This is a genomic window from Bradyrhizobium nivariense (genome assembly GCF_029846695.2).
Classification (GTDB): domain Bacteria; phylum Pseudomonadota; class Alphaproteobacteria; order Rhizobiales; family Xanthobacteraceae; genus Bradyrhizobium.
This window is the reverse complement of record NZ_JARWCR020000005.1, coordinates 53,993-107,817: the sequence shown is the minus strand read 5'-3', so window position 1 is coordinate 107,817 and position 53,825 is coordinate 53,993. Positions and strand designations below refer to the sequence as shown.

Annotated in this window: 61 protein-coding genes (2 of these 61 running past the window's edge); 25 read left to right on the top strand and 36 right to left on the bottom strand. The window is 64.7% G+C overall.

The features are described 5' to 3' along the window. Positions 1-132, bottom strand: partial view of a hypothetical protein gene (locus tag QCM77_RS06555; RefSeq protein ID WP_279682483.1) — the 5' portion only. 411 nt of this gene lie to the left of the window's left edge; 132 of the gene's 543 nt are visible here — the first part of the coding sequence; it begins with the start codon at positions 130-132; the stop codon falls past the left edge of the window. Between the two features lie 225 nt (positions 133-357). On the opposite strand from QCM77_RS06555, the gene QCM77_RS06550 reads away from it, so the two are divergent. Next, positions 358-1,683, top strand: a complete 1,326-nt coding sequence (locus QCM77_RS06550) for an LLM class flavin-dependent oxidoreductase (RefSeq protein ID WP_279682481.1) — start codon at positions 358-360, stop codon at positions 1,681-1,683. Positions 1,684-1,722: 39 nt separating this feature from the next. On the opposite strand, the gene QCM77_RS06545 is transcribed toward QCM77_RS06550, so the two are convergent. Beyond that, positions 1,723-1,989: a Txe/YoeB family addiction module toxin gene (locus QCM77_RS06545; protein ID WP_279667474.1), complete on the bottom strand. Its 267-nt coding sequence runs from the start codon at positions 1,987-1,989 to the stop codon at positions 1,723-1,725. 5 nt (positions 1,990-1,994) lie between these two features. Beyond that, positions 1,995-2,261, bottom strand: coding sequence for a type II toxin-antitoxin system Phd/YefM family antitoxin (locus tag QCM77_RS06540; RefSeq protein ID WP_279667473.1), 267 nt, complete (start codon positions 2,259-2,261; stop codon positions 1,995-1,997). A gap of 234 nt (positions 2,262-2,495) precedes the next feature. Between QCM77_RS06540 and rpmG the strand changes: the two genes are divergently transcribed. Further along, positions 2,496-2,663, top strand: a complete 168-nt coding sequence (gene rpmG, locus QCM77_RS06535; protein ID WP_007603295.1) for a 50S ribosomal protein L33 — start codon at positions 2,496-2,498, stop codon at positions 2,661-2,663. A 1,638-nt stretch (positions 2,664-4,301) separates the two neighbouring features. On the opposite strand, the gene QCM77_RS06530 is transcribed toward rpmG, so the two are convergent. After that, on the bottom strand, positions 4,302-5,540 hold the full coding sequence (locus tag QCM77_RS06530; RefSeq protein WP_279682479.1) for an MFS transporter: 1,239 nt from the start codon (positions 5,538-5,540) through the stop codon (positions 4,302-4,304). Positions 5,541-5,669: 129 nt separating this feature from the next. Here QCM77_RS06530 and QCM77_RS06525 point away from each other — a divergent pair, with 129 nt between their 5' ends. Beyond that, on the top strand, positions 5,670-6,278 hold the full coding sequence (locus QCM77_RS06525; protein WP_279682477.1) for a TetR/AcrR family transcriptional regulator: 609 nt from the start codon (positions 5,670-5,672) through the stop codon (positions 6,276-6,278). A 300-nt stretch (positions 6,279-6,578) separates the two neighbouring features. Here QCM77_RS06525 and QCM77_RS06520 read toward each other — a convergent pair whose 3' ends face one another. Beyond that, positions 6,579-7,952 carry a PleD family two-component system response regulator gene (locus QCM77_RS06520; RefSeq protein ID WP_279662366.1) on the bottom strand — a complete coding sequence of 458 codons (1,374 nt, stop codon included), beginning with the start codon at positions 7,950-7,952 and terminating at the stop codon, positions 6,579-6,581. 14 nt (positions 7,953-7,966) lie between these two features. After that, on the bottom strand, positions 7,967-8,332 hold the full coding sequence (locus QCM77_RS06515) for a response regulator (RefSeq protein ID WP_008130064.1): 366 nt from the start codon (positions 8,330-8,332) through the stop codon (positions 7,967-7,969). A 241-nt stretch (positions 8,333-8,573) separates the two neighbouring features. Here QCM77_RS06515 and QCM77_RS06510 point away from each other — a divergent pair, with 241 nt between their 5' ends. Both QCM77_RS06510 and QCM77_RS06505 read left to right on the top strand, forming a co-directional pair. Next, the gene (locus QCM77_RS06510; RefSeq protein ID WP_279662365.1) at positions 8,574-8,885 is read left to right on the top strand and encodes a DUF3572 domain-containing protein; all 312 of its coding nucleotides are present in this window, start codon (positions 8,574-8,576) and stop codon (positions 8,883-8,885) included. Continuing rightward, positions 8,882-10,171, top strand: coding sequence for a DNA polymerase IV (locus QCM77_RS06505; RefSeq protein WP_279682476.1), 1,290 nt, complete (start codon positions 8,882-8,884; stop codon positions 10,169-10,171). The genes QCM77_RS06510 and QCM77_RS06505 overlap by 4 nt, the downstream gene beginning before the upstream one ends. A gap of 13 nt (positions 10,172-10,184) precedes the next feature. On the opposite strand, the gene QCM77_RS06500 is transcribed toward QCM77_RS06505, so the two are convergent. Then, positions 10,185-10,340 (bottom strand): hypothetical protein, encoded by a 156-nt coding sequence (locus QCM77_RS06500; RefSeq protein WP_279662363.1) that lies wholly within the window; start codon positions 10,338-10,340, stop codon positions 10,185-10,187. Positions 10,341-10,541: 201 nt separating this feature from the next. On the opposite strand from QCM77_RS06500, the gene QCM77_RS06495 reads away from it, so the two are divergent. Further along, on the top strand, positions 10,542-10,949 hold the full coding sequence (locus QCM77_RS06495) for an ACT domain-containing protein (protein ID WP_279682474.1): 408 nt from the start codon (positions 10,542-10,544) through the stop codon (positions 10,947-10,949). Between the two features lie 7 nt (positions 10,950-10,956). On the opposite strand, the gene QCM77_RS06490 is transcribed toward QCM77_RS06495, so the two are convergent. Both QCM77_RS06490 and QCM77_RS06485 read right to left on the bottom strand, forming a co-directional pair. Next, the gene (locus QCM77_RS06490) at positions 10,957-11,358 is read right to left on the bottom strand and encodes a RidA family protein (protein WP_279662361.1); all 402 of its coding nucleotides are present in this window, start codon (positions 11,356-11,358) and stop codon (positions 10,957-10,959) included. A 66-nt stretch (positions 11,359-11,424) separates the two neighbouring features. Then, positions 11,425-12,270 carry a cell envelope integrity EipB family protein gene (locus QCM77_RS06485; protein ID WP_279662360.1) on the bottom strand — a complete coding sequence of 282 codons (846 nt, stop codon included), beginning with the start codon at positions 12,268-12,270 and terminating at the stop codon, positions 11,425-11,427. Positions 12,271-12,514: 244 nt separating this feature from the next. Between QCM77_RS06485 and QCM77_RS06480 the strand changes: the two genes are divergently transcribed. The 4 genes from QCM77_RS06480 to QCM77_RS06465 are packed head-to-tail and all read left to right on the top strand — an operon-like array spanning position 12,515 to position 15,512. Further along, positions 12,515-12,982: a RidA family protein gene (locus QCM77_RS06480; RefSeq protein WP_279682472.1), complete on the top strand. Its 468-nt coding sequence runs from the start codon at positions 12,515-12,517 to the stop codon at positions 12,980-12,982. A gap of 5 nt (positions 12,983-12,987) precedes the next feature. Continuing rightward, on the top strand, positions 12,988-13,734 hold the full coding sequence (locus QCM77_RS06475; protein WP_279682470.1) for a glycerophosphodiester phosphodiesterase: 747 nt from the start codon (positions 12,988-12,990) through the stop codon (positions 13,732-13,734). Positions 13,735-13,789: 55 nt separating this feature from the next. After that, positions 13,790-15,031 (top strand): GNAT family N-acetyltransferase, encoded by a 1,242-nt coding sequence (locus QCM77_RS06470; protein ID WP_279662358.1) that lies wholly within the window; start codon positions 13,790-13,792, stop codon positions 15,029-15,031. A gap of 52 nt (positions 15,032-15,083) precedes the next feature. Then, complete coding sequence (locus QCM77_RS06465; protein ID WP_279682468.1) at positions 15,084-15,512, top strand: HIT family protein; 429 nt, start codon at positions 15,084-15,086, stop codon at positions 15,510-15,512. Positions 15,513-15,525: 13 nt separating this feature from the next. Here QCM77_RS06465 and tsaA read toward each other — a convergent pair whose 3' ends face one another. The 4 genes from tsaA to QCM77_RS06445 form a co-directional block, all read right to left on the bottom strand. Beyond that, positions 15,526-16,017 (bottom strand): tRNA (N6-threonylcarbamoyladenosine(37)-N6)-methyltransferase TrmO, encoded by a 492-nt coding sequence (tsaA, locus tag QCM77_RS06460; RefSeq protein WP_279682467.1) that lies wholly within the window; start codon positions 16,015-16,017, stop codon positions 15,526-15,528. A gap of 31 nt (positions 16,018-16,048) precedes the next feature. Then, positions 16,049-16,399, bottom strand: coding sequence for a branched-chain amino acid transport AzlD family protein (locus QCM77_RS06455; protein WP_279662355.1), 351 nt, complete (start codon positions 16,397-16,399; stop codon positions 16,049-16,051). Continuing rightward, the gene (locus tag QCM77_RS06450; RefSeq protein ID WP_279682577.1) at positions 16,396-17,136 is read right to left on the bottom strand and encodes an AzlC family ABC transporter permease; all 741 of its coding nucleotides are present in this window, start codon (positions 17,134-17,136) and stop codon (positions 16,396-16,398) included. The genes QCM77_RS06455 and QCM77_RS06450 overlap by 4 nt, the downstream gene beginning before the upstream one ends. A 118-nt stretch (positions 17,137-17,254) precedes the next feature. Next, positions 17,255-18,295, bottom strand: a complete 1,041-nt coding sequence (locus QCM77_RS06445) for a transglycosylase SLT domain-containing protein (RefSeq protein WP_462804298.1) — start codon at positions 18,293-18,295, stop codon at positions 17,255-17,257. A 21-nt stretch (positions 18,296-18,316) separates the two neighbouring features. On the opposite strand from QCM77_RS06445, the gene QCM77_RS06440 reads away from it, so the two are divergent. Beyond that, on the top strand, positions 18,317-19,369 hold the full coding sequence (locus QCM77_RS06440; RefSeq protein ID WP_279682465.1) for a TRAP transporter substrate-binding protein: 1,053 nt from the start codon (positions 18,317-18,319) through the stop codon (positions 19,367-19,369). A gap of 56 nt (positions 19,370-19,425) precedes the next feature. Here QCM77_RS06440 and QCM77_RS06435 read toward each other — a convergent pair whose 3' ends face one another. Further along, positions 19,426-19,626, bottom strand: a complete 201-nt coding sequence (locus QCM77_RS06435; RefSeq protein ID WP_106944186.1) for a hypothetical protein — start codon at positions 19,624-19,626, stop codon at positions 19,426-19,428. 589 nt (positions 19,627-20,215) lie between these two features. On the opposite strand from QCM77_RS06435, the gene QCM77_RS06430 reads away from it, so the two are divergent. Next, on the top strand, positions 20,216-20,869 hold the full coding sequence (locus QCM77_RS06430; RefSeq protein WP_279682463.1) for an HAD family hydrolase: 654 nt from the start codon (positions 20,216-20,218) through the stop codon (positions 20,867-20,869). Here QCM77_RS06430 and QCM77_RS06425 read toward each other — a convergent pair. After that, positions 20,859-21,899, bottom strand: coding sequence for a phenylacetaldoxime dehydratase family protein (locus QCM77_RS06425; RefSeq protein ID WP_279682461.1), 1,041 nt, complete (start codon positions 21,897-21,899; stop codon positions 20,859-20,861). The two genes, QCM77_RS06430 and QCM77_RS06425, sit on opposite strands and share 11 nt — an antisense overlap. Positions 21,900-21,926: 27 nt before the next feature. Continuing rightward, a complete protein-coding gene (locus tag QCM77_RS06420; protein WP_279682460.1) occupies positions 21,927-22,943 on the bottom strand; it encodes a carbon-nitrogen hydrolase family protein in 1,017 nt (338 codons plus the stop codon). A 196-nt stretch (positions 22,944-23,139) separates the two neighbouring features. Here QCM77_RS06420 and QCM77_RS06415 point away from each other — a divergent pair, with 196 nt between their 5' ends. The 6 genes from QCM77_RS06415 to QCM77_RS06390 all read left to right on the top strand — a co-directional run bounded on the left by QCM77_RS06415 (position 23,140) and on the right by QCM77_RS06390 (position 27,939). After that, positions 23,140-24,096, top strand: coding sequence for an AraC-like ligand-binding domain-containing protein (locus tag QCM77_RS06415; RefSeq protein WP_279682458.1), 957 nt, complete (start codon positions 23,140-23,142; stop codon positions 24,094-24,096). A gap of 45 nt (positions 24,097-24,141) precedes the next feature. Then, the gene (locus tag QCM77_RS06410; RefSeq protein ID WP_279682456.1) at positions 24,142-24,432 is read left to right on the top strand and encodes a hypothetical protein; all 291 of its coding nucleotides are present in this window, start codon (positions 24,142-24,144) and stop codon (positions 24,430-24,432) included. A 116-nt stretch (positions 24,433-24,548) separates the two neighbouring features. Then, the gene (locus tag QCM77_RS06405; RefSeq protein ID WP_279662345.1) at positions 24,549-25,574 is read left to right on the top strand and encodes an aldo/keto reductase; all 1,026 of its coding nucleotides are present in this window, start codon (positions 24,549-24,551) and stop codon (positions 25,572-25,574) included. A gap of 81 nt (positions 25,575-25,655) precedes the next feature. Next, on the top strand, positions 25,656-25,817 hold the full coding sequence (locus QCM77_RS06400; RefSeq protein ID WP_279662344.1) for a hypothetical protein: 162 nt from the start codon (positions 25,656-25,658) through the stop codon (positions 25,815-25,817). A gap of 150 nt (positions 25,818-25,967) precedes the next feature. Beyond that, entirely contained in the window at positions 25,968-27,389 is a 1,422-nt protein-coding gene (locus tag QCM77_RS06395) for an MFS transporter (RefSeq protein WP_279662343.1), read from the top strand. Positions 27,390-27,489: 100 nt separating this feature from the next. Continuing rightward, complete coding sequence (locus QCM77_RS06390; protein WP_279662342.1) at positions 27,490-27,939, top strand: peptidase associated/transthyretin-like domain-containing protein; 450 nt, start codon at positions 27,490-27,492, stop codon at positions 27,937-27,939. A 122-nt stretch (positions 27,940-28,061) separates the two neighbouring features. Here the strand turns inward: QCM77_RS06390 and clpA are convergent, their stop codons facing one another. Together clpA and clpS are read right to left on the bottom strand one after the other, a co-directional pair. Further along, on the bottom strand, positions 28,062-30,470 hold the full coding sequence (clpA, locus tag QCM77_RS06385) for an ATP-dependent Clp protease ATP-binding subunit ClpA (RefSeq protein ID WP_279662341.1): 2,409 nt from the start codon (positions 30,468-30,470) through the stop codon (positions 28,062-28,064). A gap of 290 nt (positions 30,471-30,760) precedes the next feature. Further along, positions 30,761-31,093, bottom strand: a complete 333-nt coding sequence (clpS, locus tag QCM77_RS06380) for an ATP-dependent Clp protease adapter ClpS (protein WP_018455182.1) — start codon at positions 31,091-31,093, stop codon at positions 30,761-30,763. A 477-nt stretch (positions 31,094-31,570) separates the two neighbouring features. Between clpS and QCM77_RS06375 the strand changes: the two genes are divergently transcribed. After that, entirely contained in the window at positions 31,571-32,926 is a 1,356-nt protein-coding gene (locus tag QCM77_RS06375; RefSeq protein WP_279682454.1) for a TadE/TadG family type IV pilus assembly protein, read from the top strand. A gap of 75 nt (positions 32,927-33,001) precedes the next feature. Here QCM77_RS06375 and QCM77_RS06370 read toward each other — a convergent pair whose 3' ends face one another. Beyond that, positions 33,002-33,340 (bottom strand): phasin family protein, encoded by a 339-nt coding sequence (locus QCM77_RS06370; protein ID WP_247498630.1) that lies wholly within the window; start codon positions 33,338-33,340, stop codon positions 33,002-33,004. 388 nt (positions 33,341-33,728) lie between these two features. Between QCM77_RS06370 and QCM77_RS06365 the strand changes: the two genes are divergently transcribed. Continuing rightward, positions 33,729-35,579, top strand: a complete 1,851-nt coding sequence (locus QCM77_RS06365; protein WP_279682453.1) for a serine hydrolase — start codon at positions 33,729-33,731, stop codon at positions 35,577-35,579. A 255-nt stretch (positions 35,580-35,834) separates the two neighbouring features. Here the strand turns inward: QCM77_RS06365 and QCM77_RS06360 are convergent, their stop codons facing one another. The 4 genes from QCM77_RS06360 to QCM77_RS06345 all read right to left on the bottom strand — a co-directional run bounded on the left by QCM77_RS06360 (position 35,835) and on the right by QCM77_RS06345 (position 39,626). Further along, positions 35,835-36,560, bottom strand: coding sequence for a DnaJ domain-containing protein (locus tag QCM77_RS06360; RefSeq protein WP_279662338.1), 726 nt, complete (start codon positions 36,558-36,560; stop codon positions 35,835-35,837). Positions 36,561-36,627: 67 nt separating this feature from the next. Beyond that, entirely contained in the window at positions 36,628-37,377 is a 750-nt protein-coding gene (locus QCM77_RS06355; protein WP_279682452.1) for a vWA domain-containing protein, read from the bottom strand. Positions 37,378-37,497: 120 nt separating this feature from the next. Next, positions 37,498-38,358, bottom strand: coding sequence for an alpha/beta fold hydrolase (locus tag QCM77_RS06350; protein ID WP_279662336.1), 861 nt, complete (start codon positions 38,356-38,358; stop codon positions 37,498-37,500). 344 nt (positions 38,359-38,702) lie between these two features. Then, positions 38,703-39,626 (bottom strand): division plane positioning ATPase MipZ, encoded by a 924-nt coding sequence (locus tag QCM77_RS06345; RefSeq protein WP_279682450.1) that lies wholly within the window; start codon positions 39,624-39,626, stop codon positions 38,703-38,705. Positions 39,627-39,909: 283 nt separating this feature from the next. Here QCM77_RS06345 and panC point away from each other — a divergent pair, with 283 nt between their 5' ends. Further along, a complete protein-coding gene (panC, locus tag QCM77_RS06340) occupies positions 39,910-40,761 on the top strand; it encodes a pantoate--beta-alanine ligase (RefSeq protein WP_279662334.1) in 852 nt (283 codons plus the stop codon). On the opposite strand, the gene QCM77_RS06335 is transcribed toward panC, so the two are convergent. From QCM77_RS06335 to QCM77_RS06315, 5 genes are all read right to left on the bottom strand, one after another. Beyond that, a complete protein-coding gene (locus QCM77_RS06335; protein ID WP_279662333.1) occupies positions 40,758-41,198 on the bottom strand; it encodes a DUF1489 family protein in 441 nt (146 codons plus the stop codon). The two genes, panC and QCM77_RS06335, sit on opposite strands and share 4 nt — an antisense overlap. A gap of 42 nt (positions 41,199-41,240) precedes the next feature. Next, complete coding sequence (locus QCM77_RS06330) at positions 41,241-42,224, bottom strand: hypothetical protein (protein ID WP_279662332.1); 984 nt, start codon at positions 42,222-42,224, stop codon at positions 41,241-41,243. Between the two features lie 158 nt (positions 42,225-42,382). Further along, positions 42,383-42,586: a hypothetical protein gene (locus tag QCM77_RS06325; protein ID WP_007611353.1), complete on the bottom strand. Its 204-nt coding sequence runs from the start codon at positions 42,584-42,586 to the stop codon at positions 42,383-42,385. 176 nt (positions 42,587-42,762) lie between these two features. After that, positions 42,763-43,131 (bottom strand): YidB family protein, encoded by a 369-nt coding sequence (locus QCM77_RS06320; RefSeq protein WP_279662331.1) that lies wholly within the window; start codon positions 43,129-43,131, stop codon positions 42,763-42,765. A 139-nt stretch (positions 43,132-43,270) separates the two neighbouring features. Continuing rightward, on the bottom strand, positions 43,271-43,933 hold the full coding sequence (locus QCM77_RS06315) for a glutathione S-transferase family protein (protein WP_279662381.1): 663 nt from the start codon (positions 43,931-43,933) through the stop codon (positions 43,271-43,273). Between the two features lie 136 nt (positions 43,934-44,069). Between QCM77_RS06315 and QCM77_RS06310 the strand changes: the two genes are divergently transcribed. Next, entirely contained in the window at positions 44,070-44,795 is a 726-nt protein-coding gene (locus tag QCM77_RS06310) for a DUF599 domain-containing protein (protein WP_279662330.1), read from the top strand. Between the two features lie 927 nt (positions 44,796-45,722). Here QCM77_RS06310 and tolA read toward each other — a convergent pair. From tolA to mgtE, 4 genes are all read right to left on the bottom strand, one after another. Then, positions 45,723-46,736 (bottom strand): cell envelope integrity protein TolA, encoded by a 1,014-nt coding sequence (tolA, locus tag QCM77_RS06305; protein ID WP_279662329.1) that lies wholly within the window; start codon positions 46,734-46,736, stop codon positions 45,723-45,725. Between the two features lie 49 nt (positions 46,737-46,785). Then, positions 46,786-47,604: an aldo/keto reductase gene (locus tag QCM77_RS06300; protein ID WP_279662328.1), complete on the bottom strand. Its 819-nt coding sequence runs from the start codon at positions 47,602-47,604 to the stop codon at positions 46,786-46,788. A 131-nt stretch (positions 47,605-47,735) separates the two neighbouring features. Continuing rightward, positions 47,736-48,083, bottom strand: coding sequence for a type II toxin-antitoxin system RelB family anti-toxin transcriptional regulator (gene relB / locus QCM77_RS06295; RefSeq protein WP_279662327.1), 348 nt, complete (start codon positions 48,081-48,083; stop codon positions 47,736-47,738). Between the two features lie 162 nt (positions 48,084-48,245). Beyond that, the gene (gene mgtE / locus QCM77_RS06290) at positions 48,246-49,667 is read right to left on the bottom strand and encodes a magnesium transporter (RefSeq protein WP_279682448.1); all 1,422 of its coding nucleotides are present in this window, start codon (positions 49,665-49,667) and stop codon (positions 48,246-48,248) included. A gap of 116 nt (positions 49,668-49,783) precedes the next feature. On the opposite strand from mgtE, the gene QCM77_RS06285 reads away from it, so the two are divergent. Next, entirely contained in the window at positions 49,784-50,557 is a 774-nt protein-coding gene (locus QCM77_RS06285) for a polysaccharide deacetylase family protein (RefSeq protein ID WP_279662325.1), read from the top strand. 204 nt (positions 50,558-50,761) lie between these two features. Further along, positions 50,762-52,087, top strand: coding sequence for a polysaccharide deacetylase family protein (locus QCM77_RS06280; protein WP_279662380.1), 1,326 nt, complete (start codon positions 50,762-50,764; stop codon positions 52,085-52,087). Between the two features lie 4 nt (positions 52,088-52,091). Here QCM77_RS06280 and QCM77_RS06275 read toward each other — a convergent pair whose 3' ends face one another. Then, positions 52,092-52,466, bottom strand: a complete 375-nt coding sequence (locus QCM77_RS06275) for a hypothetical protein (RefSeq protein ID WP_279662324.1) — start codon at positions 52,464-52,466, stop codon at positions 52,092-52,094. 272 nt (positions 52,467-52,738) lie between these two features. Between QCM77_RS06275 and QCM77_RS06270 the strand changes: the two genes are divergently transcribed. Further along, positions 52,739-53,011 (top strand): hypothetical protein, encoded by a 273-nt coding sequence (locus QCM77_RS06270; RefSeq protein WP_279662379.1) that lies wholly within the window; start codon positions 52,739-52,741, stop codon positions 53,009-53,011. 21 nt (positions 53,012-53,032) lie between these two features. On the opposite strand, the gene QCM77_RS06265 is transcribed toward QCM77_RS06270, so the two are convergent. The 3 genes from QCM77_RS06265 to QCM77_RS06255 form a co-directional block, all read right to left on the bottom strand. Beyond that, a complete protein-coding gene (locus QCM77_RS06265) occupies positions 53,033-53,221 on the bottom strand; it encodes a hypothetical protein (RefSeq protein ID WP_279682446.1) in 189 nt (62 codons plus the stop codon). Between the two features lie 11 nt (positions 53,222-53,232). Beyond that, positions 53,233-53,562 (bottom strand): four-helix bundle copper-binding protein, encoded by a 330-nt coding sequence (locus tag QCM77_RS06260; protein ID WP_279682445.1) that lies wholly within the window; start codon positions 53,560-53,562, stop codon positions 53,233-53,235. Between the two features lie 83 nt (positions 53,563-53,645). Then, positions 53,646-53,825, bottom strand: partial view of a flavodoxin family protein gene (locus QCM77_RS06255; protein ID WP_279682444.1) — the 3' portion only. The gene runs 897 nt beyond the window's last position; only the last 180 of its 1,077 coding nucleotides appear in the window; the start codon falls outside the window, past its right edge — the gene reads right to left on this strand; its stop codon occupies positions 53,646-53,648.

The window sequence follows — 53,825 nt, the reverse complement described above, 5'->3', positions numbered from 1 at the left end:
CAGGCCGAGCGCGACATTCCACAGCAGATAGGCGCTTGCCGCCAACAGCGGCAGCGACGGCAGCCGGCCGATCCAGGGCATGGGCCGGTCGATGCGGACCATGCCGCCATCCACTGTCATTGCGCCTGCCATCGATGGTCTCCTCACGAGGTCATGGCTTGGTCGGGCTGCGCGGCGGATTGGTTCGAGGATCTCCCTCCGTCATGCCGGAGCGCGCCGCTAACGCAACGCCCCGGAATGACGCGAATGTGCTGAGGACACATCGAAAAACAAAATAATCTTCCCGCCTCCCCCGATGGCGGAGTTCCGCGGCGTTCCTATGTCTTCCCGAACGACACAAAGAACGGACACCGGGCGATGGCACAACGGCAACTCAAGCTTGGCGCGTTCATGCGCCCGATCAGCATCCACACCGGCGCCTGGCGTTATCCCGGGGCCTGGCCGGACGCCAATTTCAATTTTGGTCACATCAAGACGCTGATCCAGAAGCTCGAGGCCGGCAAGTTCGACGCCTTCTTCATGGCCGATCACCTCGCCGTGCTGAACATGCCGGTCAACGCGCTCAAGCGCAGCCACACGGTAACGTCGTTCGAACCATTCACGCTTTTGTCAGCGCTGTCCGCAGTCACCGAGCGGATCGGCCTGATCGCGACGGGCTCGACCACTTTCGACGAGCCCTATCACGTCGCACGGCGCTTCGCCTCGCTCGACCATCTCAGCGGGGGACGTGCGGGCTGGAACATCGTCACCACCTCGAACCCGGACGCGGCGCTGAATTTCGGCCTCGACGATCACATGGAGCACGCCGAGCGCTACAAGCGCGCCCGCGAGTTCTACGATGTCGTCACCGGCCTCTGGGATTCCTTCGCCGACGACGCCTTCGTGCGCGACGTCGAAAGCGGCCTGTTCGTCGATCCCGCGAAGATGCACGTGCTCGACCACAACGGCAAATATCTGAAGGTGCGCGGTCCCCTCAACATCGCCCGCCCGGTGCAGGGCTGGCCGCTGATCGTGCAGGCTGGCGCATCCGAGGACGGCAGGCAGCTTGCGGCAGAGACCGCGGAAGCTGTGTTCACCGGCGGCGGCAGCCTTGGCGACGGGCAGAAACTCTACGCCGACATCAAGGGCCGCATGGAGAAGATCGGCCGCGATCCCGAGCACCTCAAGATTCTCCCCGGCGCTTTCGTCGTGGTCGGCGACAGCGTCGATGAAGCCAAGGAGAAGCGCGCGTTGCTCGACAGCCGCGTGCATTACGACAGCGCCATCGCCTCGCTGTCCGTCATTCTCGGCACGGATGCGTCCGGCTTCGATCCTGATGGACCGCTCCCCGACATCCCCGAGACCAATGCCAGCAAGAGCGGCCGGCAGCGGATGGTCGATCTCGCCGCCCGCGAAAAACTCACCGTGCGCCAGCTCGCCCAGCGCGTCGGCGGCTATGGCGGGCTGTCCTTTGTCGGCACCGCAAAAACCATCGCCGACCAGATGGAGGAATGGCTGGTCGGCCGCGGCTCCGACGGCTTCAACATCATGTTCCCGTTCGTCCCTGCCGGCCTCGACGATTTCGTCGACAAGGTCGTGCCGGAGCTGCAGCGGCGCGGGATTTTCCGCAAGGAGTATGAGGGGCCCACTTTGAGGGAGAACCTGGGCCTGCCGCGGCCGAAAAACCGCTTCTTCGAGGGGTAATATCTTTGACGCCCAAGATGACCGAACCAACGAATATTTTCAGTAATGGTATCGACATTGGGCGATGACGAGCTGCTGCCCGTCATCCTTGCCCTGAAGGCGGTACACCAGCCTGTGCTCGCCGGTAATGCGGCGAGACCACCAACCGCGCAAATCATGTTTCAGGGGCTCCGGTTTCCCGAGTCCCCTAAACGGATCTCTTTTGATGTCCTTGATCAGATCGTTAATGGCCGTGAGGATTTTTTCGTCCTCGTGCTGCCATTGCAGGTAGTCTTGCCAGGCAATCTCGGTCCAGGCGATCAACATGTCGCCTAGCCAGTCGAGCCGGGCTCGATCAATTCACGCGCGACGACTTTACCTTCATCGGCTTCCTTGATGGAGCGCAGAAGGCGCGCGGCGTTGGCCGGGCTCTTCAGAAGATGAACCGTCTCCATCAGGCCCTCGTACTCTTGCTCCGAGAGCATCACCACGCTACGGGCGTTCTGGCGCGTGACAACGAGCGGGGCGCGATCGTCGCAGACCTGGTCCATGTAGGCCGCGAGGTTGCTCCGTAGCTCCGTGTACGAAACGTTTGCCATGGCAATTCGTCCTGGTCCTTCTGTACAGACAAACGTACATATCACTGTACAGAAACTCGTACAAGGGGGCCGATAGATCAGGTGCCTGCTACGGCTGCTTTGAAGCATGATTGGGCCGATTTGAGCAGTTTTCCGGCCCTAAAACCTTGACATCAAGCCGTTTCTGGCTAGGTTGCCGGCCAACGCGGGCCATTTGGCCGGCTCCAGATTCCCTTCATCTCTGAGGTTCTGAACATGGCCAAAGCGGTCACCATCAAGGTCAAGCTCGTGTCCTCGGCTGACACCGGCTTCTACTACGTCGCCAAGAAGAATTCGCGCACCATGACCGACAAGCTGGTCAAGAAGAAGTACGATCCCGTCGCGCGCAAGCACGTCGAATTCCGCGAAGCCAAGATCAAGTAAGAAGATCAAGCAAGATCGCGGGATACGTTACGGACTTTGACGGGGCCTCAGGGCCCCGTTTTTATTTTGGCCTCGTGTGTCCCGGACGCGCTGCAGCACGCTTGCGCTGCTGCGCAGAGCCGGGACCCAGCAAACAACACGGCACAATGCAAAGACATGGGCCCCGGCTCTGCAGCGCACTGTCGAAGTGACGCTGCGCTGCGTCCGGGGCACGAGAGCTCAGCTCGGCGTGTGCCCTAGAACTGTCGCGTCCGCTGTGCGCGAAGAAGGCGACGTTGAAGCTAAAGCATGATCCGGAAAAGTGCGAAGCGGTTTTCCGAAAAGATCATGCTCAAACAACAACCTAAAGCGCGATAATGATTCATCCTCATCTCATCGCGCTTTAGACGGCTCGATTTCATCCTGGCCCAAACGCAGACATCGCAAGGGCTCTAAGCGAGCATTCAACGTTCTCTTGGCCGCCATGTGACGGCGCGTCATCGACGGATATTTTATCAACCCTCGGTTGCTCGCTTCACAATGTATGTTACCGTGCACGTGCCGGGACGGCATTTCAGTCCCGGATTTGGAAGGACATGGTCATGAGATTATCATCAAGCCTTGTCGTGCCTTCAGCCGTCGCTGCCTTGTCAACCGTCTTGCTGTGCGCCCCGGCAGCGTCGCAAATCCCAACAGGCTCTGCCGCCACGCTCCCTCCCGTCACTGTCGACGCGCCGAAACAGGTGGCAAAGCCGCACGTGTCGGAGCGGGGAGCAAACACAACGGCGCCGCGTCGGACTGCGTCAACAGCTCAAACGTCAACCACGCGCACGCCTTCGTATGCGCCGGGGTCTGTGATGGGGAGGATTGCCAGCCTGGAGAAAGTTGCCAGCAGCTGCAACGGTGGCTGTGCGTCAAGCTTCCCACACGGCAAGGAGCCCTGGATTGGCTGCAGCGAGTCGGGCGGTGGCCTGAACTACGGACCTTTCTCGCCAACGTGCCGAGACACCATCACCCATACATCCTACGAGAATTGCGTCGAGACGAAGGTGTTCCTGGGCGAGAATCGAAACAGAGCCCACTGGTTCTGCAGCAGTCTGGCCGCCGGCAACAGGTTTAAGGTTGCCGATCTCAAGCGGTCAGGACGCACGCGTTAGTTCTTCCTCTCCGCAGGCCTTCCGTTGCGGTCGAGCTTCAGCTCTCTCGTGTCCCGGACGCGGTGCAGCGCGCAACGCTGCTGCGCAGAGCCGGGACCCAAAAAGCAACACACCACGATGCCGCGACATGGGCCCCGGCTCTGCAGCGCACCGCTGAAGAAGCGCTGCGCTGCGTCCGGGGCACGAGAGCTGGGCTAGGCTCCTGAAGCTGCCGCGTCTGCTAGACGCGCAGGAGACATCACTGAGGTCGGATGGTTTCACGAAGCTTGTCGTGATACGACAAAGCATCTAGCCGGGATGGCCTCGCCGACATGAGAAGAATCCATAAGACCGTTTGTCTTCCCAACGATGTCGGCCGACTAATCGTCTTCGCGTGGAACCCAAGTTCTCAGCAAGACGAAAATTTGGTCACACTTCGCTAAGTAACGGGCGGTCTCCCTTGATCGGATGCCCCGCTGAATTGCATGCCGCGATGAAGGCTAAGACGTGCGCTTCCGCCCTCCTAAGCCGTCCGTAGCACCGGCGTCGGCGGTTGCGATGGCCTGATCAGTGCGAACGCGACCTGGACGATGCCGCCGGCAAGGCCCAGCGCGACGCCGATGCGCCAGGCCATGGTGTAGGAGCCGAGTGCGTCGTAGATCACCCCTCCGCCGTACGCACCGAGGAAGCTGCCGATCTGGTGGCTCATGAAGGCGAGGCCCTGGATCATCGCCTGCCAGCGCAGGCCGAACATCTCGGCGACCACGCCCGCGACCAGGGGGCCGACGCCCATCCACAAGAAGCCCATGATCGCGCCGAACAGCAGCGTCGAGGCAGGCGTCGCCGGAAGCGTGAAGTACCAGGCGAGCGCGAGCGAGCGCAGGACGTAGATGCCGCCGAGCAGCGCGAGCTTGTTCCAGCGCTGGCCGGCCCAGCCGAAGAACAGCGAGCCCAGCACGTTGAAGCCGCCGATCATGCCGAGCGTCTGCGCGCTCAGCATCGGATCGAGGCCGCAGATCGCGAGATACGACGGCAAATGCGTGGTGAGGAACACGAGCTGCATGCCGCAGACAAGATAGGCGCAGGTCATCACCACAAACGACGCGTTGCCGAACGCTGTCCTCGCCGCGGTCATCGCCGTGGCATTGCCGATATCATCGCCCGCGGGCTTCGGCAGCGGGATCGCGTCGACACGCCCGGCATACCAGGCCGCAGGGATCATCAGCACCGACATCACCACGAAGCCGGCGAGCCCGACGCGCCAGCCGAATCCGTCGTTGAGCATCTGGCCGATCGGCGCCGACAGCAGCGCGCCGAGCGAGCCCGCGCCGGAGACGATGCCGAGCACGGTGGAGCGCACCGTCGCGGGCACCGCGCGCGCCGCCACCGACATCGCGATCGCTGCCGCGGTGCAGGCGAGCGAGGTGCCGATCAGCACGCCAGCGCCGATCATGATGGCGACGAGACCGTTCGCGGTTGCCATCAGCACCAGGCCCGCGATGTACATGAACGAGCCTGCGATCATGATGGGACGGAAGCCGTAGCGCGTGGTCATCGCGCCGGCGAGCGGCTGAAGAAAGCCCCAGGCGAGATTCTGCACGGCCAGCGCCAGCGTGAAGTCGGAGATCGACAGATGAATGTCGTGGGTCAGCGGTTGCATGAAGATGCCGAGGCTCTGCCGCAGCCCCATGCTCAGCGTCAGCATGATCGAGGCGCCGATCAGGATGGGCAATGTCGGGCGCAGGACCTGCAACAGGGGCATTTTCTTCTCCCTCATCGGCGCGGCGCGAGCGCCGTCGTCTGCAATACCAGTTGATTTTGGTTACACAGACCTGTGTACTTAGGCTATGAAAGGTGCACGCTGTCAAGCCGAGAGGACGCTCGCTGTCGCATGGCTCCCCCGCCCGCCCCACAGACGATGAAAGAGCGGATCCTCGAGACCGCCGACAAGCTGTTCTATCTGCAGGGCATCCGCGCCATCGGCGTCGACACCATCGCGGCCGAGATCGGCATCTCCAAGCGCACGCTCTACAACCACTTCCCGTCCAAGGACGCGCTGATCGCTGCGTATCTCAAACGCCGCTTCGTGCAGCCCCGCGCCTCGGACAAGCCCCCGGCCGAGCAGATCCTTGCGACGTTCGATTCGCTGGAGCGCCGCTTCGCCGCAAAAGACTTTCGCGGCTGCCCGTTCGTGAATGCGGTCGCCGAGCTTGGCCCGGCGGACCGCGCCGTGAAGAAGATCGCAATCGCCTTCAAGGAAAGCCGCCGCGTCTGGTTTCGCGACCGGCTGAACGAGCTTCGCGTTGCGAATGCGGATGCGCTGGCGACACAGCTCGTGCTGCTGGTCGACGGCTCGATCGCGCAGGACCTCGTGCGCGACGACCCCGCGATGGCGCGTGCGGCGAAGGAAGCAGCGAAGGTGCTGCTGCGCAATGCGGGGGTGGATGTGGGGGATGCGGTGAAGCAGGTGGTCAAGCGAGGCAAGCGCGCGCCGCACTAACCGCTGTCCACGTATCGAACGGTGTCGTCACCCGCGAAGACCCAGTATTCCAGAGACGGTTGTGATTGAACCGAAACGCCGCGGCGTACTGGATTCCCCGCCTTCGCGGGGAATGACAGCGGAGTTCGTGGACGTTCGGGATGTTAGCAACATGCCCCTGTTTTGCCCGACGAGTCAAATGGCGTTACTGTCTGCATCAGTCGTTTTGCCGCCAACGTAAGCCGTTGATCCGGCTAGCGTCGGCTACTGTGCATGGGGTTGTTTTCGCGTTTTTTCTGCGCCGGCCCTGCCCGAGCGGCCTCACGCCGCCTGCGACACCACGCGGTTGCGGCCGTCGTGCTTGGCGCGATATAGCGCGGTGTCGGCGCGCTTGAGGACGTCGCCAACCGCCTCGCCCTTCTGCTCCAGCGTGGTCAGGCCGATCGAGATCGTGACCTCGATGCGCTTGGTGCCCTTGTGGATCGCGAAGGGCTCGCCTGCGATCGAGCGGCGCAGACGCTCGGCGACCATGCCGGCGACGTGGAGATCGGTCTCCGGCATCACGATAACGAATTCCTCGCCGCCGTAGCGGCAGGCCAGATCAATGCCGCGGATCGACTTGCGCACGCGCACCGCGAACTCGCGCAGCACATCGTCGCCGGCGTCGTGGCCGTAATTGTCGTTGATGGACTTGAAGTAGTCGATGTCCAGGATCATCAGCGCGAGCGGCTTGCCGCGGGTCGCGGCCTGCTCGGCCAGGGTCGCCAGATGGCTCTCCATGTAGCGGCGATTATGCAGGCCGGTGAGCGCGTCGGTGATCGCCATCTCGATCGAGTTCTGCACGTTGTCGCGCAAATGATCGGTATAGCGGCGACGGCGGATCTGGGTGCGGGCGCGCGCCAGCAGCTCGATCTTGTCGATGGGACGCAGCAGATAGTCGTTGACGCCGATCTCGAGGCCGCGGAGCAGCCGCGTCGAGTTCTCGGGGTCCGCGATCGCCAGGATCGGCACGTGGCGCGTGCGCTCCAGCGAGCGCGCCTGGCTGCACAGCCTCAAGCCGTCGAAATTGTTGAGGTCGAGCGAGACGATCAGCAGGTCGTAATTGCCCTCGGCGGCGTGGAACAGCGCTTCCGTCGGGTTCGGCTCGACGTCGATGGTGTGCTCGGCGGCGAGGATCGTCGCCAGCCGCTCATAAGAGGACTGGCGATCGTCGACCAGCAGGATGCGGCCGCCCTTGCCGGTGTCGGCCACCGCGGTGCGCTCGGGCGCCTGCATGCCGATCTCGAGCGAGGTGATGGCGCGCATGCGCAGCTCGTCCGTCATCATCTTCAGCCGCGTCAGCGAGCGCACGCGCGCGATCAGCACGACGTCGGAGACGGGTTTTGTGAGGAAATCGTCGGCACCGGCTTCCAGCCCGCGGTTGCGGTCGGACGGGCTGTCGAGCGCGGTGACCATCACGACGGGAATGTGGTGCGTGGCCGGATCGGTCTTGAGGCGGCGGCAGACCTCGAAACCGTCGATGTCCGGCATCATGACGTCGAGCAGGATGATGTCGCATTCGGCGCGGGCGCAGATTGCCAGCGCCTCGGTGCCGTTCGCGGCGGTCATCACGTCGAAATATTCGGCGGACAGGCGGGCTTCGAGCAGCTTGACGTTGGCAGGGACGTCATCGACGACCAGGATACGCGCGGACACTGTGAACTCACTTCCTATCCGATGAAACGCCGGACCGTCTCAATGAATTTGCCGACCGAGATCGGCTTGGACAAATAGGCCTCGCAGCCGCCCTCGCGGATGCGCTCTTCGTCGCCCTTCATCGCGAACGCGGTGACGGCGACGACGGGAATGCTGCGTAGCTCCGGATCGTCCTTGATCCAGCGCGTCACCTCCAGGCCCGAGACCTGCGGCAGTTGGATATCCATCAGCACGAGGTCGGGCCGCATCTTGCGAACGAGGTCGAGCGCCTCGTAGCCGTTGCTGGTGCCCGAGGTCTGGTAGCCGTGTGCTTCCAACAGGTCGCGGAAGAGCTTCATGTTGAGCTCGTTGTCTTCCACGATCAGGACGGTCTTAGCCATCCCGCCCTCCTGATTGGTCCGCAGACCGATGCATGTGACGCCTCAGGCGCCGCTCGCCGGCGCTTCGAAAACTGGATTCAAACTAGCCTCGAATTCGCTTGAGTTTCGTTAAACCCGAGGGCCGACTTTCTGCGATGTGGTTTCCAGTTGCTTGTCCGGGGTCGCAAGACTTAGGCACGAGACTCGGGCATGATGACTCCAAAGTAGACACCGAAAGTTAACGGAAAGGCAAACCGGCCACGTGAAAAAGCCTGTTCACAACCCCCGCGAAGTCGCTGAAATCGTTGCGCTTCAGGCGCTGTCATTCGTTGCGGGCGATCCTGAGCGGTTGGGCCTGTTTCTGGCCGAGACAGGGGTCGGCCCGGAGATGCTGCGCAATGCCGCCTCGGACCCCCATTTCCTCCTCAGCGTACTCGATTTCGTGATGCGCGATGACGCCACCGTGAAGGCCTTTGCCAGCTCTGCGGAACTGCATCCGACCAACGTTGCCGCAGCGCGGCAGGTCCTTGGCGACGCGCTTGGCGACCCCACTTGGGAGCGCGACGTGCCGTGATTGCCCTGGAGGCGGCCGGGCCCCGCTGCTTCTGCCGGGATTGTCTGGCCGATCTGGCTACGGGCGTGCGGCGCTGTTCCGCCTGCGGTTCCCCCCGCCTCGTCCGCCACCGCGCGCTCGCGAGCCTGACCTTCGCCCATATCGATTGTGACGCCTTCTATGCGACCGTCGAGAAGCGCGACAATCCTGATATCGCCGACAAGCCCGTCATCATCGGCGGGGGAAAACGCGGCGTGGTGTCGGCCGCCTGCTACATCGCGCGCACCTATGGCGTGCGCTCGGCGATGCCGATGTTCAAGGCACTCGAGGCCTGCCCGCACGCGACCGTGATTCCGCCCGACATGGCAAAGTACGTCCGGGTCGGACGCGAGGTTCGCCAGGCCATGCAGGCGCTGACGCCGCTGGTCGAGCCGCTCTCGATCGACGAGGCCTTCCTCGATCTCTCCGGCACCGAGCGGGTGCATGGCATGATCCCGGCCAAGGTGCTGGCGCGGTTCGCGCGCAACATCGAGCGCAACATCGGCATCAGCGTCTCGGTAGGCCTCTCCTGCAACAAGTTCCTGGCCAAGATCGCCTCCGACCTCGACAAGCCGCGCGGGTTTGCCGCGCTCGACCAGGAGGAAGCCCGTTTGATGCTGGCTTCGAGGCCGGTCGGCTTCATCTTCGGCGTCGGACCGGCGACCCAGGAGCGTCTGGTGCAACGCGGCTTCCGCATTATCGCCGACCTGCAGAAGGCCGACGAGATCGAGATGATGCGGCAGTTTCCGAGCGACGGCCGCAGGCTGTGGCGGCTCGCGCGCGGCATCGACGACCGCCGCGTCGAGCCCGATCGGGGCGCCAAGACGATTTCGAGCGAGACGACGTTCGAGACCGACATCCGCGACTTCGCGACGCTGGAGAAGATTTTGTGGCGGCTCTGCGAGAGGACGTCGTCTCGCCTCAAGAGCAGCGAGCTGGCCGGCTCCACCGTCACGTTGAAATTGAAGACCGCCGATTTCCGCCAGCGCACGCGCTCGCAATCGATCGCGGCGCCGACGCAGCTCGCCGCAAAGATCTTCTCGATCTGTCGCGAGATGCTGGCGAAAGAGATCGACGGCACAGCCTTCCGCCTGATGGGCGCCGGCGTCAGCGCGCTGCGCGAGGGTTCAGTCGCCGACGACACCGACATGCTCGACCGCCGTGCCGCCCACGCCGAGCGCGCGGTGGACAGCTTGCGCAAGAAGTTCGGCAGCGCCGCCGTCATTCGCGGCATTGCCTATGAGGGGCCGGAGAAGGCGGAGGAGTGAGGGCCTGCTGACGTCAGTCGTGTTCGAAGATCCGGGCGCCCGGATAGACCCGCCGGGCGTATTGAACGACCAACTGCCGGTCCTGAGTCGCCAGGAACGGAGTTCGGATCTGACTGGACCCGATGATGAGGTGCCACAGGCCGTTGAGCTTTCGAACGATGACGTTCATGGAGCTTCCTCGCACTGATCCGAGTGGGCTCAGAATATTAGAATCGCCCGCCGTCGCTCAATTGTACGGGCGTTAGAGCAGCGCATGACAAAGAATAGAGGGGATATACAAATGTATGTTGGCGAGGCCCCTGTCAAATTCCAGCGCTGATGGGTTTCGCAAGGGCTAGACCCATCCTGGCGCGCTGAGAGGCTGACAATCGTGACAGGCGAACGCGATCTGAACACGCTGTTGAGGGACATCAAGCCGGAGATGCGGCCCAGCACCTTCGTCTTTTGCACGACCCCACCCAACGAGCCCATTCCCGCAGCAGTCAACCCGCTGCTGACGTTCCGCGAGCAGGAAGGAACCACGCTCGTGATCCGGCGCGAAGAGGCCGAAACGGCAGGGCTACGCCACGAGTTCGCCTCGCGCCTGATCACCCTGAAGGTTCATTCCTCACTCGACGCGGTGGGATTCCTGGCAGCGATCACCACTCGCTTGGCCGAAGCCGGCATCAGCGTGAATGCCGTTTCGGCCTTCTACCACGATCACCTCTTTGTGCCCGCTGACAGGGCCGACGAAGCGATGGCGATTCTGCAAGAGATACCCGGCGCAACGCGCGCGTAGCGCGCGCTCAATCCGCGACCGCGACCGCCTCGATCTCGATCATCCATTCCGGCGCGGCCAGCGCCGAGACGCCGACGAGGGTCGAGGCCGGCGGCTCCATGCCTTCGAAGAAAGCCGAGCGGGCCTTGCCGATGACCGGGCGCAGCTCCGGCTTGTAGTTCACGACGAAGGTGGTGATCTTCACGATGTTGGCGTAGCTCGCGCCGGCCGCCTTCAGCGCGTGCCCGAGATTCTGCATCACCTGCGTGGTCTGCGCGGCGAGATCGCCCTCGCCGACGATCCGTCCCTCCTCATCCACCGACACCTGGCCGGAGATGTAGATGGTGCGCGCACCCGTGGCGGTGACGACGTGCGAATAGGCGGGATTGTGATGCAGGCCGCTGGGGCGGAGATGATCGAGCTTGGGCATGGTTGGCCTCCCGGATGTTTGTGGTTGGGAGGGAGGGTAGCCAGAGACCGTGTTACAGGCCAGCCCTCAATTGCAGGGCTTGCTGTCCTTCGCGTCGAACTTGCCCATCGCGCCCGAAATCACAAAATCGTTGTAATCGAGCACGAGCTGGCGCGAGACGCCGTTCTCGTAGAGCTCGAACGCCATCGCGTAGACCGGCGTCTGCTCGCCTTCCTTCTGCTGGGCTTCGCGGTCGAAATAGCTGACGGTGACGGGCCAGCGCTTGAGCGACTTCATGTGCTCGTCTGACGTTGAAGGATCGGGCGAGCCGGCGCGGTCGGCGGGGATCGGCTGGCCGATCACGGTCAGCGTGTTGTAGACCTTCTGGCCGTCGTCGGAGCCGTCATAGACGGAGAGCTCGAGCAGCGACTTGCCGTCCTTGGCGGCGGCGATGATGCGCTGGATCTGCTCGGTCGGAAACACGATCTTGCCGTCGAGCGTAAAGCTCATCGGCGCCGGCAACTTCAGCTTGACGTTGATGTGGTCGCCGTCGCGCTCCGCCGAGCCATCGACGCGGCCGGCATCCGCCTCATTCATCCGGGTCTCGATCTTGAAGCGGTAGCTTTTGCCGCCAGCGTCCTCCCAGGAATTGGAGCGGAGGTCGCTGAGCGTGACCTTGCCCTCGCCGCTGTCGAGCTCGGAGACCTGGCGGAATTCGGAGGTGTAGCCCTCGCACGAACTTCCGGTGAAATTATAGAGGATGCGGCCGCGCGCGCTGTTGACCGAATTGGAACGCGATTTCACCAGGCTCAAATCATAGAGCGCCTGATGGGCGAGGAATGGACCGTTGGCGGCCTGCGCGACGCCTCCGGGGCCGAAAGCGGCCGCCGCGAGCGCCGTCACACCGAGCGAAGTCCGGAAAAGGTGCAGCATGTCTGTTCCCTGGGGAAAGCGCAGATTCGACATTTTAATGACCGTTCCATTACGTCGCAACTGAGGCCGTTTCACGTAAAGTTGCGGCCCTCGCTTTGAACCTCCTGCCCTGCCTCAACAAAATGCAGCCGCAGCAGTCCCCTTGGGGTTGCTTGCATGTGGCGGCACGATGGGCGAAACAGGGCGCGCCCGGCCTGCCATTGATGCGCCCGGGCGGATGGATTTTTGAACAACGAGGTCGAACATGGCGGGCACGGTCGAGCAGAAGCTGGCGGAACAGGGCATCAAGCTGCACGAGGGCCCCACCCCCGTGGCCAATTACGTGCCGTTCGTGCGCACCGGTAATTTGCTGTTCGTCTCCGGCCAGGTCTGCTTCGATCCCGCCGGCAAGCTGATCGCCAAGGGCAAGCTCGGCGCCGGCGTGACCATCGAAGAAGGCGCAGCGGCCGCCCGCGGCTGCGCGGTCAACCTGCTGGCCCAGGTCAAGGCGGCGCTCGGCGACCTCGACAAGGTCGTGCGCGTGGTGCGCCTCGGCGGCTTCATCAACTCGGCGCCGGACTTCCTGGACGGGCCGAAGGTCCTCAACGGCGCCTCCGACCTGATGGTCGCCGCCTTCGGTGACAAGGGCCGCCATGCCCGCACCACCGTCGGCGTCGCCTCGCTGCCCGCGGATGCGGCGGTCGAGGTCGAAGGCGTGTTCGAGGTCGCCTGAGGCGAATGCGTGCTCCTGATTGGCTGACAGCCCGCCCGGTCGCCCATCGCGGCCTGCATGACATTTCGCGCGGCATCGTCGAGAACATGCCGGGCGCGGTGCAGGCGGCGATCGCGGGCAATTTTTCGATCGAGGTGGACATCCAGCTCTCCGCCGACGGCGAGGCCATGGTGCATCACGACCATGCGTTGGGCCGCCTTACCGAAGCTACCGGCCAGCTTGTCGAGAAAACTGCCGCCGAGCTGAAGGCCGTCACGTTCAAGGACACGGCCGAGCGGATGATGTCGCTCAGCGACCTCTGCAGCATGGTCGCCGGCCGCGTGCCGCTGGTGATCGAGGTCAAGAGCCATTTTGACGGCGACCGCAAGCTGGTGAAGCGGATGGCCGAGGTGCTGGCATCCTATGACGGCCCGGCCGTCGGCATGTCGTTCGATCCCGATCAGGTGCTGGCGCTGCGCGAGTTGTTGCCCTCCCGCCCGCGCGGCATCGTCGCGCAGCGGAGCTATGAGGACGAATACTGGGCCTACCTGACCGAGGCACAGCGCGACGGCATGCTGTACCTGCGCCACGGCTTCCAGACCCAGCCGCATTTCGTCGCCTTCAAGGTCGACCACCTCCCGGCCCCGGCGCCCTGGATCGCCCGCAATGTGTTCGGCTGCGCCCTGCTCGGCTGGACCGTGCGCACGACCGAGCAGCGGACGCGGGTCGGCCAATATGCGGACCAGATGATCTTTGAGGGGTTCGTGCCGTAGGCTTGATGTTCCCGCCCTCTTGAAGTCGCTGCTGCAATGCACGATCTTGGGCTCGATGGCACCATCCGAAATCACCCTCGAAGCCGTACCTTCCATTGGCGAAGTATCGCCGGACGACTGGGACGCCTGCGCCAATCCCGGCAAGATTTGTAACAGGCATGGCAAGGGAACCTCATCCGGGCTTCCAGGCGATTCCCTCGGCCTCTCAAAGCCTGCCTATAACCCCTTCGTCTCCCACGCATTTCTATCCGCGATTGAGAAATCGGGTTCGGCAACAATCCGCACCGGCTGGGGGGCGCGGCATCTCGTGGCCAAAGCCGATGGCCGCGTCACCGGCGTGGTGCCCTGCTATCTGAAATCGCACTCGCAAGGCGAATACGTCTTCGACCGCGGCTGGGCCGATGCCTATGAGCGCGCCGGCGGGCGCTACTATCCGAAGCTGCAGGTTTCGGTTCCCTTCACGCCGGCGACGGGGCCGCGGCTCCTGATCCGCGACGGCGTCGACCGCGAGCGGATCGCAGAGACGCTGGCGAGCGGGCTGGTGGCGTTGTGCGGCGTCAGCAAGGCTTCCTCGGTGCACGTCACCTTCGCGCGCGTGGCGGAGTGGAAGCTGCTCGCCGAGCACGGCTTCCTCCAGCGCACCGACCAGCAGTTCCACTGGCACAACGAGGGTTTTGCGAGTTTCGACGATTTTCTGGCGACGCTGAACTCACGCCACCGCAAATCGATCAAGCGCGAGCGGCGCGACGCGCTGGCCGCCGGGGTCACCATCCACTGGCTCACCGGCAAAGACATCACCGAGGATGCCTGGGACGCCTTCTTTCAATTCTACATGGAGACCGGCTCGCGCAAATGGGGCCGGCCTTATCTGACGCGGGAATTCTTCTCGTTGATCGGCGAGACCATGAGCCAGGACGTGCTGCTGGTCATGGCCCGCCGCAACGGTCGCTGGATCGCAGGCGCGATCAACTTCATCGGCTCGGATACGCTGTTCGGCCGCAACTGGGGTGCGGTCGAGCATCATCCCTTCCTGCATTTCGAGGTCTGCTATTATCAGGCGATCGACTTCGCAATCAAACACGGCCTGGGGAATGTCGAGGCCGGCGCGCAGGGCGAGCACAAGATCGCACGCGGCTACCTGCCGCGGACCACCCACTCCGCTCACTTCATCGCCGATCCAGGCTTGCGCCGCGCCATCGACGATTACCTCAAGCGCGAACGCGCCTATGTTGCGGAAGCCGGACGCGAACTGGCCGAACTCGGCCCATTCCGAAAAGGCGCCGACGAGGCGCCTTGACGGTTCGCTGCGGCTGGTGACAGTAAGCGCAAAATTCTAGGGAGCCGCCGCCATGACCGCCTACGACACCAACAACATCTTTGCAAAAATCCTGCGCGGCGAATTCTCCTGCCACAAGGTTTACGAGGATGAGCACGTCCTCGCCTTCCTCGACATCATGCCCCGGGTACCAGGCCATACGCTTGTGATTCCAAAAGCCCCTGCCCGCAACATCCTCGATATCAAGCCTGATGACTTCGCCCATGTCGCCCGCGGCGCGCACAAGATCGCCGCCGCAGCGATGACCGCATTCAAGGCCGACGGCATCACCGTGCAGCAGTTCAACGAGGCGGCCGGCGGACAGGTGGTGTTTCATCTCCACATGCACGTGATGCCACGCCACGACGGCGTCGCGATGCTGCCGCCCGCCAGCCGCAAGGAAGACGTCAAGGTGCTGGAAGAGAACGCGACCAAGCTCATTGCGGCGCTGAAGGCGGTTTGATCGTCACCATCCGTCATTCCGTCTGAAAATCCCCCGGCTGCGGCGCGGCCAGCGGGGTGAACTCGCAACGATCTGGCTTGATGTCGATCAGCGGCGTGTTGTCGATACAGTCGAGGCCGCGAACGAGGATGGCATTGCCCTCGATGCCGACGAGCTTCACGATCGACGTGCCGATCGGATTGGGGCGCACCGGCGAGCGCAGCGAAAACGTGCCGCGGGTCTTCTCGTTGTTCTTCGGGCTTTGCAGGACGATGTCGCGGCGCGACTTGTCGAGCCAGTAGAGCACTTCGAGATTGCTGTAGAAATCGACGCCCTTGATCGCCGGCACGAACGGCTCGAAGATCTCGAGGCGGCATATCGGACCGTCTGTCCGGCCCTGCCGCGGGGTCTCCATCCGCGAGGTCCAGGGCGTGCGGATGCGGCCGATGAAGACGAGGCCGGCATCCTGCGTCGACGGCAGCTCGATGGAGACCTCGCCCTCGCGGAGCTCGTTTTCGCGAACCATATTTCCAGTTCCCTGCTGTTCGCTGGTGGTTTTAGCCCAACCACCACTTGCCGGCCAGCATGAAGACTTCGCCCGCGACCACGCCCGCGAAGATCGAGCGACGGGTCAGCAGGAAGACGACGAAGCCGGCGCCGACCGCACCGTAGCGTAAGGTATCCGGTACGCTCGCAAGCGCTCCGGGCGGCTCGACCACGATCTGGGCGATGACGCCGGCCAGGATCGCGGTGGCGACCGCCCGTACCCAGACCAGCAGCTCGGAGCCCTCGTCGATGCCGCCGCCGAACCACAGGCCCAGCATGCGCCATATCTGGTTGGGAACAACGCCGGCGACGAACAGCACGGCGAGCGCGTGCCAGTCGCCAATGAGCTGCGCAAAGCTCATGCGCGCACCTCCCGCCACCAATGCACGCCATAGGCGATCGTGCCCGCTACGAGGCCGCTGACGAGGATGTCGAGGCCGGAGTTCATCTTCGCGGCCAGCGGATACAGCAATATGCCCAGCGCGAGTGCGACGACATCGGCGACCTCGCGGCTGTTGCGCGCGGTCGAGAACAGGAACGACAGCGGCGTCAGCAGGAGGATCGCCGCGCCAAGCGTCTGCGTCAGATTGGCGGCGAGGAAATAGCCGACGGTGTTGGCGGCGAGGCACACCGAGACCAGGCCGCAGCCGAGCCCGTGGACGAAGGCGATGCGCCGCTCGCGGGGCACCTGCGGCAGGAAGCGGTGGCATTCGACCCACAGCGTCACGGCGGTGAGATGCGCGGCAAAGATCATCTCGCGCCGTTTTGTCGTCGGCGTACGCATCAGCGGCAGCACCGAGACCACCATCGGAAACAGGCGGATCGCACTGACGGTGACCGCGATCGCAGACTGGATGATTGTCGCACCCGAGCCGAGCGTGGTGATCAGGATGATTTGCGCTGGACCTGCCCAGACGAACAGCGTGGAGCAGAGCGCCCAGAGCAGGCTGAAATGGGTATCGTGGGCGAGCGCGCCGATGCCGAGATAGGTCATGAACAGCACGACGGTGAGGATCGTCTGCGTGATCGAGCGCAGCCCCCACGCAAAGGCGCGCCAGGAGCTTTGCCATTGAGGTGAATCGAGCGGAGGAAGCGGCACGCGCGTTTTGGCCGGGTGAGGAATCGTGCCTGCATAACGGGCAATACGGTGGCTGGCGTCAAGGAAGCGCGCGGCGGGGCTGGCATGCACGCGTGGCTGTCATTCCGGGGCGCACGCCCTACCCGCTCACACCGCGGTTCTTCAGCACGAAGCACGCCCCGCCAGCCTTGCGGATGCGACCGCAGAGTTCATCCGCCTCGTTTCGCGTATCCGCACCGATACGCACCTGGTAGAAGGCGCGCGTGCCGCGGCTACGCATCACTGAGCTGAGCAGGCTCGGATCACGTTCGCCGATCACGGCGCTCAGCCGTGTGACCGCGCGGGAATACATTGCCAACGCCCGGTTGCGGTCGAAGCCGGCGGCGAGTTGCACGCCCCAGATCTTTGCAGCCGCGAGCTCCACATGCTGCTCGAGCTCGGCGACGAAGGCATTCGGCGCGCGCTTCAAAAGCGCCATCAGATCGCGGCAACTCGTCGGCGGCGAGCTTGGTGGCCCCTTGCCGGTCGCACCTGCCTTGGCCCAGGTGTCGACGCTCGTGCCGGTGATGGCGAAAACGTAATTGCGTGTCTGCTCCGGCATGCCGCCGGTGCCGGCGAGCCATTCCTGCACCCGGCGCGGCCCGGCATTGTAGGCGGCGGCAGCCAGGCCGAGATTACCGAACTGGTTGCGCAGCTCGTTCAGAAATTCCGCCGACTTCGGCAGCGCCTGCACCGGGTTGAAGGGATTGAGCAGCCCGCGCTCGCTCGCGGTGCCCGGCATGAACTGCGCGATCCCTTGCGCGTGTTCGCCGCTGCGCGTCATTGGCCCCACCGCATCAGCCTGGAAGCGGCTCTCCTGCCAGATCACGCGGGCGAAGAACTCCAGCGGCAAATTGGCATCGCGCGCCGCGGCCTCGATGATCAGGCAGATCGATTCCCGCGTGTCGCTCTCGCGCGCATCGCCGGACTTCGCCGGCGGCGTCGCGAGCTCCTCGACGCTGGGGACGGCGACATCGGTCTTTGCAGGCGAGCTGTCCCACGCCGCAGCCTGTGTCGCCGAGACGAGTAGCGCGGTGATGATGCACGACGCAATGTGCCCCCATCTCGTGCAGGCACGGCGGTGGCGCACGCGGGCGCGACATGCGACAAGGTGATCTGCCATGTTGTGGCATCGTGCCATGGTTCGATGAGTTGCCAATATATGCTGCCTGACCTGCTTCTCCCAATGCGTTACCCCGCCAAACGGATCCGCTCGATCCTTGCCCTCGCCGCACTCATCCTGAGCGTCGCGCCAGCCGCCGCGCAGGTAACGTCTCAAGTCACGTCTCAAGTCACGTCTCAAGTCACTTGGCGGATGACCACGGAATACCCCGAGAATAACATCTCCGGGATTGGACTGACGACTTTCGCCAGGCGCGTCTCCGACCGTACCCACGGTTTCGTGACCGTGACGAACGCCTTCGACAACCAGCTCAAGATCAACTCGGGCGAGATGCCGCGTGCGGCGCTGGACGGCAGGATCGCGGGCGGCGATGCCTTCGCGGGCGCGCTCTCGGGCCTCGACCCTGTGCTCGGATTGTCCACCCTGCCCTTCCTGGTGCAATCGGTGGATCTCGCCCGCGCCAGCAATTTGCGGGCGCGCCCGCTCTATGAGAAGGCGCTCGCGGCGCGTGGCCTCAAGCTGCTTTATCTGACGATCTGGCCGGCCACGGGCCTCTGGTCGGAACGGTCGCTCGACGATGCCGACGACCTGCCGAAACTGAACTTGCGGGCCTACGATGCCAATTCCACCGAGGTCATGCGCGCGGCCGGCGCGAACGCGCAATTCCTGCCGATGGACGCGGCGCTCGCCGGACTGAGGGAGCACCGGCTGAATGCCTTCCTCACCTCCGGCGACGGCGGCGCGGGGCGCAAACTGTGGGACTTCCTGCCGTATTTCACGGCCATCAACTACGCGATGCCAATCTCGATCGCCTTCGTCCGCAGCGACGCCTTTGCCGAACTGTCCGAGCCGATGCAGCGCGAGGTGCTGGCCGCGGCGGCCGAGACCGAGCAAAGCCAGCTCGCGCTATTGACCCACCGCACCATCGAGAACTATGCGCGCATGCGCGACAACGGCGTCCGTATCGTCGAGCCGGCGCCCGCGTTCCTTGTCACGGAGCTGCGGAAGGCAGCGACCGATGCGATCGCCGCCTGGGAAACCCGGGCAGGCGCGGAGGCGACCGCAATCGTCGAATGGGCGAGACAGCAATGAGGGAGCGGTAGCGACATCTGCGATGAAACGCTCCGCTGGTGTCGCTGCTGACCGCCCTAGTTTTTGACCGGAACCGGGATTTCGCCCCGGATGGCGCGGTCGAGGGCATCGATCAGCGCTTGGATCTCGATGAACTTGTTGCGCGCTCGCTCGGCCGTGTCGCGCACAAAGGGAGCGGCCAACACTTTCGCATGCGCGTCCCTGTCCTCGATCATGCGATCACGGGCCTTCTTCAGAGTTTCAAGTCGCTCGCTCATCCGGCCTCTCCTGAAAAATTGTCTCGATCCTAGCCCGGAATCGCCGATCAACGAGAACGCGGCGAACGAGCAACCCTCAACATCCGCGGCAGATGTTCTTCAGCTTCGCTGCGGTTCTGGCCTCTTCCGCAACGAACGGGTCCTTGTAAGCGCCACGGGACCCATCGTTCTCCGCAGCAGCGGGCTTTTTTTCCTTCGGAGGAAACGCAGCATCGTAGCAGGCGAGACGTCCGCTCGTGCTTTCGATCGCGCGGCAGTCCGGTCCTGCCGCGACAGCGCCTGGTGACAGTGTGCCAAGCATCAATGCGACAAGAGGCGCTCTCCGGCGGATCCAGGCGACCAGACGAAATCCAGCCATACATGCTCCTGCTCGGTCGGCGGGAGCACAGGTGACCCTCAGTCACCGGTTGATGCCAATGGAAGGGCGGTGATGGCGCGACCCTACGCTTCCCTCCCGCGAATAGCGAGCTTTAAGGGATACGCATATCGAGAAGGCGGATTTCGGCGTGACAATTGTTGCGCGTTGCCTTGGTCCGCGGGCTCGTTTAGGTCAAGCAATAGACGGCGGTATCGACACAGGCGCGGCAACATGGTGACAATCTATTTCGATCTCGACGGCACGCTGACCAACCCGAAACCCGGGATCACACGCTCGATCCAGTACGCCCTGGAGCGGCTGAACGTCGCGGTGCCGAGCGAGGACGAGCTGACCTGGTGCATCGGGCCGCCGCTGCATGCCAGCCTGCAAAAGCTCACCGGCAGCGCGGAACTCGCCGACCGGGCGCTGCTGCTCTATCGCGAGCGCTTCAGCGATGTCGGCCTGTTCGAGAACGAAGCCTATGCCGGCATCATGGACACCCTGACAATGCTTGCAGCGACAACACCGCGCATGTTCGTGGCGACCAGCAAGCCCGCGGTCTATGCCACCCGCATCGTCGAACATTTTGGACTAAAACCGTATTTCGAGCGCGTGTTCGGCTCCGAGCTCGACGGCACCCGCGTCGACAAGGGCGACCTGCTGCGCTACGCGCTCGACGAAGCCAAGGTCGATCCCGCCAGCGCGATCATGATCGGCGACCGCAGCCATGACGTGGTCGGCGCCCGCGCCAACGGCATGACCGCGATCGGCGTGCTCTATGGCTATGGCAGCGAGGCCGAGCTGCGGGACGCCGGCGCGCATCACATCTGCGCCGCGCATCCCGAGCTGCTCGGCCATTGCGTGATCTCGCCTATCAAGCGCTGACGGTCTCCACCGCCGCCAGCATGCCGGTCTTGGCGTGACAGTTCAGATATTCGAAGAACTGCTCGTCGGCAGCCGCCACGGTGACCTCGTGATAGAGCCGCAGTTTTGCTGACGGACCGAGCGTCGACAGATACTTCATCGCGGCGCCGAATATCTTGACGTGGGTCGGATGCGACTCCGCCCACCGCTCCAGCGCAGCCAGGCTCTTCCACCAGCTTTGACCGTAGGACTTTTCACTCGCGCCCCCGTCGGCTGCAAGCACGCGCATGTAACGGTTGGCGTAGCAGCCGATGCCGAGGCCGTCATCGCGCAAGAAATCCATGCCCTCGCGCAGCACCGGTTCGACGTCGTCGAGATAGAGCTTTCGCTCGGACGATTCGGTATCGCTCCAATCCTGTCCTGATCGGATCAGGCAGAGATTGTCGTGCGCCTGCACGCGCAGCCGTGCGCCGTCGCGGATCAACTCGGGATTGCCGCCCGGCGACATCGGATCGGTCTGCGACAACGGAATGCGGTCGCGCATGCCGCCCCAATAGGCGTGCTCCTGCACCTCGCCGCTCATGCCCTGCGCAATCACCGCAACGCCCTCGGGCCGGCCGAGCGAGGAGAACAGCGTCTCGTGCCGCGCCACCGTGGGGCGCAGCACCTCGATGAAAGTGCCGATGCCCACGGGCTGCTTTCCGGTCCAGGCCTCGCGCGCCGGTCCGAACCAGGCGTCGAAGCGCGCGATGTCGTCCCAATAGGCCACCGAGACGACGTTCTCGTAGCCGGCCTGATCAACATATTGTGCGCGGTCCCAATGCGAGGGTCCGCCTTCCCCTGTAAACCGCACCGCGATTTCGGTGAGCGCGTCCGTCGCAACCGCCGGCGCCGTGCCGCGATATTGAACGCCGAAATAGGCCATCACCACCCGGTTCACGGCAGGCTTATAGCGCGCCACGAAGGACGGATATGGCGGCTGGTAATCGTCCGGCACGCGCTTGTGGCGCGTGCGCGGGGTCTCGAGATGCAGAGGAATTGCGGATTCCATGATCGTGCCTCCCCTCGATCCCGGCGATCAGCTCGCCGCCGCGGCAATGTCCGTGGGCTCGACGGTATCGACCGGCAGCGCAAACTGCTCGACGCGCTGGTATCGCTTCTTGTTGAGCAGAAGCCGCGTCACGTCGGGCCGCGAATAATGCCCGGCGGGATCAGCGGCGTTCTTGGCGACGCCGATGGCGCCGAGGTCAATCTCGGCGATCAACAGCCCTTCCTGGTCCGGCGCCAGCTTGTCGCCGATCTGGCTGCCATCGGGGCCGTAGATCGCAGCGAACCCACCGCCGGCATGCAGCAGCGCGTGCTTGTCCGGCCGATCACAGAGTTCGTCGATCATCGCCTGCGAGACCGTCGCGCAAGGCGCCAGCACGAAGCACGAGCCCTCTACCGCATAGACGCGCGACGCGGCGTTGTTGACCTCGGCGCCGAGCGCCGGCGCGAAGGGATCGTAGAGCGAAAAGCTCGGCCACGCCGCGACATGCACCTGCTCGTTCTGGGCGTACATCGCGTATTTCGACAGCGGCTGGAGATGCTCCCAGCAGCACAGCGCGCCGATGCGGCCGATGTCGGCCCGCGCGTGCACGGCGAGATCGCTGCCGTCGCCCTCGCCATAGACCGTGCGCTCGGCATGGGTCGGCCGCAGCTTGCGGCGCTTTGCGATGGTCTCGCCGTCCGGTCCGATCAGCCATTGTGCCAGATAAAGACTGCCACCGTCGCGCTCTGACAGGCCGACCACGGCGGTGAGTCCTGCCTTGCGTACGGCGTCGCGCAGCCGCTCGGCCTGCGGACTGTCATAGGACAGCGAATTGTCGAAATAGCGCTGCACGAAGCCGCGACCGATCGCCCAGGCCGGCGAATCCATCCAGATGTGCCAGGGGTAGCCGGGGATGAAGGCCTCCGGAAAGGCGATCAGCTTGGTGCCCTTCTCGGCGGCGTCCCTGATCAGGGCGATCGACTTGTCGATCGAGGCGTCGAGATCGAGCCAGGCGGGCGCCGCCTGGACCACCGCGACCTTGTATTTCGGATGTTCGATGCCCATTGCCGCCTCCCTTGCCGGTTGATCGGAAGCCGCGTCCGATGCAGTCTATTTGGCCAAGCCGGGCGGCGGGCGCTCGACCGCGGCGGAACAAAAACTCGACCGGACGGGATCGCGGCCCGGTACGGGATTTGCCTCCGGTCAGGCTGGACCTGCGCCAACATGCGATTTTACGGGATGTGAAAGGGAGGCTCTGCAGATGCCAATCCAGTTCACCACGGACGACAGCCCCGGCTACCGGCGGCTTGCCCTCTGGCAGGACATCGTCTGCGACGTCTTCGTCGGGCTCGACTGCAAGTCCGACCTCGGCAGCGCCTTTCACGGCTCGGTCACACAGGCCGCGCTCGGCAAGGCGGTGTGCTCCGAGGTCTGCTCTGACCGCCAGCACGTCTTCCGCACACCCTCCCGCATCTCGCGCTCAGACCAGGACTTTGTCCTGATCGCACTCGGCAATCGCGGCGCCGGCGGCGTCGTGCAGGACGGCCGCGAGACCGTGATCCATCCCGGCGAGTTCGCACTCTATGACACCACGCGTCCTTATGAGCTGAAGTTCAACGACACCTTCACGCAGACGATCTTCAAGGTGCCGCGCGACATGGTAAGACGCCGGCTCGGCGGCACCGAGGCGCTGACCGCGATGTCATTCGGCGCCGACGTCCCGCTTGAGCGGCTCGCCTACGATTTCATCTTCAAGCTCTGCCAGAGCGCGGACCGGCTTGCGCCGAACAACGCCGCCGCACTGTCGGAACAGGCCGTCGATCTCCTGACATTGGCGCTCAGCGAACGGCTCGGCACGACATCGCTGCCGTCCTCGACCCATCGCTCCGCCCTGCTCTACCGGCTGAAGGCACATATCCGGGTTCATCTTGCCGATCCCGACCTCTCGCTGTCCGAGACCGCAGCGGCGCTCGGCATCTCGTCCCGCTACGTCAACGATCTCCTCGCCGACGAGAATACCTCGTTCCAGCGCTACGTCCTCGGTGAGCGTCTCGCTCAATGCAGGCGCGACCTCGCCTCCCCCGTGCTCGCCCACCGCCACATCAGCGAGATCGCCTTCGCCTGGGGCTTCAACGACCTCTCGCATTTCGGCCGCGTCTTCCGCGAGCATTTCGGGATGTCGCCGCGCGATTTCCGGCAGAGCCAGTCGCGGCATTGACATGCGGGCAGCCATTAGCCCGAGCCTTCGCTTCAGGCGAAGGCAATGCTTGTGAATTCCAGATTGTCAGGTGCTGCCGCCGGGCTCAGGCTGGCGCACATGAGGACCCACGGCGCGACAAGCGGTTCGGAAGTCTTGCTGGGCGTGATCGCGATCCGGCTGGCGGTGCTGGTCGCGGTGGGCTGGGGCCTGACGCTCCTGCCGCGACAGGCGCGCGAGAGCGAGGCCGCCTGCCTTCCCTCTGCTGCAACGAGGGGCGCGGCTCGGCTGCCGGCGACGACGGCCGGCCCGCGCGTGACTGACGCAGCATTCGATGACATGCGTCTGCACGACTAGGCCGCTCCCAAGCAAGGCCGCTATGTGAGCGCGTGGTAGGACGCGGCGCACGCTTGCACTACCATCGGGCAACAGAACCGCAGGGATCAATCTGCGGCCAGCCGAGGAGCATATCGATGGAATACCGACGCTTGGGCCGCTCGGGCCTCATGGTGCCCGCCTTGAGTCTTGGGACCGGGACCTTCGGCGGCGTTGGCCGCCTTGCTGCGTGGGGCACGACTGACGCGACCGAAGCGCGGCGCCTTCTGGATATCTGCCTCGATGCCGGCGTGTCGATGTTCGACACTGCCGACGTCTATTCGCTCGGCGAGTCCGAGCGCGTTCTCGGCGAGGCCATCAAGGGCCGCCGCGACAAGGTTTTGATCTCGACCAAGGCAACGTTCCGCTTCGGCGACGGCCCCAACGATATTGGATCGTCACGGCAGCATCTGCTCGCAGCTATCGATGCTTCGCTGAGCCGGCTCGGCACCGATTACATCGACCTGTTCCAGCTCCACGGCTTCGACGCCTTCACTCCGCCTGAGGAGGTGCTGGCGACCCTCGATGGGCTCGTGCGCGCCGGCAAGATCCGCTACGTCGGCGTCTCGAACTTTTCCGGCTGGCACCTGATGAAATCGCTCAGCGTTGCCGACAAGCACGGCTTTCCGCGCTATGTCGCCAACCAGACCTACTATTCACTGATCGGGCGCGACTACGAGTGGGAGCTGATGCCACTCGGCCTCGACCAGGGGCTCGGCGCCGTGGTCTGGTCGCCGCTGGGATGGGGGCGCCTCACCGGAAAGATCCGCCGCGGCCAGCCGAAGCCCGAATTGAGCCGCCTGCCCAAGACCGCCGACTTCGGCCCGCCCGTGCCGGACGAGCACGTCTATCGTGTCGTCGAGGCCATCGATGAGGTCGCGAAGGAGACGGGCAAGAGCGTCTCGCAGATTGCGCTGAACTGGCTGCTGCAGCGTCCGACGGTCTCGACGCTGATCGTTGGCGCGCGCAACGAGACGCAGCTGCGCGAAAATCTCGGCGCGGTCGGCTGGTCATTGACCAAGGACCAGATCGCAAAGCTCGACGCGGCGAGCAAGGTGACGCTGCCGTATCCCTACTGGCACCAGCGCGCAACCTTCACCGACCGCAATCCGCCGCCGGTGTAGAGACCGGCCGCTCGGCCTCCGGCTTGAGCTGCATCAAGCCCGCGCCGGCAGTGGCATCGTGCGCCCCCGCGAGGCAGCCCGATGCGCCGATTTGCCATGAAGGCCCTGTTCACCGCTCTCAATCTCAACCGCGCCGAGCGGAGCAGGATCGATTGGGACCGCACCGTCCGGATCGTCTCGATGGCGGTGACGGCTGGGCTCGTTGCGCTCTATGTGTTCGGGAAGCCGACCTTGCGCTGGTGAGCCCGCGAAGGCCGCCCTGTCCCACGCCCCCGGCGCCGGGAGACCCGCTTCGCAAGTGCAGGAACCGTCCGTATCCTGCCGGGTTGCGATGCATCTCGCAATTTTCTAATCCGGAGACGAACCACGGCTCGAATCAAGCGCGCTTCCACCATGTCGCCTGCCCCAATCGAGCATGCCGACGGCCTGCCGCAGCCGCTGCGCAACCAGGCGATCCTGACCATTGCGCTCGGCATCATCATGGCGGTGGTCGACAGCGCCATCGCCAACGTTGCGCTGCCGACGATTGCGGCCGATCTCGACGCGAGCCCGGCCTTCTCGATCTGGATCGTCAACGGCTACCAGCTCGCGATCACGATCTCGCTGCTGCCGCTGGCTTCGCTCGGCGAGATCGTCGGCTATCGCCGCGTCTATCTGGTCGGGCTCGTGCTGTTCACGCTCGCGTCGGCCTTCTGCGCGCTGGCGCATACCCTGCCGCTGCTGACGATCGCCCGCATCATCCAGGGCTTTGGCGCGGCCGGCATCATGAGCGTCAACTCGGCGCTGGTGCGCTTCACCTACCCGCGCAGCCAACTCGGCCGCGGCATCGGGCTCAACGCGCTCGTCGTCGCCTTCTCGGCCGCGATCGGCCCGACGCTCGCCGCCGGCATCCTCGCGGTCGGAAGCTGGCCCTTTCTGTTCGCCATCAACGTGCCGCTCGGCGCGCTGACGCTTCTGCTCGGCGTGCGCAGCCTGCCGCACACCAAGCCCGCCAGCCATTCCTTCGACTGGCAGAGCGCAGGGCTGTCCGCGATCACCTTCGGCGTCGGCATCGCGGCCGTCGACAGCGTCGGTCATGGCGAGGCCGCGGTCACCTGCCTCGTGCAATTCGCCATCGCTCTCGTCGCCGGCGCGCTGTTGATCTATCGCGAAACCCACATGACCTCGCCGCTTTTGCCGGTCGACCTGTTGCGCATCCCGGTGTTCGCGCTGTCGATTGCGACCTCGATCGCCTCGTTCTGCGGGCAGATGCTGGCCTTCGTCGCGATCCCCTTCTATCTCCAGAGCCGCTTCGGCTATTCGGCGGTGCATATGGGCCTCTTGATCACGCCATGGCCGATCGCGGTGGCGTTCGCAGCGCCTCTCGCCGGCCGCCTGGTCGAGCATTATCCGGCCGGCCTGCTCGGCGGCATCGGGCTCACGCTGTTCGCCTGCGGCCTCGCCGCGCTCGCCTTGCTGCCGGCGGCCCCGACGCCGCTCGACGTGATCTGGCGGATGGCGCTGGCCGGTGCCGGCTTCGGCCTGTTCCAGACCCCCAACAACCGCACCATGATCGCCGCCGCCCCGCGCCAGCGCGCCGGCGGCGCCAGCGGCTTGCTGGGCACGGCACGGCTGCTCGGCCAGACCACGGGCGCGGCGCTGGTGGCGCTGTTCCTCGGCCGCTATCCGATGGAAGGGACCAGGATCGCGCTCCTGACCGGCGTCGGCTTCGCGCTTTGCGGGGCGGCGCTGAGCATGTTGCGGCTGTCGCCCGCGGGCGCGCGCGGCGCCGAGCATGTCCGCGTGCAGGACGATCAGCGTCTGCGCGGCGAATAGCGCGCTTTCGATGCAATCCGTAGTTTTACCATGCCACGCAAGAAGTATTGCCGTCGCGCTCTGGTTGCGCTTCACTGGCGCGGGGAATTAGGGGCATTTCATGCGTTCATTGGGAATTGTGGCGCTCAGCGTCATGCTGGGCGGCTGCGCGTCGGTCACGCGCGGCACGACCGAAAATATCAGCATCTCATCGACACCGTCAGGCGTGGAAGCAATTGTCAGCGGAATGGAGGTTCCGACCACCTGCACGACGCCCTGCGCCGTGGTCGTCAAGCGCAACGCCGACATCTCGATTGCCTTCCAGAAGGAAGGCTATGAACCGCAGATCGTGCCGCTCAGCCGAGACATTCCGACCTCCGGTGCCGCTGGCTTCGCAGGCAATCTTTTGCTGGGCGGTGTCGTCGGCATGGGCGTCGATGCCGCGACCGGGGCGGCAACCGATCACAAGCCGAATCCAGTCATCGTAACGATGCAGCCCTCTGTCCCGCACGCAGCACCGCGCGCTCCGAAAAAGCCGCGGCCGCCCCGCGCGCCGGAGGCCGGCACATAAGATTGGCGCTACGGCATCGGCTACCTGAGGTCAGCGTCTGCCCGTCTCGCCACGAGGCAATATCCGAAGACAAACAAAAAGGCCGGCTCTTCAGCCGGCCTTTTCAAATCATCTCGCGCAGATCAAGCCTTGACCAGCGGCCCCTTCGAGGTCGGCCCCTTCGAGCCGCCGGGGCCGCCCGGCTTGGACTTGCCCGGCGGGCGCTTGCGGGCGCCCGGGAGCTTCTCCTGCTTCGGCGTGACCGGACCGTCGAGGAACTCGAAGCCGATCTTGTCCTTGGTCTCGTCGGCCTCGTCCTTGACGAGAACGACGCGGACGTGACCGCCGCCCTTCAGCTTGCCGAACAGCACCTCGTCGGCCAACGGCTTCTTGATGTGCTCCTGGATCACGCGGGCCATGGGACGCGCGCCCATCTGCTCGTCGTAACCATGCTGCACCAGCCAGGTCTTGGCGGTTTCGGACAGCTCGATGGTGACGTCGCGATCGCCGAGCTGCGCTTCGAGCTGAAGCACGAACTTCTCGACCACCGTGCCGATCACCTCGACGCTGAGATGGCTGAACGAGACGATGGCATCGAGACGGTTGCGGAATTCCGGCGCGAACTGCCGGTTGATCGCCTCGTGGTCGTCGCCTTCCCGCTTCGAGCGCGTGAAGCCGAACGCCTGCTTGGCGAGATCGGACGCACCCGCATTCGTGGTCATGATCAGGATCACGTTGCGGAAGTTGACCTGCTTGCCGTTGTGGTCGGTGAGCCGGCCGTGATCCATGATCTGGAGCAGCACGTTGTAGAGATCAGGGTGCGCCTTCTCGATCTCGTCGAGCAGCACCACGCAATGCGGATGCTGGTCGACGCCGTCGGTGAGCAGGCCGCCCTGGTCGAAGCCGACATAACCGGGAGGCGCGCCGATCAGGCGCGACACGGTGTGCCGCTCCATGTATTCGGACATGTCGAAGCGCAACAGCTCGACGCCGAGCGACGCTGCGAGCTGCTTTGCGACCTCGGTCTTGCCGACGCCGGTGGGGCCTGAGAACAGGTAGCAGCCGATCGGCTTCTCCGGCTCGCGCAGGCCGGCACGTGCCAGCTTGATCGAGGCGGCGAGCGACTCGATCGCCTTGTCCTGGCCGAACACCGTGCGCTTCAGGGTTTGCTCGAGATGCTTGAGCACCTCGGCATCGTCCTTCGACACGCTCTTCGGCGGAATCCGCGCCATCGAGGCGATCGTGGTCTCGATCTCCTTGATGCCGATGGTCTTCTTGCGCTTGTTCTCGGCCACCAGCATCTGCGCCGCGCCGGATTCGTCGATCACGTCGATCGCCTTGTCCGGCAGCTTGCGGTCGTGGATGTAGCGCGAGGAGAGCTGCACCGCGGCCTCGATGGCCTCATTGGTGTATTTCAGCCGGTGGTAGTCCTCGAAGTAAGGCTTGAGACCCTTGAGGATCGCGATCGCGTCCTCGACCGTCGGCTCGTTGATGTCGATCTTCTGGAAGCGCCGCACCAGCGCGCGGTCCTTCTCGAAGTGCTGGCGGTACTCCTTGTAGGTCGTCGAGCCCATGCAGCGGATGGTGCCGGAGGCGAGCGCGGGCTTGAGCAAATTCGAGGCGTCCATCGCCCCGCCCGACGTCGCGCCCGCACCGATCACGGTGTGGATCTCGTCGATGAACAGGATGGCGTTCGGATGCGCCTCGAGCTCCTTCAGCACCTGCTTCAGGCGCTCCTCGAAGTCGCCGCGATAGCGCGTGCCGGCGAGCAGCGTGCCCATGTCGAGCGAGAACACGGTGGCAGCCGCCAGCACCTCCGGCACCTCGCTGTCGACGATGCGCTTGGCAAGGCCCTCCGCGATCGCGGTCTTGCCGACGCCGGCCTCGCCCACGAACAGCGGGTTGTTCTTCTGCCGGCGGCACAGCACCTGGATCGCGCGGTTGATCTCGGAATTGCGTCCGATAACCGGATCGATCTTGCCGTCGCGCGCCTTCTTGTTGAGGTTGACGCAATAGGTCTCGAGCGCCTCGCCCTTCTTCTTGGCGTCGTCGCTGCCCTTGGTTTCGGTCTCCTCGTCGACACCGCGCACGGGGCGCGCCTCGGAGACGCCCGGCCGCTTGGCGATGCCGTGGCTGATGTAGTTGACGGCGTCGTAGCGCGTCATGTCCTGCTCCTGCAGGAAATACGCGGCATGGCTCTCGCGCTCGGCGAAGATCGCGATCAGCACGTTGGCGCCGGTCACCTCTTCGCGGCCGGACGACTGCACGTGGATCACCGCGCGCTGGATCACGCGCTGGAAGCCTGCGGTCGGCTTGGCGTCGTCGGCGCCGTCCGTCACCAGGTTCTCGAATTCGGTCTCAAGATAATTGACGAGGCTCGTGCGGAGCTTGTCGAGGTCGACGCTACAGGCGCGCATGACGGCGGCTGCATCGGAGTCGTCGATCAGGGAGAGCAAAAGATGCTCGAGCGTCGCGTATTGGTGATGACGCTCGTTTGCGATCGCCAGCGCACGATGCAGGGATTGTTCAAGGCTTTGGGAAAAAGTCGGCATTCGCGTCCTCTATGGCCCCCACCATCATGATCGTCATCGCCCGGTCAGGCAACAACAACCTTTGTCACATATAGTTATATAAGATCGCGGCGAAAGACCGGTTCCGCGACCCAGGCGGCTGCACAGCTGGGGTATTTCTCGATGCAAAACCCGTTCCGATTTAGGCGCGATCGGCGCCGGTGCGGAATTCCGTAGTTTTGCCAGCCGCAACCAACATCGCGCGCAGACATCACGCGACGATCACACTGCGACATGCACAAGAACCGGCTTCGAACGCGCCGTAAGGTGCCTTACTTCTTTTCCATCACGCATTGCAGCGGATGCTGGTGCTTGCGGGCGAAATCCATCACCTGCGTCACCTTGGTCTCGGCGATCTCGTAGGTGAACACGCCGCACTCCCCGATCCCGTGATGATGGACGTGCAGCATGATCTTGGTCGCGGCCTCGGCGTCCTTCTGGAAGAATTTCTCCAGCACGTGAACGACGAATTCCATCGGCGTGTAATCGTCGTTCAGGATCAGCACACGGTACAGGTTCGGCCGCTTGGTCTTCGGTTTGACCTTGGTGATGACGGACGTGTTGGGCGCGGAGGGACCGCCGGAACGGTTCTCGTCGTTGCTCATCCGGGGAGCGTGGGCGGCGGACAGGTCTGGTCTGGAAGACAGTTGCGGCATGGCTCAGGCGTTCAAATTCCCCACGGAAGCGTATGACGGTTCAGCACGCAGCCCCGGCCTTCGGAGCTTCGCACAGGCGCGCCGCCTTTGTTGGATCGCCGCTTCCAACCGTCCGGTCCAAGCCAGATCGGCTTCACCGAATATGGGCCTGCCCCCGGCTCGCCGCAAGCGTGCGGCGGCTCGGTCGATGCGGCCGCGGCTGTCCCGATTCCCGGTCCGGGCGATCCTTGCCAAGGTTAATCAATCCGGACTGATTTGACAAAAACTTCCGCCCCGCCCGTTTGGAAGATGTTGACCAGGAACCCGGCCTTTAACGTGACCGCGACGGTTTCGCCCGGGATACCTCCGGTTATCCACGGTCCAATTTACCCGGCGTTCAATGGCGTGGCGCGAAAACGGGCAAAGTCACAGATTCCGGGGATCGTCATGTCTCGCCTGCCCCTCGTCAGCCGTATTGGTCCACAGCTCGCCCGGTTTGTAGCGGCCGAACAGGGCAATATCGCCGTGATCTTCGCCATCGCGCTACTGCCGGTTTTGACCTTCGTCGGAGCTGCGGTCGATTACAGCCGCGCAGTCCAGGCCCGTTCCTCGATGCAGGCGGCCCTCGATTCCACTGCACTGATGGTCTCCAAGGATCTGTCGTCCGGCATCATCACGACGTCGCAGATCAGCACCAAGGCGCAGGACTATTTCAAGGCCCTGTTCACCGCCACCAACTCCCTGCCGTCGGTCAGCGTCGCGGCCACTTACACCGCGAGCACCAGCATGGGCTCCACGATCCAGGTCACCGGCACCGGCACCTACACGACCACCTTCATGAAGGTCGCCGGCTTCCCGACGCTCGACGTCGGCGCCGATTCCACCAGCGCCTGGGGCCTGGTGCGCATGCGCGTGGCCTTGGTGCTCGACAACACGGGGTCGATGGCACAGGACGGCAAGATGGCGGCGATGCAGACGGCCGCGAAGAGCCTGGTCGACCAGCTCAGCGCGCTCGCCAAGACCAGCGGCGACGTCTACATCTCGATCGTTCCGTTTGCCAAGGACGTCAACGTCGGCTCCAGCAACTACAGCAAATACTGGGTCGACTTCAGCGACTGGGACGCCGCCAACGGCACCGGCACGTGCAACTCGTGGAACAGCTGGGGACAATGCGCGAGCTCGACCTGGACGCCGGCCAACCGCAACACCTGGACGGGATGCGTCGTCGACCGTGACCAGGATTACGACATCAAGAACACGACGCCCACGAGCGGCAATGTGGGGACGCTGTTCCCGGCCGAACAGTACTCCTACTGCAACACCGGCAGTTCGTCCTATCTGCAGCCGATCATGCCGCTGAGCTACGACTGGAGCTCGCTCAAGAGCCGGATCGACAACATGAAGCCCACCGGTAACACCAACCAGGGCATTGGCCTCGCCTGGGGCTGGATGACACTGTCGACCGGCGATCCCATGAACGCGCCGGCCAAGGACACCAACTACACCTACAAGGACGCGATCGTGATCCTTTCCGACGGTCTCAACACGCAGAACCGCTGGTACAGCAACGCCTCGCAGATCGACGCGCGTCAGAAGAAGCTGTGCGACAACGCCAAGGCTCAGCCCAGCAACATCACGATCTATACGGTGCAGGTGAACACCGGCAGCGACCCGACCTCCAGCGTGCTGCAATACTGCGCGAGCGGCGCCGACAAATTCTATCTGGTGACGAAGGCAGATCAGACCGTCTCGGTGTTCAAGGACATCGGTACGTCGCTGTCAAAGCTGCGTGTGGCGCGCTGAAACCGACCCGCCGCACCCAACAAAAAAGCCCGGCTGCTTCAGCCGGGCTTTTGATTCCAGGACGTCCGGGAAACGTTAGTTGGCAGCCGGAGTGAACTTCGACACGATGGTCTCGACCGGCTTGAACGCCTGCTTGGCGAGGTCGCTGTAGAGGCCGGCGATCTTCTGCGATTCCGCGACGAAGGTCTCGTAGGCCGAACGGGCAAAATCGGTCTGCGCTTCCACGGCCTTGTCCAGCGACTTCACGCCGGAAAGCTTCTCGACGAAGGACTTGGTGTCCTCGAACGACTTCTTGGTGTAGTCGCCATAGGCGCTGGCGATCGCCTGGAGGCCGTGCTGCACCGTGGTGGCGGAGGCGACGTACTGCTCGAAATGCTCTTTCCCGTAGTTCTGGAAGTCTTCAACCTTGAACATCTTCGAATCCTTTTCCCTAGCTTTCGTCGGGAAGCCCCGGCTCCCTGACTCTGCCCACAATTAGTGCAGCGCACAAAAAAGTCAAGAAATTTGTGCGTCGCACAAAAGTTACATGCAAAACGCGGAGATTCCCGGGGTTTCCCGCAAGGGTTCCTTAAGCTTTTGGAAACCGCCGCCCCCTACTTTGATTCCCTGGACGTGTTCAACTTCCGCCAGCGGCCAAAAGCCGTCTGAGAACATCACCTTAGCCAGAACAGCGGCTCAGGCCCAACGTCCCCCGCGGCGAACACCTGCGGAGGGACAGCCTGAGCAGGTAATGATGCCGGTCCATTGGGCACAATTTCGCCTCACGAGCCGGTGATCAAGTCAGAAACGGGGACGGGGTTTCATGCTTCGTAAAAACTTGTCTTCCTCGCGCTTGGCGCGGGTTGGCGTTTTCGGGCTTCTTACGGTCACTACCGCAGTCATCTTCACCACCGATGCTGCCGAGGCGCGACGCCACCGGCGTCATTACGCGCAGCATCGCGTGCAGCGCGACGTGTCCGAGAGCTCCAGCCCGAAATTCGCGTCGATCATCGTCGACGGCAATTCCGGCTCCGTGCTCCAGGCATCGAGCCCCGACGGCATCCGCCATCCGGCCTCGCTGACCAAGATCATGACGCTCTATCTGCTGTTCGAGCGTCTGGAATCCGGCAAGATGAAGCTCGACACCGAGATGCCGGTGTCGCAGCACGCCGCCGATCAGGATCCGACCAAGCTGAACCTGCGTGCCGGCCAGACCATTCGCGTCGAGGACGCGATCAAAGGTCTCGTCACCCGCTCAGCCAACGACGCAGCCGTTGTGATCGCGGAAGCGATCGGCGGCGACGAGGACGACTTCGCCACGATGATGACGCGCAAGGCGCGTTCGCTCGGCATGTCCAAGACGGTCTACCGCAACGCCAACGGCCTTCCCAACGACGAGCAGGTCACGACCGCGCGCGACCAGGCCACGCTCGGCCGCGCTATCCAGGAGCGCTTCCCGCGCTACTATCGCTATTTTGCGACCTCGACGTTCAACTGGCGCGGACAGTCGATCCGGAACCACAATCATCTGCTCGGCAATGTCGAGGGCGTGGACGGCATCAAGACCGGCTACACCCGCGCCTCCGGCTTCAATCTCGTGACCTCGATGCGCCGCGGCAACCGCCACCTGATCGGCGTGGTGCTGGGCGGTCGCAGCGGCGGCTCGCGCGACGCCATCATGCGCAACCTGCTCGCGGAGAACCTCGATAAGGGCGCGACCACCCACACCGTCGCCGCGGTCACCGAGCGCAACGGCTCCGACGCCGCCGCCGAGGTCGCCGATGCCTCGGATACCCCGGCCCGCTCCGCTCCGCAGGTTCAGGCCGCCGCCGCCCCTGCCCCCGAAGCGGCCCCGCAGCGTCTCGCCTCGCGCCTCTCCGCGCTTGCTGCTGCGACCGCCGCGATGCCGCCGGCTCAGCCCAGATCTGAAACCAACAAGCCTGAAGTTCGGCCGACTGAATCCAAGATCGAGCCTGCGCCGCTCACCAATGGCGTGATCTCGAGCCAGCCGCTCTCCCTCATCCCCGGCTCGTCCGAGCCGATGAAGCCGGTCCGGGTCAAGACCGTTCAGGTCAAGGCCGGCGCCGTGAAGGTTGCCTCCGCCGCCCCGGCTCAGATCGCACCGCAGGTCACGAGCACGATTGCGGCCCGCTCCGACGTCGCCGAAACCTCCGGCGCCGTCGTCGCCCGGGCAGACCTCATCAACAAGCCTGAGATCGTCAGCCAACCGGAAGCTCCGAAGGCCGAGATCGCCCGTTCCGAGCTGCCGCGGCAGCCGGCGGGCTTCGGCACCGGCAACGGCATCCTCGGCGTATTGCCGGCCGCACCCGCCGCCGCGCCCGCCCCGGCTGCTGCGAAGCTCGCTTCAGCCGACCCGGCGGTGCAGCCGATCCAGATGAGCGCCACCACCAGGCCGGTCGTCACCCACAGCGGCTGGATCGTCCAGGTCGGCGCGCTCGAGAGCGAGAATGAAGCCCAGCAGCGCATTGACGCCGCGCGCAGCTCGGCCCGCGGCCTGCTCAGCAAGGCCGACCCGTTCACCGAGCCGGTCGTCGCGAAAGACAATCGCAGGCTCTACCGCGCCCGCTTCGCAGGGCTCGACCGCGACCAGGCCGAAGCCGTCTGCCGCGCCCTGAAGCGCGCCGATATCTCCTGCATGACAGTCCGCAACTGATCTTTCGCACCGCTGCAATCGAAATGCCCGCGCCTTGCGCGGGCATTTTCATTTGCGGGGTACGGCGATACCAAGGCTGTTCGATGCCGAGCTGTTTGATACCGAGGCTGTTCCACGACAACCTCTCGTCAAGGATTTACGGTTAAAACTTTACGCAAGGGATCGACCACGCCGACAATGGCGGGCATCGGGGCGACGGCAAACAGAGCAAGCGGGGCTCACACGGGACTGGCGTTTTGTAGCGTGGTGCCGGAGTTAGCCGTTATGCGTACGAAGCAGAGTATCCTTGGCCTCGTTTACACGGGCAGCGAGATACGTCGAGCCCCCCTGGTCGGGATGCAGTTTCTTCATCAGGGACTTGTGAGCCCGGCTGATGTCGTCACGTCCCGCCCCCGGCTGCAAGCCAAGGATCTGGTAGGCCTCCTCCGTCGTCATTTTGCCGCTCGCCACCGTGCGGCGCTGCCCCCCTGCCGCGTCGCCCTGCGCGTTCTGACGCCAAGCGGGAAACCGGCGGTCCAGATAGCTTTCAAGTAAGGCCACGCTCTCGGCGTCGAACGCCGGGACCATTGCCAGCAGGCCAGCGAGATCGAACTCGTCGAGATCGCGCCCGGCGTGAGGCCCGGCGACGATCCGGCCTCCGAGCTGGCCAGACTCGTGGTCGAGCCGCATATCCAGGAATTGCGAGCGCACGTGCGAGGCCTGACCGGCCGGGCGCGTCGCGCCGCCGCCGAACAGCCCGCCGATATTGCCGAAGCCGGCGTTTGCCAGCGGTGTCCAGCCCAAGAGTCCGGCGCCGAAGATCCCGAGCGGGATCGCCACCGCCAGTTCGCCCTTCAAGCCCGTGAACGCTGCGACCGCCAGCGCCACCACGCCGCCACCGAACCTGATCGCGCGTGCCAGCACGGCCGGATTGGCGGAACGGAACATCTGGAGCAGCAGATAAAGGGTGATAACGGCGATAGCGCCGGCGATCAGGGTCATGGCCGTAATATAGTCGGCCTATCGTCAAAAAGCATGGTGTCCTTGTCCCCCGCAGACCGCGCCAGCGCTACTTCATCTGGCCGATCAGCCTGGCCGCGCCGCTCGCGGTCCTCGCCAATCGCAGCAGCGCCTCGCGTCCGCCGGCGGCGTAGGCTGCGGCTGCACGCAACAGCTCGCGCAACTGAGCCGCCGCGCCCGGATCGAACCTGCACCAGGCGCCGCCGGTCAGGCGCGCGATCTCGCGAAAGGCCTGCTCGGCGACGGCGTCATGGCCTTCCTGAAATACGAACACAGGCACCTTGAGCATGCCGAGCTCGCCGGCCTTGGCGCAGAGCTCGTCGACGTTCTCCTCCATGGCGTCGCCGACGAAGACAACGGCGCGCACGCCGGATGCGACCGCCTCGCGCCGCGCCTCGCTCAGCACCTTGCCGATCTGGGTGTCGCCGCCGCGGCAATCGATCTTGCTCATCAGCGTCGCAAGCCTGGCGCTGTCGGAGATCCATCCTGTAGCGCGGCACTCGTTGAAGCCGCGATAGTAGACGAGCCGGATGTCGAGACTGCCGAGCGCAGCGGTCTCGCGGAACATGTCGGCCTGAAGCGCGCAAGCCATGTCCCAGGTCGGCTGCCGGCTCATCGTCGCATCCAGCGCGAAGATCAGCCGGCCTTTCGCACCGGGAACATGTGGTGACAGCGCACGCGCCTTGGTGACGAAGGCGGCGATGTCCTCCGAGGTCGACGTCCCCGCCTGCGGCACCGTGCCGCCTGGTTGCGCCGAGACGGCATCGCCGCCGCGCGGTTTGATGGGTTCGCCCGACATCCCTTGACCCTTGCGTGAGCGGCTAATGTGGTCAGCGCGTGCAGCCCGGTCAATGAGCAAAGCCCCCGCAGGCAGGCGCCGGCGGAGGCTTTGAAATCGGGACCGACGATGAGGGAGACGTCAGCTCTTGGCAGGCGCCATCAAAGCGACCGGGCCGGGCTCGAGAATCTTCGGCGGGGACGATTGCGTGTCGACCGGCGCCACCTCGCTGTCAGTCGCGCTCAGGAACTTGTCGAGCATGCCCTGGATCGAGTTCTTGGCCGCGTCCGGACCGGTATCGCGCATGTCATTGTGCTGGAATTCGGTCTTCACGACCTGGATGCCGGCCTTCTCGCATTCCTCGTCGGTCGGGATCACGCCCGCATCGGCCTTGAACTGCGGATCGGTGGAGCGGAACGACAGGATCTTGAACTTGCCGGCGGTGACGAAGGGAACGCGCAGATTGTCGAGCGTGACGACCTTCTTGACCTCGTCCGGATACTGCTTGGCGAAATACATCGTGATGTCGCCGCCCATGGAGTGGCCGACCATCGTCACCCTGTCGTAGTCGGCGTTGGGCTGAACCTTCTTCATCTCCTGCATGGCGAGATGGATGTTGGCGACGCCGCGCAGGATCTGCGGCAGCCGGCCGACATAGATCTCGCCGGGCTTGGTCACCATCGGAGGATCGGTCGGCAAATCATGCTGCGGGCTGACGACGAGGTAGCCCCGCGCAGCGAAAATGTTGGCGAGGAAGCCGTACTCGGTGTTCTTGACGGTGTTGCCGTGGTTGATCACGGCGACCGGCATCGTGATCATGCCGGCATTGGCCTGCATTTCCTTGTCACGACGGATCGCGATGTCGACGGGCACCGCACGGTTGTCGCGCGAGGCATCGTAGAAGGTGACGGTCTCGTGCTTGATCGCCCACTTGCTCGCCGTGAAATAGGCGACGCCGCAGAGGGCACTGACCGAAACCAGAACGGCAATTCCACGCTTCATTTTCGTCCTCAGCCTCAGGCTCTTGCGGCCTGAATCCCTGTTGAAAATCGTGTTCTTCCGGGGCTCTTCGGCCCCTGGTCGCCTATTCCCTAATATATGTCACAGCCGCGTGACAGGAAGGCCAAATATTGTGAACCGGCAGCCCTTTCATTGTGCGTCGCACACGTTTCTTGGGCATCTCGATCTCATACGGCTACGTCAGGGTGCAGATCACCATCCGACGCAACCGGTCTCGATAAGGTTCAATTTTGCAGTAAACGCAGGATGAAAACGGCCGGGCGCCGGTTCGGTTCCCGCGGGAACCGGCCGCTTCGATCGACTGGAAGTAGCGATATACCGCCGCCTCAAGCGCCGAAGATGTCGTGGACCTCGAGCGGCTTGTCGACCTGATTGAACCACTCGGCGCGGTTGGCCGCGCGGCGGCGGCCGCGCTCGTCGAGCGGAAGCTTGAGCTGGCGGAGCAGACTCGTCACCTCCTCCCGCGCGGTCAGATGGCCGAGATTGGGCCGCATGCCGAGCGTGGCCTCGTCGATCACGTCCAGCGCGGTCAGGCCGCGCGGGAAGAACTCGCGATAGACGACGCGTTCGGCGAAGCCGTCGACGTAGCGGAAGCCGAGCCGCAGCGACAAATCCTTCAACCCCTCGGCGACGAGCTGCTTGTTGCGGGAGCCCAGCATCGAGAGGCGGTTGCGCACCACGATCCAGTCGGTGGTCGCGCCATCGAGCTGGCGGCGCTTGCGGCGGGTGTCCCGCACCATCTCGGCGTAGTGGCTCTCGCCCGTCACCGCGTAGTTGGCGGGATCGACGGTGCCGAGCACATCGAAATCGAGGAAGCTGTCGTTGATCGGGGTCACCAGCGTGTCGGCCATCGAGTGCGCAAGCCGCATCAAATAGCTGTCGGTGCCAGGCGTATCGATGACGATGAAGTCGAAGCTGCTCTCGACCGCCGAGACCGCCTCCATGAACTGAAGGAACTCGGAATTCTCGTTCTCGGCGACCTGCATGGTCTCGCCGAGCTTGATGCAGCGATGCAGCGGCAGTTCGAGGTCGAGCTTGGTGCGGCGCGCCCAGGCGGAACGGTTGTTGATGTAGTGAGTAAAGCTCTGCTGACGGCAGTCGAGGTCGATGGTGGCGACGCGCTGGCCGGCTTTCAGAAGCGCGACCGCGATGTGCAAGGCGGTGGTCGACTTGCCGGAGCCGCCCTTCTCGTTGCCGAGCACGACCACATGTGCCGAGCCGGACTGGCCTTGGCTAGCTTGCACAAGCATCGCGATCCTCAACACCCCTAACGAATATCTTCGAGTTGGGCACGTCTGCGGTCAAGTGAAATGCGTGACAGGTAATGCAAATCGCAGCACGCCATCCTTCACCATGAATCGGTGCGCCGCTTCGCGTCTGTGATCCGGCCCACAATGTCGCGACATCCTGCGCGGCTTTGCGCGGGATGCTGTGCCGCATCCGGATGCATGGCGTCCACGGTCGCCGCTTGTTAAGGTTAGCCTGCCGGGCGCCGGCACGCGCCCGCCGATTCCCAAACCCCGTCGAGTTCTGATGTCACGCAGCCCCTTGATCGCCCGCACGGTCCCCACCTTGCGACGCGCCGTCGACAATCTTCGCAAGCGAAAGGCCACGATCGCGCTGGTCCCGACCATGGGGGCGCTCCATGACGGCCATGTGTCGCTGGTGCGCCTGGCCAGGCGGCGCGCGAGCCGCGTCGTGGTGTCGATCTTCGTCAACCCGACCCAGTTCGCACCGACCGAGGATTTTGGCGCCTATCCGCGAACCTGGAAGGCCGATCTCGCCAAGCTCGCCGCCGAGGACGTCGATATCGTCTGGCACCCCGGCGCCGAGGCCATGTATCCGGGGGGCTTTGCGACCCGCATCGTGCCGGAGGGACCGGCGCTGGCCGGCCTCGAGGACCGCTTCCGCCCGCATTTCTTCGGCGGCGTCGCCACGGTCGTCGGCAAGCTGCTCACGCAATGCCGGCCGGATGTCGCGATCTTCGGCGAGAAGGATTTTCAGCAGTTGCGGGTGGTGGCGCAGATGGCCCGCGACCTCGACCTCGGCGTCAAGGTGATCGGCTCCCGCACCGTGCGCGAGCGCGACGGGCTCGCGATGTCCTCGCGCAACGTCTACCTGTCGCCACAGCAGCGGCAGACCGCGACCACGCTGTACCGCGCCATGAAGGAGAGCGCCGGGCGCATCCGCGCCGGCGAAGCGGTCGCCGCCGCAATGGCGCGCGGTGCCGCGATGATCGCGGCGGCCGGCTTTGAGCTCGACTATTTCGAGGTGCGCCATGCCGCGACCCTGGTGCCGGTCACCTCGGGCAACGACGGCCCCTTGCGAATCCTGGTCGCGGCCAAGCTCGGCACGACCCGGCTGATCGACAATATCGCGGTTTAGAGCAATCCGAGATCACGCAGCTCGCGCCGCATCGGCTCCGGCATCGCCGCGATCGAGCCGGCGGCGGACTTGCCGAGATCGGGCGGCACGGAGTCGTCGGCGAGATAGCGCCAGCCCTGGAACGGGCGCATCGGTCGCGGCAACACCGGGATCACCTTCGGCTGCATCACGATCCGGCAGCGTCCGATGCCGTCCTTGTCGCGGAACGGCTCGATGCCGATGATCTTTTCGCGCGCGGCGACCTCGCCCTTGATCACCCAATAGAGCGACCCGCCCGACAGGATCTCCGAGTCGCGCTTGGGCACCATGCGGGTGATGTGGATGTGATGTTGCGGCAGACCCTTCTTCTTGGCGGTCCGCATCCGCTCGGCGGTCCACTCCTTCAATTCCTTGATGGAGTCGCAGCCGACGGCGAGCTTGATCAGATGTAGTGGCATGCCCCAGCATTAGCCGGGCAGCCACGCATTTGGAATGCCGATTTACTCTTTATCCGCAGCCGGGGGAGCCGCGGCCGGCGGCGCGAGCGGAACCGGTGCCGCCACCGGCGCCCGTGCAGCCTTCGGCGCAGGCGGCTTCTTCGCGGCCTGTGCCGCGGGCGCTGCGGCCTGTGCCGAGGCCGCTGCCGGGGCGCGCGGAGCCGGCGCGGCCGCTGCGTTTGCGGCGGGCGCCGTCTGGCGCGTCGCAGCCGTCGGCGGCTCCGGATTCATGATGCTGACCGGCGGCGTCGACGAGGCGCTCGGGAACTCCGCATTGGTCGGCTTGCCGGTCGGCATCGACGGCGGCAGTCCGGCAAGCGCGGCATTGGCCGGCAACGTCGCGGGCGCATTCCAGCTCGGCGCGTAGCGCGCGATCATCGTGTCGTAGAGATGGGAATCCATATTGGCAGCGACCTGCCGCTGATCGGTCAGCGAGCGGAAGGCCGCGCAGTCGAACCGCGTGCAGCCCTCGCGCGCGACCAGCACCTGCGCGACCAAACCATAGCGATCACGCTCCAGCGATTTCCGCAGCACCTTCATGTCGAGCGTCAGGCTCTTCTCGGCCGTCGCGGCATCGCCGAGCGCCATCAGCCGGTCGATCCTGGCTGCGGTGGTGGAGACGGCTGCCGCCGCCGCGTCAGGCGCGCCGAACAGCGCCTTCTCGCAGCCAATGGCCACGGCATCGCCGGCGAGATCGTCGAGACAGGACAGCGCCGGCAGGCTCGCGGTAACAGCGGCCTGCGCGCGCGCCTCGGTCGGCGTGGTCTGCCCGGCCGGTCCATCGACGCGCACGGTGGCAGCCAGCGCGATGGCAATGGCGAGCAGTGAAATGACGGCCAGCGCGCCGTTGGCGACCGACCTCTCGGCACGCAGCAGCGTAACCAGCAGGATCAGTCCGAACAAGCCGGCAGCCGCCAACGTCATCCACATGGGAAGGGGCGGCGAGCGCCAGATTTGGTCGAGCGACGAGGCCCATGCCCAGTTCATGCGCGACGTCCCCTCACGCGAGCAGAGAGCGAATGGTCAAAGCGAGCACCGAGAGTCGGCAACTGCCCCCGGCCCACCTTGTGAAGGTGAAGCGGGCCTTTTGACGGCGGCAGGATGCAATTCCGCGGGACGCGCCAATGCGCGGATAGCGTCGGCCTTCAGGACAGCGCGAGCTGGCTTTCCTTGGCGACGCGTTCGAAGGCTTCGGTCGAGCTCTTGATACGGTACTGGCAGTCGTCGCCATCCGTCGGCAGCAGGCGGATGACCTCATACGAGCCGCTGGCAGCAGGGCGTGCGACATTGCTGGCCGTGAACAATACACGCGCGCCAATAGGGAATTTGTGCTTCAACACCCTCTCCATCACTCAAACAACGCCTGCCACGCCCATGGTCCCACTGCGTCGGCCGGCCGGAAACCCGGCCGCTATATAGCATGCGGCCGGCCTTTTTGGCCAGCAGTATACCGCTATGGCAAGTGCCAATTTTGCAGCTATTTCAGAGTGATGCCGCCGGCCGGTGATGCCGTGGAACCGGTTCCTCAGGCGGTATGGGGCAAATGGCCGTCGGGGCTGGCGTGGTCCACTGCCTTGGGCAGTTCCTGGGCCAGAATCTGGCCCAGCTGGTCGACCGGGATGTTGTAGCGCGCAGCCAATTGGCGGACGGTATCGCTGCCGAGCACGCTGCGGAGCTGGTCGGCCGAGATCGGCAGGTTCTGGCCATTGCCGAGCCAGGATTTGACCTGGTCACCGAACCCCGCCTGCTGGAGTTTTGCGACGATCGCGCCGAGGCCGCCCTGATTGTTGCTGCCGAGCACCTCGTTCAGCACGGCCGGCAACACGGCTGCGCCGAGCTGGCCAAGCGCGCTGCGGAGCGCCGGGTTGTTCTCCAGCGAGTCCAGGATTCCCATGATGTCCCCTTTCCTTGCCGATCATTCGACCGATTGAGCGCCGCCGGCTTGCTCGACGTCAAGCGACGCCCGATCACAATCATGCGTTAAGCGAGCATGATCTGATCGGAAAACCGGTCTCCACTTTTCCGGATCATGCTCACACGTTCTCGAACTTTTCGATGACAAGCATTTCGGCGAGCCCGTCCCGGGTCCATTCCTGGAACGCCGGCAGCGCCAGCATCGTGTCCATGTAGGCCTTGGTCTCCGGCGTGACCTCGATCGCGTAGGTGCGGAAGCGGTGCACGACCGGGGCAAACATCGCATCCGCCGCGCCGAAGCGCCCGAACAGGAACGGTCCATTGGCGCCGTAGCGCGTCCGGCACTCGCGCCAGATCTCCTGCACGCGCGCGATGTTGGCGTCGGCCTCCGCCGACAGCGTCACCGGGCGCACGGGGCGGTGCAGGTTCATGCCGCATTCGTTGCGCAGGGCCATGAAGCCGGAATGCATCTCGGCGCACACCGAACGGGCATGCGCGCGGGCAGCGACATCGTCGGGCCACAGCTTCTTCTCCGGGTAGCGCTCGGCGATGTATTCGATGATGCTGAGCGAATCCCACACGGCGATGTCGCCGTCGACCAGCACCGGCACCTTGCCGGCGCGGCTGAAGGCGAGGATTTGCTCCTTGTCCGCGGGATTGTCGGTGTAGAGCGGGATGACGGTCTCCACGAACGGAATGTCGTTGGCGCGCAGCGCGAGCCAGGGCCGCATCGACCATGACGAGTAGTTCTTGTTGCCGATTGCGAGTTTCAGCGCAGCCATGTCAGCAGCCATGTCATCAGTCCTTTCCGAGACGTCTTGAAGCGAGCTGCTTTTAACGCCATCGCCTGCCGCCAATCAATCGTTGCCGCACCTCGCCATGCGTGGCAATCGTTGCGATCTTCGCCAGGAGACGGACATGAGCAGGCATTGGGTCGACATCACCGCCGTCGGCTTCTTCATCATCGAATGGCTGGTCTACGCGCTGACGCTGGAGCATTCGGCCTATGGCCGCGACAGCCTGTCGGCGCGCATGAACCGCTACCGCGAGGTGTGGGTCCGCCGGCTGCTCGACCGCGACGCGCGCATGGTCGACATGCAGATCATGGCCTCGCTGCAGAACGGCACCGCCTTCTTCGCCTCCACCAGCCTGATCGCGCTCGGCGGCGCGCTGGCGCTGCTGCACGCGACCAACGACGCCATTGCGATTCTGGGCAAGCTGCCGATCGACCTCAGCACCTCGCCCGCGCTGTGGGAGCTGAAATGCGTCGGCCTTGTGTTGATCTGCGTCTACGCCTTCTTCAAATTCGCGTGGTCGTACCGCCTGTTCAACTATGTCGCGATCCTGTTCGGCGGCATGCCGCCGGCCTCCCAGCGCGGCACGCCGGAGGCCGAAGCCCACGTCTTCCGCACCTCGCGCCTGTTCGAATCCGCCGGCCGCCATTTCAACCGCGGCCAGCGCGCCTTCTTCTTCGCGCTCGGCTATCTCGGCTGGTTCGTCAGCCCGTGGGTGCTGTTCGTGACCACGGCAGCCGTGGTGATCGTGACATGGCGGCGGCAATTCGCGTCGAGCGCGTGGGCTGCGATGGCACCGGAGGTGGTGGCGGATGGTGATGAGGCGCGGAAGCGCGGTCCTCAGAGCTAAGGAGATGGAGTGCTGCACGGCGCTCGCTTCATCGTCATTGCGAAGTATCGGTCCCGTCATCCTGAGGCGCGAGGCATGGGACGCAGCGCGTCCCATGCGGAGCCTCGAAGGATGCACGGCCGGGATCCAGCCGGGCCGTCGCCCTTCGAGGCTCGCTCTACGGCGCACGCGCGCCGCAGAGCGCGCACCTCAGGGGGACGGTGATTGAGCGGAGATCGCGGCAACATCAGCTTCATTCTCACAGCAGACATACCTTCCCGTTCTCGCGACTGATTTCGCCCGAGCTTTGCTTGATCGCTCCACCCTCAAATCCAAGAGGGTGCAGGGAAGGCCGGGTGCCGGCTGGCACCCGCGGTCCGCTGCGCAAAAGCACACGCAGAAAAACCGCACAGCAGCATACAGGTGTAGCCAAATCACTCGGCCTTCCCTGCGCAGTGGTTGGACGGCTTATGCCGTGCTCTCCCGGGAGCCGAGTTCGTTTTGGCCTCCCTCGCCCTCACAGAAGTCGCCGGCACCGCACCGGTTGGCGCGAATGCCGCATCCGCAAAGGCTTGACCGTAGCAACGACGGCCAGGACCACACGGTTTTGCCGTACGCACGGCTCGCCATTTCGCCGCAGTTTTTCCAGCCCTGTCGACGGAGCCGAAAACTTACAGACGAGACGAACCTGACAGCGTCGCTCGTCGGAACGAAGCCTTAGGGCTCACGGAGAGCAATCCGCCCTGCCCTTGGCCTCTCGCACCCGAACGCTGCCGCGTCCACCGCAAGCCCGGCTCGCGAACGTGACGACCACAAGATCGCCCCTCAAGGATGAGCCGGGATAGGCGACGCATACGCCAAAACCGAATTTCGGTAAAGTGGAATATTTTTACGGCGACGGATTGACAGCAGAGCGACACAGCAAGAGTCCCGTAGCCCACGCGAGAGTTACCCGCCGAAATCCCGCGGCGAGAACGGCAGGTCCATCACCTTCCATTCCCCATACTTGTCGGCCGGCAGCATCTTGTAGGGCTGGCAGGCCTGGAGCGCGCTCATTGCGGACTTCACGAGGGCCACGCCCTTCGCGGACGGCGGGGCTTCGATCAGGATCGGCTCGCGCGCCAGCATGCCGTCGGTGGCGAGCACCGTGCGCAGCTTGATGTGGATGTTGTCGGTCGGCGCGAGGCCCGCCGGCAGTTTGGCGCAGCTTCGCAAGTGACGACGCAGCTCGGCGATGACCTCGGCCGGCAGCTTGGCTGCGATTGAATCCTTGGCATCGCCGCCATCGTCCTTGGGGGCGTCTTTCGGCAGCTCCGGCGGCAATTCCGGCGGCAGGCCCAGCATGACGCCGTACTTGACGGTGACGTCAGGCTCCGGCGCCTGATAGGCCGGCGGCGGCGCGGCCTCTGGCTGCTGCATCGCCTGTGGCAGTGGCTGCGGTGCAGGTGGCTGCGGCGTCGGGGGCTGCGGCGTCGCCTGAGGTGGCGGTTGCGGCATCGGTTGAGGCTGGGCTTGCGGCGGTGGCTGTTGCGGCTGTGCGTTGGCCTCGCTCGGCTTTGGCGAGGGCTGCGGCTGCGGTTGTTGCGGCTGCGCAGGACGTTGCGGCTCGGGCGAGGCCTGCGGCGCCGGTGACGGCGATTGCGATGGCGCCGCGGCCTGCTGCCTGGCCCCAGACTTCGTCGCCGCGGCCGCCTTGTCCTTGTCGGTGAAATCCAGCTTCGGCAGTTTCAGGTCAGGGGTCGGCTCCGGCGGCTTCTCCTTGAGCTCTTGCTTGGCCTTCTCCTCGGCTTTGGCCTCCTCCTGCTTCACCTGCTCCGGCGTCACGATGCTGACGGAAACCGATTCGGGCGAGCTGGCGTGAAACGGATGGACTTCGCTGATCACGATGATCAGCGCGACCAGCGTCAGATGGGCGATCGCCGACGCTGCAATATCCGTCCGTATGATCTTCCGCAGTTCCATCGCCTGACTTCGCGTTGCCAAGCTGGTCCTAGCATAAGGCAGCCCCCTCTCAATCCCATTTTGGCGCGAAGCCGAAATCGGTCAGGCGGCCCCTGGGATTGGCCAGCGCGGCGATTTGGGCCATCTCGTCGTCCGAAAGCTCGAAATCGAAGATCTCGATGTTTTCCGACAGACGTTCGACGCGCGAGGTGCGCGGGATCGCAGCGACATTCTGTTGCACCAGCCAGCGCAGGCAGACCTGCGCCGGCGTCTTGCGATGGAGACGCCCGATTTCCGCGAGCATCTGGTCGGTCTTGATGTGCCCCTTTGCGATCGGGCTGTAGGCGACCAGCGCGAGCGCGTGCTGGTCGCAGGCCGCCCTCACCTTCGCCTGGTCGAGGTAGGGGTGGTATTCGACCTGGTTGCAGACCAGCGGCTCCGGCGACAACGCCACCGCCTGCTCGATCAGCGCCACGGTGAAATTGGAGACGCCGATGTGGCGGGTCAGGCCCATGCGCTTGGCATGCGACAGCGCCCCCAGAGTCTCCTCCAGCGGCACGTGCGAATTGGGCCAGTGCAACAGCAGGAGATCGACGGAGGGAAGCCGTAGCTGAACCAGGCTCTCCTTGACCGAGCGTTCGAGATCGTGGGGCGCGAAATGATTGGTCCAGACTTTTGTCGTGACGAAGACGTCGTCGCGGCGCACGCCGGAGGCGCGCAGGCCGTCGCCGACCTCGCGCTCATTGTCGTAGACCTGCGCGGTGTCGATGTGGCGATAGCCGAGCCGCAGCGCCTGCTCGACCACACGCGCGCACATACGCCCGCTCAGCTCCCAGGTCCCCAGCCCGATCGCCGGTATCCTTGCGTCATTGGCCTCGACGAACAGCATGAGGATTCCTCTCTGTCGCGGTCGCCCCAAATCATCATCCCGGGTGCATTATGGACCCGGCCAGTCACAGTGCCAACGGAAGCCGCAGCCCGCGGACGGGTTATTCAGCGCAATGCTAACGGGAGGTTGCGTCAGGCTTTGGCGAGCGCCTGGAACACCGTATCCGGCGCATGCGCGATCACCGCAAGCAGCGCGCGGGCCGGTCCCCGCGGGGCGCGCTTGCCCTGCTCCCAGTTGCGGATGGTCTCGACGGGAACGCCGAGCTTGGCGGCGAACTCCATCTGGGTCAGGCAGGCGCGGCGGCGCAAATCGCGCACCGCGAGCGAGCTGGTGTCGCCCGGGGCGGCGCTGGCCGCAGGCTGGATTGGCAAGGGCTGGATTTGAAAGGGCTGGATCGGAAGCGGCTGGACAGGAAACTCTTGCCCGTCCCGCACCTCGACGATCCGTCCGTCCGCCTTCAGCCGCACACGCATGCTCATTCCCCCAAGCAAGGCGATGATGCGGCAGATCGCTTAAGTTCGGATTAAAGATGATGGCCAGTAGCCCGGATGGAGCGCAGCGCAATCCGGGGCGTCTCTCGAGCCGACGCAGCGGCCCCGGATTACGCTTCGCTCCATCCAGGCTACGGATTTCAACAGCTCCTACCTCAGCCCGAACCACAACGTCGCGATGCCGAGGAAGGCGAAGAAGCCGACGACATCGGTGACCGTCGTCACGAACGTGCCGGAGGCCACGGCCGGATCGGCCCTGACACGTTCAAGCGCCATCGGGATCAGGATGCCGCCGAGCGCGCCGGCGAAGAGGTTCACGATGATGGCGAGCCCGATGACGATGCCGAGGCCCGGGATCCTGAACCAGGCCACCGCGGCGATGCCCGTGATCACCGCAAAGGCGAGGCCGTTGACGAGGCCGACCAGGCCTTCGCGCATCACCACGCGCCAGGCATTGGAGGAGCCGAGCTCGCGCGTCGCCAGCGCGCGCACCGCGACCGTCATGGTCTGGGTCGCGGCATTGCCGCCCTGGCTTGCGACGATCGGCGCCAGCACGGCGAGCGCCACCATCTTCTCGAGCTGGCCTTCGAACAGGCCGAGCACGGAGGATGCCAGAAAGGCGGTGGCGAGATTGACCAGCAGCCAGTTGAACCGCGCGCGTGCAATGGTGAACACGGTGTCGGACAGCTCTTCGTCGCTGTTGACGCCGCCGAGCGCCTTGAGGTCCTCGTCCGCCTCTTCCTCGATCACGTCGACGACGTCGTCGACCGTGATGACGCCGACCAGGCGGTCCTGGGTGTCGAGCACGGGGGCCGCGACGAGATTGTACTTGCCGAACATGCGCGCCACCTCCTCCTGGTCCTCCAGGACGGAGACGCGGCGGCGGTCTTCGTCGGTCAGCTCGGCAAGCGCCACCGGGCGGCGGGCGCGCAGCAGCACGTCGAGCGAGACCGCGCCCTGCCAGTGCTGGTCCTTGTCGACGACGTAGATCTCGTAGAAGCGATCGGGCAGGTCAGGCGTCTCGCGCATGTAGTCGATCGCCTGGCCCACGGTGAAGTCCTGGGGCACGGCGATGAACTCGGTCTGCATCCGGCGGCCGGCGGAATTTTCCGGATAAAGCAGGCTGCGCTCGAGCACGACGCGCTCCTTGAGCGGCAGCTTCTCGAGGATCTCCTCCTGCTCGGCCTGGTCGAGGGTTTCCAGCAGCTCGACCGCGTCGTCGGATTCGAGTTCGCGGACACCTTCCGCGACGGTCTCCGGCGGCAGCTCCTCGAGGATTTCCTCGCGTACGCCCTCATCGAGCTCGTTCAGCGCGGAGAAGTCGAAATCGCGCCCCGTCAGCTCGACCAGGCGGACGCGGTCGTCGGGCTCGAGAGCCCCGATCAGATCGCCGAGATCGGCCTCGTGCAGCTCGGCGACGCAGGCGCGCAGCGCGGCGCTGTCGCCGGCCTCGATCGCATGGGCAATTTCCTCGACGAATTCGTGACGAATTTCGCCGTCTTCATTGCGCATCGGCACGTGGTCGAGTACCGAATCCGCGGCAGATGCGGCACCGTCCATATGTTCATCCATGGCGCGCCTCGCCGTTTGACAGGTTGGAACGAGTGGTCTGAGCTGATGGTTCAGGCAATACCCACAAGGCAACTCTGAGCGCAATGACAAAGATGCTTCGACTGAGGTGGGGCTCGATGGCGGCAGGCGCAGCCCTCGCCGCCCTCACCGGGATCGCCTCGATTGAAGCGGCCGAGTGCCCACGCAAGGATGCGCTCGGCACCTCGCGCATCCTGAGCGTCGACGCCAAGACCACGCCGCGCGTGGGCCTGAAGAGCTTTCCGCAGACGCTGGCCCTCGCCGATCACGAGGTCGTGCTGACCTTCGACGACGGACCGCATCCGCCGACGACATCGAGGGTGCTGGCGGCGCTGGCGCAGGAATGCGTGCGCGCGACCTTCTTCCTGATCGGCCTGCACGCCTCCGAACACCCTGACATGGTCAAGCGCATCGCCCGCGAGGGCCACAGCATCGGCCACCACACCTTCTCGCATCCGTTCATGGCGCGGATCCCGTTCGACAAGGCGAAGAGCGAGATCGACCGCGGCATTGCCGCCGACGAGATGGCGCTGCACGGGACGTCGACGACGACCCCGTCGACGCCGTTCTTCCGCTTTCCCTATTTCGAAGCCACGCCAGCCGAGCTCGACCTGCTCCAGTCCCGCGGCATCGTCGTGTTCGGGGCTGACCTCTGGGCCAGCGACTGGAACGAGATGACGCCGGAGCAGGAATTGAAGCTCGTCACCGAGCGCCTCGCCGCCGCCGGCAAGGGCATCATCCTCTTCCACGATCCCAAGGCACGCACGGCCGCGATCATGCCGGCCTTCCTGCGGTATCTGAGGGAGAACGGCTATCGGCTGGTTCACGTCGTGCCGGCGGGCACATCACAGAAGAATGCCGACGCGCATTGATGCCGGAATGTCACGCCGGCGCAAAATGGGGTGATTTTGGCCCTATTAACAGTCTGTTCATGCTACGCCATGCAAGTATCAAGGGGACTTGTCATGGCAAGGGTTCTTGGCATGGGTTTTTGGCAAGGGCTCTTGCACCTGAACCGTTTCCTGATGTCTCCGACCTACTATGGCGGCAATCGCGTAAGAGGGCAGACGGGGTTCATGATCGGAAGTAGCGTTGTTGTTCGGACGCGATCTTGGATCGTCCTTTGCCTTGGCGGATTCCTTGGTTTCCTGACCATCGGCGCGCCGGCGGCCGTTGCGGCCGACTGCCCCGGCCATCCGAACGCGCTCGGGACATCCCGCACCCTCGTGGTCGATCCGCACGAGCATCCGCGCATCGGCACCATGCAGTACCGCGAGACGCTGCCTCTGAAGGATCATGAGGTCGTCCTGACCTTCGACGACGGTCCGCTGCCGAAATATTCCAACCAGGTGCTGCAGATCCTCGCCGACGAGTGCATCAAGGCGACCTTCTTCATCATCGGCGAACAGGCCAAGGCGAACCCGGAAGGCGTGCGCAAGCTGGTCGCGGCGGGCCACACCGTCGGCACGCACAGCATGAACCATCCGCTGACGTTCGACCGGATGCCGCTCGAGAAGGCGGAGACCCAGATCAACGGCGGCATCGAGTGGACCTCGGCCGCGATGACCGATCCGTCCAAGCTGGCGCCGTTCTTCCGCATTCCCGGCCTGATGCGCGCCGAAGGTGTCGAAAACCTCCTGATCTCGCGCGGCATCCAGGTCTGGAGCGCCGATTTCCCGGCCGACGACTGGCGCCATGTGTCGCCCGATCGCGTCTATCAGCTCGCGATCCAGCGGCTTGAGGCCAAGGGCAAGGGCATCCTGCTGCTGCACGACATCCAGGCCCGCACGGTGGCGGCGCTGCCGAAGATCATCCGCGACCTCAAGGCGCGCGGCTATCGCATCGTGCATGTGGTGCCCGCGACCGCCGAGCGGCCGGCGACGCCGACGACGCCGGTGGAATGGTTGCTGCATCCGCCGACCGAGACCACGCCGATCGCGCGCTGGCCGGCCGTGCCGAATTTCGTGTTCGTGCAGACCGCAACGCTTCCGGCGCCCGCGCTGGCCGACCTCAACGCGCAGACCGAGCATCAAACGCTGCTGCCACGCAAGACCATGGCACTGGCCAATGTCGCGGCCAGCCTGCCTGTGCCCGGCCGCGATCTCTTTGCGATCCCTGAGGGCTCGGTCGAGGTGCTGCTGTCGACGACCTTGTCGCGGCGCGCCGCAACGCGGCTGGCGATGGCAGCCGAGACGCCTCGTGCGGCCAAGGGCAAAGCCGGCAAGTCACGCGCTCCCCGCACCGCGCACGCTGCTCATGGCACACCGAAGCATGCAGCAGAGGCCGACGGCGCTGCCCCCAAGACCACTGCCCCCAAGAGCATTGCCCCCAAGGGCACTGCCCTCAAGGGCACTGCGCCGCGCCCGACCCGCGTGGCGAGCCTGAAGAAGCGCGCGCAGTAGAGCCCTACTGCCGCATGATGTTGGCGACGCAGAGCAGCACGATCAACGCCAGGAAGAACAGGTCCATATAGGATTTGAGCTCGCCGTCGCGCCGCAGCCGCGCGACGTCGGCCACGACCTGCTTGCGCACACTCGTTCCGCCCGCGCCGGCATTGATCGGGGCCTGAAGGCGCTTGGTCTCGGCCTCCAGCTTCTCGATCTTCTGGTAGAAGTAGAACGCGCGCAGCGTCGAGGCCGCGCGCATGCCGGTATAGACCAGCACCAGGATCGCGATGATCGCCCGGTTCTGATATTTCTCCATGAAGTTCAGGCTGAAATAGACCATCGCCATGAACGCGAAGTTGGTCACGAAGCGATAGACGAAGCTTAGAAAGACCATGCGGGCTCAAGCCTTGAAGGGTGGCGCAACCGGATCGTGTTGCGAATGCGGGGATCAGGGGCCCAGACCGGAACAACCGGGCTGGATGCCGTGCAGGCCCGTCTACGCCAATTTTGTTTCAACAAAGATACTATCGCCCCTGCAATTGCCGCCTTTTAGCCACGCGCGGCCACAATGCAAGCCGGAGTATGGCCGTCGGCCCGATCCACGCCGGTGGGGCGCAACGGCTCAATGGAGATTTGGCGGAAGCCGCGATAGACTACCGCCGCCACATGTGGGGTCTGCCGATGCCGAAGAAGGGAATCACCGGCCACGACGACTGGGTTCTGACCGAGGCGCTGGCGACTGCGCTGGTCGCGCTGGAGCAGCTCGAAAGCAAGCACCAGCCGAACGCGCATATGGACGACATCCGCAAGATACTCTCGAACGGCAAGGAGCCGGCGGCGGTGAGCCTGCACCTCGCCCAGGCCAAATGCCGGCTGTTTCCCGACCTCGATCCACTGGAGATCTACCGGGAATACGGCATCGGCGAGGAATATGGCTGAGGGCGCGTTGACCGGCCGAACTTAGGGTCCGCCCGCGACCGATCCCGCGATCACCATGACCAGCGCGGCAAGGTCGATCTTGCCGTTGACGATCAGCTCCTCCGAGCTTTTCAGATCGTCTCCGTCCTGAACCTTGAGCGATTGCGGCCGGTTCGCCGCCTGCCGCTGCAGTTCGCCAATGATGGCTTCCTTGAGCTTCTCTTCCAGCATGGACTTTGTCCTCAGGCCGCCATCGCACGGCAGGATCGTGCGCAGGAGCGGCACATGGCGACACACTCGTCCATGCCGCCGATCCGCTCGCAATCCTCGGCGCATTCGGTGCAGATTTCGGCGCATTCGCCGCAAATATGCCGGTGATGCGGCGTGTTGATCAGCATGAAGTGCGCCGCCGTCCGGCACATTTCGGCGCACGCCATCATCAGCCGGAAATGCTTGGGCTCGACGTGCCTGCCGCCGGTCTCGAGGCAATGGTTCATCGCCGTGCCGAGGCATGTCTGGTAGCAGCTCATGCAGAGCGCGATGCAGCGCGTCATGTCTTCAGATTGAGCCATCCGTTTTCTCTCCAGTTGCGCGTCAGCCGGCGCCGCACAACCAAGATCAGGCAACGCCCTTCGTTCCCGGAACGCGAGCACGGTCATTTTGGATTCGGATCGGAAAGGCCCGCACCGGGCTCGCGGAGCTGTCCGCTCCGCGCCAGCCGGACCGCGTTGCCCAATGCGCGCGCGGCGTTCTGCACCTGTTTCTGGAATTCGCCGTCGTCATCGAGCGCGCGGTGCGAGGTGGCGTATGGCTCCATGTAGCCGACATAGCCGTC

Bases quoted from the DNA above. Each gene is read 5' to 3' on its own strand.
- QCM77_RS06550 (WP_279682481.1), top strand. From the start codon at position 358: ATGGCACAACGGCAACTCAAGCTTGGCGCGTTCATGCGCCCGATCAGC.
- QCM77_RS06545 (WP_279667474.1), bottom strand. From the start codon at position 1,989: ATGTTGATCGCCTGGACCGAGATTGCCTGGCAAGACTACCTGCAATGG.
- QCM77_RS06540 (WP_279667473.1), bottom strand. From the start codon at position 2,261: ATGGCAAACGTTTCGTACACGGAGCTACGGAGCAACCTCGCGGCCTAC.
- rpmG (WP_007603295.1), top strand. From the start codon at position 2,496: ATGGCCAAAGCGGTCACCATCAAGGTCAAGCTCGTGTCCTCGGCTGAC.
- QCM77_RS06530 (WP_279682479.1), bottom strand. From the start codon at position 5,540: ATGCCCCTGTTGCAGGTCCTGCGCCCGACATTGCCCATCCTGATCGGC.
- QCM77_RS06525 (WP_279682477.1), top strand. From the start codon at position 5,670: ATGGCTCCCCCGCCCGCCCCACAGACGATGAAAGAGCGGATCCTCGAG.
- QCM77_RS06515 (WP_008130064.1), bottom strand. From the start codon at position 8,332: ATGGCTAAGACCGTCCTGATCGTGGAAGACAACGAGCTCAACATGAAG.
- QCM77_RS06500 (WP_279662363.1), bottom strand. From the start codon at position 10,340: ATGAACGTCATCGTTCGAAAGCTCAACGGCCTGTGGCACCTCATCATC.
- QCM77_RS06490 (WP_279662361.1), bottom strand. From the start codon at position 11,358: ATGCCCAAGCTCGATCATCTCCGCCCCAGCGGCCTGCATCACAATCCC.
- QCM77_RS06485 (WP_279662360.1), bottom strand. From the start codon at position 12,270: ATGCTGCACCTTTTCCGGACTTCGCTCGGTGTGACGGCGCTCGCGGCG.
- QCM77_RS06480 (WP_279682472.1), top strand. From the start codon at position 12,515: ATGGCGGGCACGGTCGAGCAGAAGCTGGCGGAACAGGGCATCAAGCTG.
- QCM77_RS06475 (WP_279682470.1), top strand. From the start codon at position 12,988: ATGCGTGCTCCTGATTGGCTGACAGCCCGCCCGGTCGCCCATCGCGGC.
- QCM77_RS06470 (WP_279662358.1), top strand. From the start codon at position 13,790: ATGGCACCATCCGAAATCACCCTCGAAGCCGTACCTTCCATTGGCGAA.
- QCM77_RS06465 (WP_279682468.1), top strand. From the start codon at position 15,084: ATGACCGCCTACGACACCAACAACATCTTTGCAAAAATCCTGCGCGGC.
- tsaA (WP_279682467.1), bottom strand. From the start codon at position 16,017: ATGGTTCGCGAAAACGAGCTCCGCGAGGGCGAGGTCTCCATCGAGCTG.
- QCM77_RS06455 (WP_279662355.1), bottom strand. From the start codon at position 16,399: ATGAGCTTTGCGCAGCTCATTGGCGACTGGCACGCGCTCGCCGTGCTG.
- QCM77_RS06445 (WP_462804298.1), bottom strand. From the start codon at position 18,295: ATGGCACGATGCCACAACATGGCAGATCACCTTGTCGCATGTCGCGCC.
- QCM77_RS06440 (WP_279682465.1), top strand. From the start codon at position 18,317: ATGCTGCCTGACCTGCTTCTCCCAATGCGTTACCCCGCCAAACGGATC.
- QCM77_RS06435 (WP_106944186.1), bottom strand. From the start codon at position 19,626: ATGAGCGAGCGACTTGAAACTCTGAAGAAGGCCCGTGATCGCATGATC.
- QCM77_RS06430 (WP_279682463.1), top strand. From the start codon at position 20,216: ATGGTGACAATCTATTTCGATCTCGACGGCACGCTGACCAACCCGAAA.
- QCM77_RS06425 (WP_279682461.1), bottom strand. From the start codon at position 21,899: ATGGAATCCGCAATTCCTCTGCATCTCGAGACCCCGCGCACGCGCCAC.
- QCM77_RS06420 (WP_279682460.1), bottom strand. From the start codon at position 22,943: ATGGGCATCGAACATCCGAAATACAAGGTCGCGGTGGTCCAGGCGGCG.
- QCM77_RS06415 (WP_279682458.1), top strand. From the start codon at position 23,140: ATGCCAATCCAGTTCACCACGGACGACAGCCCCGGCTACCGGCGGCTT.
- QCM77_RS06410 (WP_279682456.1), top strand. From the start codon at position 24,142: ATGCTTGTGAATTCCAGATTGTCAGGTGCTGCCGCCGGGCTCAGGCTG.
- QCM77_RS06405 (WP_279662345.1), top strand. From the start codon at position 24,549: ATGGAATACCGACGCTTGGGCCGCTCGGGCCTCATGGTGCCCGCCTTG.
- QCM77_RS06400 (WP_279662344.1), top strand. From the start codon at position 25,656: ATGCGCCGATTTGCCATGAAGGCCCTGTTCACCGCTCTCAATCTCAAC.
- QCM77_RS06395 (WP_279662343.1), top strand. From the start codon at position 25,968: ATGTCGCCTGCCCCAATCGAGCATGCCGACGGCCTGCCGCAGCCGCTG.
- QCM77_RS06390 (WP_279662342.1), top strand. From the start codon at position 27,490: ATGCGTTCATTGGGAATTGTGGCGCTCAGCGTCATGCTGGGCGGCTGC.
- clpA (WP_279662341.1), bottom strand. From the start codon at position 30,470: ATGCCGACTTTTTCCCAAAGCCTTGAACAATCCCTGCATCGTGCGCTG.
- clpS (WP_018455182.1), bottom strand. From the start codon at position 31,093: ATGAGCAACGACGAGAACCGTTCCGGCGGTCCCTCCGCGCCCAACACG.
- QCM77_RS06375 (WP_279682454.1), top strand. From the start codon at position 31,571: ATGTCTCGCCTGCCCCTCGTCAGCCGTATTGGTCCACAGCTCGCCCGG.
- QCM77_RS06370 (WP_247498630.1), bottom strand. From the start codon at position 33,340: ATGTTCAAGGTTGAAGACTTCCAGAACTACGGGAAAGAGCATTTCGAG.
- QCM77_RS06365 (WP_279682453.1), top strand. From the start codon at position 33,729: ATGCTTCGTAAAAACTTGTCTTCCTCGCGCTTGGCGCGGGTTGGCGTT.
- QCM77_RS06360 (WP_279662338.1), bottom strand. From the start codon at position 36,560: ATGACCCTGATCGCCGGCGCTATCGCCGTTATCACCCTTTATCTGCTG.
- QCM77_RS06355 (WP_279682452.1), bottom strand. From the start codon at position 37,377: ATGTCGGGCGAACCCATCAAACCGCGCGGCGGCGATGCCGTCTCGGCG.
- QCM77_RS06350 (WP_279662336.1), bottom strand. From the start codon at position 38,358: ATGAAGCGTGGAATTGCCGTTCTGGTTTCGGTCAGTGCCCTCTGCGGC.
- QCM77_RS06345 (WP_279682450.1), bottom strand. From the start codon at position 39,626: ATGCTTGTGCAAGCTAGCCAAGGCCAGTCCGGCTCGGCACATGTGGTC.
- panC (WP_279662334.1), top strand. From the start codon at position 39,910: ATGTCACGCAGCCCCTTGATCGCCCGCACGGTCCCCACCTTGCGACGC.
- QCM77_RS06335 (WP_279662333.1), bottom strand. From the start codon at position 41,198: ATGCCACTACATCTGATCAAGCTCGCCGTCGGCTGCGACTCCATCAAG.
- QCM77_RS06330 (WP_279662332.1), bottom strand. From the start codon at position 42,224: ATGAACTGGGCATGGGCCTCGTCGCTCGACCAAATCTGGCGCTCGCCG.
- QCM77_RS06325 (WP_007611353.1), bottom strand. From the start codon at position 42,586: ATGGAGAGGGTGTTGAAGCACAAATTCCCTATTGGCGCGCGTGTATTG.
- QCM77_RS06320 (WP_279662331.1), bottom strand. From the start codon at position 43,131: ATGGGAATCCTGGACTCGCTGGAGAACAACCCGGCGCTCCGCAGCGCG.
- QCM77_RS06315 (WP_279662381.1), bottom strand. From the start codon at position 43,933: ATGGCTGCGCTGAAACTCGCAATCGGCAACAAGAACTACTCGTCATGG.
- QCM77_RS06310 (WP_279662330.1), top strand. From the start codon at position 44,070: ATGAGCAGGCATTGGGTCGACATCACCGCCGTCGGCTTCTTCATCATC.
- tolA (WP_279662329.1), bottom strand. From the start codon at position 46,736: ATGGAACTGCGGAAGATCATACGGACGGATATTGCAGCGTCGGCGATC.
- QCM77_RS06300 (WP_279662328.1), bottom strand. From the start codon at position 47,604: ATGCTGTTCGTCGAGGCCAATGACGCAAGGATACCGGCGATCGGGCTG.
- relB (WP_279662327.1), bottom strand. From the start codon at position 48,083: ATGAGCATGCGTGTGCGGCTGAAGGCGGACGGACGGATCGTCGAGGTG.
- mgtE (WP_279682448.1), bottom strand. From the start codon at position 49,667: ATGGATGAACATATGGACGGTGCCGCATCTGCCGCGGATTCGGTACTC.
- QCM77_RS06285 (WP_279662325.1), top strand. From the start codon at position 49,784: ATGGCGGCAGGCGCAGCCCTCGCCGCCCTCACCGGGATCGCCTCGATT.
- QCM77_RS06280 (WP_279662380.1), top strand. From the start codon at position 50,762: ATGATCGGAAGTAGCGTTGTTGTTCGGACGCGATCTTGGATCGTCCTT.
- QCM77_RS06275 (WP_279662324.1), bottom strand. From the start codon at position 52,466: ATGGTCTTTCTAAGCTTCGTCTATCGCTTCGTGACCAACTTCGCGTTC.
- QCM77_RS06270 (WP_279662379.1), top strand. From the start codon at position 52,739: ATGTGGGGTCTGCCGATGCCGAAGAAGGGAATCACCGGCCACGACGAC.
- QCM77_RS06265 (WP_279682446.1), bottom strand. From the start codon at position 53,221: ATGCTGGAAGAGAAGCTCAAGGAAGCCATCATTGGCGAACTGCAGCGG.
- QCM77_RS06260 (WP_279682445.1), bottom strand. From the start codon at position 53,562: ATGGCTCAATCTGAAGACATGACGCGCTGCATCGCGCTCTGCATGAGC.